We start from the raw sequence: 57,671 nt of genomic DNA, 5'->3' as shown, positions 1-57,671 counted from the left end.
CTCTCTTCCTTCGGCGGCTTCACCTGATCTGCCTAATTTCGGCCTTACCGAGTGCGCGTCATGCCCGGAAGGCGGCGCGGCACCGCATAGCTGGATACCTCAACTGATTCATTTCACGGCCCAGCACGCCACTGACCACGGCGGGCCCCAGGAAGGAACTCTCGACAGTGAAGCTTCAGCGCAAGACCCGGGTTCGCGCCCTCGCCGTTGGCGCTCTCGCCGTCTCCGGAGCCCTGGCCCTCACGGCGTGCGGCTCGGACGACACCACGGGCGGCCCCAGCGCCTCGTCCGCCAAGGCTGCGAACATCAAGTGTGACGGCAAGGGCAAGCTGCTCGCCTCGGGCTCCTCGGCACAGAAGAACGCCATGGACGTCTGGGTGCAGAACTACTCCGGCGCCTGCAAGGACACCGAGATCAACTACCAGCCCACGGGCTCCGGTGCCGGTATCACCACCTTCCTGCAGGGCCAGACCGCCTTCGCGGGCTCCGACTCGGCGCTCGAGCCGGAGGAGGTCGAGAAGTCGAAGCAGCTCTGCAAGACCGGCCAGGGCATCAACCTGCCGATGGTCGGCGGCCCGGTCGCCATCGGCTACAACGTCCCGGGTGTCGAGGACCTCGTCCTGGACGCCGAGACCCTCGCCAAGATCTTCGACTCGAAGATCACCAAGTGGAACGACCCGGCGATCAAGAAGCTCAACCCCAGCGCCAAGCTGCCCGACCTGAAGATCCAGGCGTTCCACCGCTCGGACGAGTCCGGCACCACCAAGAACCTCACCGAGTACTTCAAGGCCGCCGCGCCGAAGTCCTGGAAGTACGAGCCCGACAAGGCGTGGGCGGGCAAGGGCGGCCAGGCCGCCTCCGGCTCCTCAGGCGTGTCCTCGCAGGTCAAGCAGACCGCCGGCGCGATCTCCTACTTCGAGCTCTCCTACGCCGAGTCCAGCCAGGTGAACACTGTCAAGCTGGACACAGGCGCCAAGGAGCCGGTCGAGGCCAACGTCGACAACGCTTCCAAGGCCATCGCCGAGGCCAAGCGGGTCGGCAAGGGCAACGACCACGCCATGGAGCTGGCATACGACACCAAGGCCGAGGGTGCTTACCCGATCACCCTGGTGACCTACGAGATCGCCTGCGACAAGGGCAACAAGAAGGAGACCCTGCCGGCGACCAAGTCCTTCCTGACCTACATGGCCAGCGAGGACGGCCAGGCCGCACTGAAGGACCTGGGCTACGCCCCGCTGCCCACCGAGATTGCCGAGCAGGTCCGCAAGACCGTCTCGTCGCTCTCCTGACCCACCGGGCGGCGGCCGGCGCGCCATGCGCAGGCCGCCGCCCGTCCGGTGCACCGCCGCCTGGAGCCCACCGGCTCCGCAGACCGGAGAAACCATGGATACCTCAGCGATACCCCAGAACCCCCCGCCCACAGCGCCCGCCGCACCCTCCGAGGTCAGCGGCAAGGCCGTACGCCCCGGTGACCGGATCTTCCTCGGTCTCTCGCGCGGCTCCGGCATCGCGCTCCTGGTGATCATGGCCGCCATCGCGGCCTTCCTCACCTACCGCTCCGTCCTGGCGATCCAGGGCGACAAGGCGAACTTCTTCACCACCTTCGAGTGGGACCCGAGCGGCGCCGAGCCCAAGTTCGGCATCGCCGTCCTCGCCTTCGGCACCGTCGTCAGCTCGGTCATCGCGATGATCATCGCGGTCCCCGTCGCGGTCGGCATCGCCCTCTTCATCTCGCACTACGCGCCGCGCAAGCTGGCCACGCCGCTGGGCTACGTCATCGACCTGCTCGCCGCGGTCCCCAGCATCATCTACGGCCTGTGGGGCGCGCTCTTCCTCGTGCCGCACCTGACCGGCCTGTACAGCTGGCTGGACAGCTACCTCGGCTGGACCGGGATCTTCAGCTACTCCCAGGGCGCCGCGCGCTCGCTGTTCACCGTCGGCATCCTGCTGGCGATCATGATCCTGCCGATCGTCACCAGCGTCAGCCGCGAGGTCTTCCTCCAGGTGCCCAAGATGCACGAGGAGGCCGCGCTGGCCCTCGGCGCCACGCGCTGGGAGGTCATCCGCATGTCGGTGCTGCCCTTCGGCCGCTCCGGCATCATCAGCGCCTCGATGCTGGGCCTGGGCCGCGCGCTCGGCGAGACCATGGCCGTCGCCACGGTCCTCTCCCCCAGCTTCCTCATCGGGCTCAGCCTGCTGAACCCGGGCGGCGGCACGTTCGCCCAGAACATCGCCAGTAAGTTCAGCGAGGCGGACACCTTCGGCCAGGACGCGCTGATCGCCTCCGGCCTCGTCCTCTTCGTCATCACCCTGCTCGTCAACGGCGCGGCCCGCCTGATCATCGCCCGCCGCAAGGAGTACTCGGGGGCCAACGCATGAGTAACGTCGCAACGGAAAAGCGGCCGGTCGCGGACAGCGCGCCGCTGCCCCCCGTCTCCCTGAAGCAGGCCCGGCTGCCGCGCTGGTCCCCGCCGGTCTTCGCGCTGGGCGCGCTCGCCGCGGGCGCCGGTATCGGCATCGCCGCCGGCCTGGACAGCAAGATCCAGTGGGGCCTGATCGCCGCACTGCTCTTCGTCATCGGCACGTTCACGATCGCCACCAAGGTCGAGGGCGTCCGGCAGGCCAAGGACCGGCTGGCCACCAGCCTGGTCTGGATCGCCTTCCTGCTCGCCGTCCTCCCGCTGGCCTCGCTCATCTGGGAGACCGTCGCCCGCGGCCAGAAGGTCCTGGACGGGTACTTCCTCACCCACTCCATGGGCACCCTGCCCGACGCCATGGTCGGCGGCGGTATCAACCACGCGATCACCGGCACCCTGCAGCAGGTGGGCCTCGCCACCCTGATCGCCGCGCCGATCGGCCTGCTGACCGCGATCTACCTCGTCGAGTACGGGCGCGGCAAGCTCGCCAAGGCCGTCACCTTCTTCGTCGACGTCATGACGGGTATCCCCTCGATCGTCGCCGGCCTCTTCGTCCTCTCCGTGTGGATCCTGATCCTCGGCTTCGGCCCCTCCGGCTTCGCCGGCGCCATGGCGCTGGCCATCCTGATGATGCCGGTCGTGGTGCGCTCCACGGAGGAGATGCTCAAGCTGGTACCGAACGAGCTGCGCGAGGCGTCCCTCGCCCTCGGCGTACCGAAGTGGCGCACCATCCTCAAGGTCGTCCTCCCCACCTCCATCGGCGGCATCACGACCGGCGTCATGCTGGCGATCGCCCGCATCACCGGCGAGACCGCGCCGGTACTGCTCCTGGTGTGGGGCGCCAAGACGATCAACAACAACCCCTTCGAAGGCGCCCAGCAGTCCCTGCCGCTGTACGTGTACCAGCAGTGGCAGCAGGGCTCCGAGGCGAGCTACGACCGCGCCTGGGCAGCGGCCCTCGTCCTCATCGCCTTCGTCATGATCCTCAACCTGGTGGCCCGCGGCATCGCCCGCTGGAAGGCCCCCAAGACCGGCCGCTGACCGCAGCGAGCACGAAAGAAGCAGTGATTCCCATGGCCAAGCGAATCGACGTCAGCGGCCTCTCCGCCTTCTACGGCAGCCACAAGGCCATCGACGACATCTCCATGACCGTCGAGCCCCGCTCGGTGACGGCCTTCATCGGCCCCTCCGGCTGCGGCAAGTCCACCTTCCTGCGCACCCTGAACCGCATGCACGAGGTCACCCCCGGTGGCCGCGTCGAGGGCAAGGTGCTGCTGGATGACGAGAACCTCTACGCCTCGGGCGTCGACCCGGTCGCCGTCCGCCGCACCGTCGGCATGGTCTTCCAGCGCCCCAACCCCTTCCCCACCATGTCGATCTTCGACAACGTGGCGGCGGGCCTGCGGCTGAACGGTGACGTGAAGAAGAAGTCCGAGCTGAACGACGTCGTCGAGAAGTCCCTCAAGGGCGCCAACCTCTGGAACGAGGTCAAGGACCGGCTGAACAAGCCCGGCTCCGGCCTCTCCGGCGGTCAGCAGCAGCGTCTGTGCATCGCCCGCGCGATCGCGGTCGAGCCGCAGGTCCTGCTGATGGACGAGCCCTGCTCCGCGCTGGACCCGATCTCCACCCTCGCCATCGAGGACCTGATCGGGGACCTCAAGGAGCGCTTCACGATCGTCATCGTCACGCACAACATGCAGCAGGCCGCGCGTGTCTCGGACCGTACGGCGTTCTTCAACCTGGCCGCCGTCGGCGAGCCCGGCAAGCTCGTCGAGATCGACGAGACCGAGCGCATCTTCTCCAACCCGTCGGTCCAGGCCACGGAGGACTACATCTCCGGCCGCTTCGGCTGAGTCGCGCCCGCGCGACGGTCGGCCGAACCGACGCCACCGAGCGTCCTGCGGTGCTGCATGGCGGTGCCACCACAGGACGAAGGGCCCGCCCCCAGGGATGGGGGCGGGCCCATTTGCTTGGCTTCGCGGCGCTGCTTTGCTTGGCTTCGCGCCACCGCTTTGCTTGGCTTCGCAGCGCTGCGCGGCGAAAATCAAGCCCGTCCGGCGATTGAGGACCGGGGTCCGGGGCGGAGCCCCGCGCGGTCCGGCCGGCAGCCGGAACTAGCCGAAGGCCAGGTTCACGACCCAGTACGACGCCGCGGCAACCGCCGCAGCAGCCGGCATGGTGATGAACCAGCCCAGGATGATGTTCTTCGCGACGCCCCAGCGCACCGCGCTGACCCGCTTGGTGGCGCCCACGCCCATGATCGCCGAAGTGATCACATGGGTCGTGGAGATCGGCGCGTGGAACATGAACGCGGTGGTGAACATGATCGACGCACCGGTCGCCTCGGCCGCGAAGCCCTGCGGCGGGTCCAGTTCGATGATCTTGCGGCCGAGGGTGCGCATGATGCGCCAGCCACCCGCGTACGTACCGAGCGACAGCATCGCCGCACAGGCGATCTTGACCCAGATCGGGATCGGGTCGCCCGGGCCCTCGACACCGCCGATGACCAGCGCCATCACCACGATGCCCATCGTCTTCTGGGCGTCCTGGAGGCCGTGGCCGAGCGCCATGCCCGCCGCCGAGACCGTCTGCGCGATACGGAAGCCGCGCTTGGCCTTGTGCGGGTTGGTGCCCTTGAACATCCACAGGATGGCGACCATGACGAAGTAGCCGGCGATCAGGCCGACCAGCGGCGACAGGAACATCGGGAGAACGATCTTCTCCCAGACGCCCGACCAGTAGACGGTCGAGGACCCGGCGAGCGCCGCGCCCACCATGCCGCCGAACAGCGCGTGCGAGGAGGAGGACGGCAGACCGAAGTACCAGGTCACCATGTTCCACGCGATGGCGCCGATCAGCGCGGCGAAGAGGATCATCATCCCCGTCTTGCCGCTGGGCGTCTCGATGAGGCCCTCACTGACGGTCTTGGCGACCCCGCTGCCCAGGAAGGCACCGGCGAGGTTCATCACCGCCGCCATCGCGAGCGCGGCCCGTGGCGTCAGCGCGCGCGTCGAGACCGAGGTCGCGATCGCGTTCGCGGAGTCGTGAAAGCCATTGGTGTACGTGAATCCGAGCGCGACCGCGATGGTCACGACGAGCGCGAAGGTGTCCATAGCCGGGGCTCAGGACTCCTTCACGGCGATCGTCTCGACCGTGTTGGCCACGTGCTCGAACGCGTCGGCCGCCTCTTCGAGGATGTCCACGATCTGCTTGAGCTTCAGCACCTCGATGGCGTCGTACTTGCCGTTGAAGAGGTGGGCGAGCAGCTTGCGGTGGATCTGGTCGGCCTGGTTCTCCAGGCGGTTGACCTCGATCCAGTACTCGGTGAGGTTGGACATCGTCCGCAGGTTCGGCATGGCCTCGGCGGTCAGCTCCGCCGCCCGTGCCAGTACCTCGATCTGCTGGTCGACGCCCTTGGGCAGTTCCTCCACGTTGTAGAGGACGACCAGATCGACGGCCTCCTCCATGAAGTCCATGATGTCGTCGAGCGACGAGGCGAGGTTGTAGATGTCCTCGCGGTCGAACGGCGTGATGAACGAGGAGTTCAACTGGTGGAACACCGCGTGGGTCGCGTCGTCCCCCGCGTGCTCCGCCGCTCGCATCCTCTCGGCGATCTCTGCCCGCGCGGAGGCGTCCGCCCCGAGCAGTTCCATCAGGAGCTTGGAGCCCGTGACGATGTTGTCCGCGGAGGCGGCGAACATGTCGTAGAAGCTCGTCTCCCTGGGGGTCAGACGAAAGCGCACGTGAAATCCTCGGGGTGCATCGGATTCGGTCGAGATGATGCTAGGCGCATCATCCAGCCACTGCTAACCGGCATTACCTCAGTGTCGCCCATCGGGCAGCATGCTCTGCACGGGGTACCTGCCCCGCGCGCTGTGCGAGGTATCTCCCTCGTGCGCGAAATTCTGTACCATATACCCGCCAGGGGTATATGGACCGGCTATGTACCAGGGGAGAAGCCCATGACGACCACGGACGCCGACGCCGACGGCACCACCGCAGCCGCCACGGCCTGCCACGGCGCGGAGCCGCAGGGCGTGCCCGAGGGCGACCCCCAGGCCGTGACCGACCACGATCTGGGCATCCATGGGTACGCGAAGCAGAAGGACGCTCACATCAAGCGGCTGCGCCGCATCGAGGGTCAGATCCGGGGTCTCCAGCGGATGCTGGAGGAGGACGTCTACTGCATCGACATACTCACCCAGGTCTCGGCCAGCACGAAGGGCCTGCAGTCCTTCGGCCTGCAGCTTCTCGAGGAACATCTGCGGCACTGCGTCGCCGACGCGGCCGTGAAGGGGCCGGAGGCCATCGACGAGAAGGTCAAGGAGGCCACCAAGGCCATCGAGCGCATGCTGCGTACGTGACATACGCCGCCCGCCGACCGGAGAGCGGGGCAGGGTCCGGGCCCCGATTGCCGATACTGGCCGTGCGGTGAGTGATCAGGCGTGAGGTATCCCACGCCAGAGCCGCGGCCGAAAACCGCTCCCTACAACCGCTGGACGGTCGCGGAGCGCTGCTCCGCCCCCGCTGCGGCTTCTCTGGCGTCACGGTCCGCGTCCACGTCCAGCACCTCGTCGATACGGTCCGGGCTGAGGCGGTCCTCCGGGGAGGTCGCCGCCGCGATCATCAACTCACCAGCCAGGTCGATTTCGACGAGGGCCACGTGGTCCTGAGTCATCTGACTGCGGTGCGGCGCCACGTACAACACCTCCTCCTTCGAGGCCCATGCCACTCTTCTGGCGGTTACCGCCCAGGGTAGGGACGCGTGCACGCCCCGCGCATGGCACGGATGGACCATTTACGCCGCTCGGCAAGCCCTGGGGGCATGTGCCGGTCGAAGACCCGCAGGCCCGGGGCGCCCGGCCCCGCCCCTCATCCGCCGCCGGCCGCCGCGATGCGCCCCGTGTAGATGTCCGCCCGCCGCGGCAGCTCGACCGGCGCCTTCGTCCCGAAGCCCGCGTAGGAGAGCGTGGACGTCACCTCAGTGCCGCGCGGCGAGCCGTTGGCGAAGGAGAACCGGTACTGCAGCTTGCGCAGCCGCCCCGCCTCGTCGAGGTACGCCTCGAACGGCACCACGTCGGTGGTGAAGCCCTTCTCGGCCGCGGTCAGTGCGGGCTCGGTGACCTTCGAGGCGGCGCCGGCGGCCGCCCCGATGTCGGCCGTGCCGCGGTAGTGCCGCACGCGCACGCCGTACAGCAGCTCCTCACCCTCGTACGTCGCCCGCCGGGTGCCGCGCAGCAGCTCGGCCGCGGCCAGCGGATCGGTCGCGCCGCCCGTGACCAGATTGCCGTCGGACAGCGCCGTGGTGTCCACCCGCACCCACTTGTCCGCGGGCACCCCGGCGCCGCGGTTCTTCATGTAGAGCGCGCCGGGCGCGAAGATCTCCGTGATCGGCTTGCGCACCCGGCCGTCCGGCCCGGCGGGCTCCGGCAGCACCAGCCGCAGCCGGCCCGTGCCGCGGCGGTAGTCGTAGTGACCGGCGCCCCGGATGGCGACGCGGGTGCCGCCGCTCGTGGTCTCCAGGGTCGTCCGCACCTGCGAGGTGGCGCCGCGCACGAGCGTTTCAGCACTCTGCCGGAGCGCCACCGAGGGGGCTGATCCCGCGGGCGTGTCGTCGGCGACGGCGCCATCCGTTGTACACCCCGATGTCAGCAGGCCGGCTCCCAGCGCCAGCCCCGCCGCCGTGGCGGCGGCGACGGCCCCGCCGCTCCGTCTGTCCTGCACCACCATCGCGCACGAGCCCCCTGCCGCTGTCGCGCCGCCGTCCCACCGCCGCACGGCGCGACCGGCATCGGGCAACCATTTCGTTCAACGACCGTTCATGTGCCCCGTCACGCCTGTCTGGTCCAACCGGCAGTAGCGTGGAGACGTGTCGTACGCGATCCAGGACCCGCAGCAGACCGCCGCCCCCGACGCCGGTACCGGTGCCTCCGGGGCGCACCGCACCACGACCATGGAGCGCGGGGCGTTCTGTCTCGCCCGGTGCAGCTGCGGCTGGTCGGGCCCGGCCCGCCGCGCCCGCTCCCAGGCCCGCACGGACGCGGAGCGGCACGCGGGCAACGGTCACTGACCTTCAGAGGCCGGTCGCCGGCCTTCAGGGACCGCTGACCTTCAGGGGCCCGTCACGGGCCTTCAGCAGCCGGTCACGGGCCTTTAGGGCCCGGTCCTCGTGCGCCCCCGCAGTCCCCCTGTTCACTCCCCGCGCCCCGTTCCCGGTGGAACCCGCTGCCCCACTTCCGCATCTGGCTGGAGGAAGGCAACGGCACAGCGCCTCTGGCGCGATTCGGCAAGGGGGCGGCCGTGAGGCGGCGCACACTTCTGCAGGCGGGCGGCGGGCTCGCCGCGACCACGGCGGCCTGGGCGCTGACAGGCGGTACAGGAGCGGGCCACGCGGCCGGCGCCCGCGCGGCTACGGGGGCCGCGGCCTCGAAGACCTCCTGGGACGCGCTCCGCACGGGCCTGGACGGGCAGCTGATCCGGCCGGGCGACGCCGCGTACGCCACCGCGCGCCGCCTTGACAACACCCGTTACGACACGCTGAAGCCGGCGGCCGTGGCGTACGTGAAGCACGCCGCGGACATAGCCGAGTGCCTGGCCTTCGCCCGCCGCCACGGCACGCCCGTCGCCATCCGCAACGGCGGCCACTCCTACGCGGGCTGGTCCAGCGGCGACAACCGCCTGATCGTCGACGTCTCCGCGCTCTCCAAGGTCTCCGCGCCGTCCGGCGGCACCACCCGCATCGGCGCCGGCGCCAAGCTGATCGACGTCTACGAGGGTCTGGGCAAGCACGGCGTGACGGTCCCCGGCGGCTCCTGCCCGACCGTCGGCATCTCGGGCCTGACCCTCGGCGGCGGCCATGGCGTCGTCTCCCGCGCCTACGGCCTGACCTGCGACAGCCTCGTCGGCGCGACTCTCGTCACGGCCGACGGCAAGACCCTGCACTGCGACGCGAAGGAGCACGCCGACCTTTTTTGGGCGCTGCGCGGCGCGGGCAACGGCAACTTCGGCGTGGTCACCGAGCTGCGCTTCCGTACGCACAAGGCGCCGAAGGCGGTCATGGCGTACATGACCTGGCCGTGGTCCAAGGCGGCTGCCGTGCTGCGCTCCTGGCAGGAGTGGGGCCCGGCGCAGGCCGACGAGATCTGGTCCAGCTGCCATCTGGACGCACGCCCCGGCTCCACCCCCACGATCTCCGTCGCGGCCTTCTCCCTCGGCTCGTACCGCGACCTCCAGAACGCCGTCGACAAGCTCGCCGACCGCGCGGGCGGCCCCGGCCCGGCTTCCTCGGTCTCGCTCAGGCCCAAGCCGTACCTGGACGCCATGGAGGCGTACGCGGGCTGCTCGACGAAGACCACGGCCCAGTGCCACCAGCCGGGCAGCGTCCCCGGGCGCACCCCGTCCGGGCAGCTGGGCCGGGAGACCTACGCGGCCCGCTCGGATTTCTTCGACCGCTCACTGAGCGCGGCGGGCATCCGTACGGTCATCGACCAGGTCGAGCGGGCGGGCCGCAACGGCGTCAACGGCAACGTCGCCTTCACCGCCCTGGGTGGCGCGATCAACCGCGTGCGACCGACCGCCACCGCCTTCGTGCACCGCCGCTCGCGGTTCCTCGCGCAGTACCTCGCCTCCTGGGCGCCGAGCGGCACGGGGAAGGCCCAGAACGCCTGGCTGGGCGGGATGCACACCGCGATGCGCCGGTACGCCTCCGGCGCCGCCTACCAGAACTACGCCGACCCGGCCCTGAAGGACTGGAAGCAGGCGTACTACGGAGCGGCCGCCGACCGCCTCACGAAGGTGAAGCAGGCATACGACCCGCAGCACCTGTTCCGGACCTTCCCGCAGGCCCTGTAGGCGGCCGGCGCCCGGAAGACACGTCGGCCCCGCCCGGAGCCCGGGCGGGGCCGCTATGTGTCCGTCCCTCGGATCGTGAGTCCGACCCTCGGACAGGAGAGTCCCTCGGCTCAGGCGGCGAGGTCCTTGTCCCGGTCCTTGCGGCCGGCCGGTACGCCCTCCGTACGGCGCGGCGCGCCGGCCGGGCCGGGCGGCTCCGGAAACCCGTCGGGGCCCCCGGCCCCGACGGCACCGGCCGCCCCCGCGGGCCCGAACGCGTCCGTCACAGCCGCGCCGTCCCCCTCACCCGCTCCGCCTGCGTGCGCCGTGCCCGCGCGGGGCACCTGGACCAGCGCCCCGATGCGGGAGGCCGCGATCGCCTTCATGAGCGGCACGAGCAGCGCCTGGGCGAGCGGCGCGAACAGCAGCGCGACCGCCGTGCCCAGCGCGAACCCGCCGATGACGTCCGTCGGGTAGTGCACGCCCATGTAGACCCGGCACAGGCCCTCCAGGAGCGCCAGGCCGATACCGATGAGCCCGTACTTGCGGTGCGCGATGAAGATGCCGACACCGACGGCCATCGTCAGCGTGGCGTGGTCGCTCACGAACGAGAAGTCGTTCTTCCCCGCCACCAGGACCTCCAGGCCCTGGTGGTCCTTGAACGGGCGTGGCCGCGCCACGAACTCCCGGATCGGGATGTTGGCCAGCAGCGCGAGGCCGGCGGCCAGCGGCGCCCACACCAGGCCCGCCACGGCGGCGGGCGCATCGGCCTTCTTACGAGCGCCCCACCAGCCGATGAGGCACAGGATCGCCAGCCCGGCGATGATGCCGTACTCGCCGACGTACTCCATCACCTGGTCGAACCAGTGCGGAGCGTCCTTGGCGAGGCCGTTGACCTCGAAGAGCAGGCCAACGTCGGGGTTCGACCCGTCCAGTGCGAGTCCAGCCATGTGCCGGGGCCCCTAACCTTTCGCGCGCGTGAGCGCCGTCCGAGTGCTGCCAACCCCCGTGGTCGTCGAGCAACTGCGGTGTGCGCCGTGCCTTCCGTCGCCGTGCTCCGGCAGCGCCGCTCACACCCACTCCAAGGAAACGTCATGCGCCCGCACGACGTTCCACATTCCACCGGATGATCACCAGGACGTTATCGAAGCTTGACTCATCTCCGCAGCTCAGGCCCCATGTTCACGCAGCGTTCCGACGAGGGAGCGCTTTTGCGCCATCTTCTGTGACGCGAGTGGCGCCGATGTAGTCAGGGGTGTCGATCTTGTCGAACCGGATCACCGCCCCCGTGTACGGGGCGTTGATCATGTAGCCGCCCCCCACGTAGATCCCGACATGGTGGATCGACCGCGGGTCGTTCAGGTTGTACGCGAAGAACACCAGGTCCCCGGGGAGCAGCTCGTCCCGCTTCGGATGCGGCCCGGCGTTCCACTGGTCGTTGGCGACGCGGGGCAGCTCGACCCCGACCGACTGGAAAGCGGCCTTGGTCAGTCCCGAACAGTCGAACCGGCCACCCTGCTCCGGCGTCCCGTTCCCGCCCCACAGATACGGCGTCCCGAGCTTCTTCTGTGCGTAGTAGATCGCCCCGGCCGCCTGCTGCGAGGGCTGCACCCGCTGCGTGGGGGCTTCGAAGCTCTTCGCGAGGGTGGTGATGACCTTGACGTAATTCTGCGTCTCCCGGTACGGCGGCACACCGTCGTACTGGATGACGCGGTAGGCGCCCGCGTTGTACGCCGCGAGCATGTTGTGCGTGGCGTCCCCGGGGACGTTCTTGACGTACTTGGCCAGTTCGCAGTCGTACGAGGCCGCCGACGCGATCGCGTCCACCGGGTCCCACACGTCCTTGTCGCCGTCATTGTCACCGTCGACGCCATGCGTGGCCCACGTACCGGGGATGAACTGCGCGAGCCCCTGCGCCGCCGCCGGGCTCTGCGCCTTGGGGTTCCAGCCGCTCTCCTGGTACAGCTGCGCGGCCAGCAGCGCCGGGTTGATCGCGGGGCACAGCGTGCCCCACTTCTGCACGAGCGGCTGATACGCCGCCGGCACCGCGCCCTTCGCCAGCCCGACGACCCGTCCCGCGGTCCCGCCGAGGCCGGCCGCCGCGTATGTACCGATGATCAGCAGCGCGAGAAAACAGGCACCGAGACCCGCACCGATCCCCGCTCCCATCCAGATCTTGCGCACCGCACCCCTCACCCCCACGTCGACCCCCGTCAGGCTACCGACGAACCGTGTCCGTGTCCGCCCCGCCTCAAACCGGCGTTCTCCGCACACAGTTCCCTTCGGCCACGACCGCGGCCACGGCCACGCCCGCGCCGCCCGCGACCGCTCTCGGCCCGCCCCGTCGCCGGTCGACCGCCGTTCAACCACCGACCGACCGTCAATTGCCCAGCGTGACCCCGCGTGGTACACACGGTGAAAATGGCGGGCTCTACGGACGACGTGCACCTCCCTGCCCTCGCCGCCCACACGGGATCCGCCAAAGTTTGACGGCAAGTCGACATCCTCACGGGCAATCGTCAGCGAAGATAGAGGCTGGCCGTGCCATGTGGTGCGGGAGACAACAACCCATTAGGGGCGGTGAGTTCACTTATGTTCATTGCGGCCGAAAAGGGCGACATCACCACCATTATCGGCGGAATCGCCCCAGACTGGGGCCCGTTCGGGAGTCTCGGCAACGAGGCACGCGTCATGGTCGAAGTGGTGATGGCGGTCGCCATCCTCCTCTGCCTCGGCATCGCGATCTGGGGCGCGGCGAAGCAGCGCATCGGCGCCACGGCTCTCCGCGACACCTTCAGCGCCGAGCAGGGCAAGGGCCTGATCGTCGCCGGCCTGACCGGCGTCTTCATCATCGGGTCACTGGGCACCCTCTTCACCATCGTCTACGGCATGGCGGTCTAGCCGGCCGAACCGTCACCGCCTGCCAGGGCGCCCGCCGGGCCGCGCGGCAGCCGCCGCGCGCCGGCCGCCGCCTCCCGTCCCGTACACCTGTCGTACGCCCGTCCGTACGCCCCGCCCGTCCGTCCACGCGCCCACCACGCGCTCTCCCGCGCCGCGCCCCGGCTCACGTCCCATGGTCGTCGTCTGTGCGCGGCCGCCCCACCTGGCCCACATTCCCACCCGAGGCCACATGCTGATGCCCACTCCGTCCACCCACCCACAGCGGATTCCGAACCCGCCGCGTAGTTATCCACAGGCGCTGCGGGCGGGTTCGCCGTTCCGTCACAGTGGGGTGTACTCGTACCAGGACGCCCTGGCCGTCTCGCACGCGGCTACGGTCGTACCCGGGTTGCGGCAAGGCGACGGCGAAAACGGCAGCGATGCCGGTTGAGGGGGCACAGGCACCATGAGTCTCGGAGATGACGGAGCGTACGGCGGCGGGGAGTACGGCGGCCAGGGTCCCGCCGGCCAGACGCGCACCAGACTTCCCGGCAGCGAGGGCGACGTGTACGGCACGGGCCGCCGCCCCCGCGGCGGCATGTCCAGCCGCAATCTGGTGACGATCGTCGGCGTGGTCGTCCTGCTCATCGCGGCCATCGCCTTCGCCAACCGCGGCGGCACCGACTCCACTTCCGACTCCGCCAACCCCGACTCGGGCGCCCCGGCGGCCCAGCCCACCACCCCTACGGGCGAACGCCCGGTCTCCGACAAAAACGGCCCGGTACCTTCCGGGTTCCCGAAGACGGAGCAGGGTGCCCAATCCGCCGCGGCCAACTATTCGGTGGCACTCGCCGGCGACGGCATGTACGAGTCCGAGGAACGAGACGCGATCGTCGATGCCGTCTACACGCCGTCCACCGCGGCAGCACGCAAGGAAAGCCTGCGCAAGGTGTACGCCGACCCTGAGTTCCTTGGTCGGATCGGACTGAAGGCAGATGGCAGCGCGCCCGAGGGGATGACGTTCGTATCCCGGGTGAACCCCGTCGGGACGAAGATCGAGAAGTTCGATGGCAGCACCGCCAAGGTCGCCGTCTGGTACTCCTCGCTCTTCGGTCTCGCGGGCGAGGGATCCGAGAATCCGGTGGCGGAGAGCTGGTACACGACCACCATGCAGCTGCAGTGGGTCGAGGGCGACTGGAAGATCGCCGATCTGACACAGAAGAAGGGGCCGGCACCGGTCGGCCGCGACCAGGCCGCTGCAACGGCCGAGGAGATGTCCAAGGCCGTCGAAGGGTTCGGAGGGTTCACGTATGCCCGGTAAGTCTCGCCGTCGCGCCCTCACGCTCACCGGATTGGTCACCGGCATCCAGACCTCAGCGGTGTTGCTCGCCTCGCGGGCCTTTGCTGCGCCGGATCCCAAACCGAGCGACAACTGTGACCTGATCCGAGGCCCTGCCAAGGACTACTGCGAAAACGGCGACAAATCCAGTGGCACGCCTCCCACGCCAGGCGGCCTCTCCGACAACAACCCCTTGGACCCCCTCCAGTCCCTAGCCAAGGGCTGTGCCGACGCTGCCGCGTGGATCGTGACCAAGCTGTCCGACGCCGTGAAGGCGACCTCGCAGGTGGACTTCACGAATGCCGCGTTCCTGCGCCAGTACGCCGTCGTGTTCGCCGCGTCCACGGTCCTCACGCTCGTGCTCTGGCTGCTCGCCGTGGCCAAGCGCGCCGTCCGCGGCGTACGCCTCACGGAGGCGATCAGTGAGGCGGTCGGCTTCCTGTGGCTCACCGTCCTCGCCTCCGCCTTCACCCCCCTGATCCTCTACACCATCGTCTCAGCCACCGACGGCGTCACCGAGATCATCGCTAAGGGGACGGGCGCCCAGACGGACATCTTCTTCGGGTCGTTCTCCGAGGCGCTGAAGAAGGGCACCGACATCGGCGGCGGCCCGATCATGCTGATCGTCGTCGCCCTCGTCTCCGTGCTCGCCGCCGGCGTCCTCTGGCTGGAGCTGGTGATCCGCGCCGCCCTGCTGTACGTCGGCGCCCTGCTCGGCACGGTCGTCTACGCCGGCCTCGTCGACAAGAACATGTGGGGCCACGTCCGCCGCTGGGCCGGCATCATGATCGCGGTGATCATGGTGAAGCCGGTCATCGTGATCGTGCTGGGCATCGCCGGCGCCCTCTCCTCCGAGCGGGGCCCGGACTCCTTCTCCGCCATCGTCTCCGGCCTCGCCATCATCCTGCTCGCCATCTTCGCCAGCGCGATGATCTACCGCTTCGTCCCCGGCTTCGGCGACGAGATCATGGCGGCGCGTACGAGCAAGAAAGCGGCGACGGACGGCAGTCAGGCCGCCGCTCTCATCTCCTCCCCCGCCGCCCTCGTCTCCCAGGGCATCAAGACCCACAGCTCACGCAACGGCGGCGGCAACACCGGCGACAACGGCAACAGCGGCGGCCAGTCCCGCCCGGCCGACGCCGTGGCCGGCGGCGTCGCCGCGCACAGCTCCCGCAGCGGCTCCGGCGGCTCCGGCGCGGCCGCCCCGCCCGCACCCCGTACGAGCCCAGGCCCCCGCCCCGGCGCGGCCTCGGGCGGTTCCGCCCGCACCGGCAACACAGCAGGAGGTGAGGGGCGTTGAGCACCCAGTCCCCCCCGATCACGCCCCGACGCACGTATCTGATCGGCCGTGCCCGCCCCAACGCCGTCATCGGCAAGAACCGAGAGACCGGCGAGATCGCCCTGATCATCGCCGGCGCGTTCCTCGGCATGATGTGCGGCCTCCTCGTGCCCGTACTGCCGCTGCGCATCGTGACGCTCACCGGCTTCCCGATGCTGGCCCTGGCCGCGGTGTACGTCCCGTACCGCGGCCGGACGTTCTACAAGTGGTTCGAGATCAACCGCAGTTACAAGCGGATGCTGCGCAAGGGCACGACGTACCGCTCCGGCGCGCCCGAGGCCGGCATCAGCCTGGACGGCCGCGAGGTGGAGATCGGCCCGCCGCCCGGCATCGGCCGCATCAACTGGCTCTCCGCGCCCTTCGGCCCGGACGAGATCGCCGTACTGCTGCACGCCGACCGCCGCACGGTCACCGCGGCGATAGAGATCGAGGGCCCGGGCGTCGGCCTGCGCGACAGCGAGGACCAGGAGGCACTGGTCGACCGCTTCGGGACGCTGCTGAAGCACGTCGCGAACGGCGACGGCTTCGTGACCCGCCTGCAGATGCTCGCCCGCACCCTCCCCGCGGACCCGGACGCGCACGCCAAGGACGTCGCCCAGCGCGGCGACCGGAACTCCCCCGGGTGGCTGCAGGACTCCTACGACCAGCTGCAGTCGATGGTCTCCACCTCCTCCGAGCAGCACCGCGCGTACCTCGTCGCCTGTATGCACTACACCCGCGAGCTGGCCGCCGAGGCGGAGACCATGGCCCGCGCGGCGCGCGCGCACCACGGTGGGCTGCTGCGGAAGCGCCTGGACAAGGACGCGGGCCTCGCCGTCGTCATGGCCCGCGAGCTGACCGACATCTGTGCCCGCCTCGCCGAGGCCGACATCCGCGTACGCCAGCCCCTCGGCCAGGCCCGCCTCGCCTCCCTCGTGCACTCCATGTACGACCCGGACCACCCCATCGACCACATCCAGGCTATGAGCAAGCGCAACGCCTGGCCGGCCGAGCTGGACGCCATGGAGCCCACGTACCTCCAGGCCAAGACGCGCGAGTCGACGACCCGCGCGCCCTGGTGCCACGCCACCGCGTGGGTCAAGGAGTGGCCGCTGACCCCGGTCGGCGTCAACTTCCTCGCACCATTGCTCGTGCACACCCCTGATGTGATCCGTACGGTCGCGGTCTGCATGGACCTGGAGCCGACCGAGGTCGCGATCGAACGCATGCTGACCGAGAAGACGAACGACGACGCGGAGGCCAGCCGCGCGGCCAAGATGAACCGCGTCGTGGACCCGCGCGACGTCGCCCACCACGGCCGCGTCGACCAGCGCGGCGAGGACCTGGCGTCCGGCGCGGCCGGTGTGAACCTCGTCGGTTACCTCACCGTCTCGTCCCGCTCCCCCGAAGCGCTGGCCCGCGACAAGCGGACCATCCGCGCCTCGGCCGGCAAGTCCTACCTCAAGCTGGAGTGGTGCGACCGCGAGCACCACAGGGCCTTCGTCAACACGCTTCCGTTCGCGACCGGGATCCGCCGCTAAGCCGCTGGGAGGCGCGTACGTCATGGCCATGCTCGATCCGCTCGCCGCGCTCACCGAGGCGTTCACCAGCTTCCTGTTCGGGAAGGTGGAGACGACCAGGCTGCCCGTACGGACCTCCACCGGGCAGGCCCAGGCCGTCTATCTGCCCACCGCCGCGCCAGGACTCGGCGACTCCGGCGTGATCATCGGCCGCGAGGTGTACAGCGGCAAGGGGTACATCTACGACCCCTTCCAGCTGTACGGCCAGCAGCTGCCGGCCCCGCACTGGCTCGTCCTCGGCGAGTCCGGAAACGGCAAGTCCGCGCTGGAGAAGACGTACGTACTGCGCCAGCTCCGGTTCCGCGACCGCCAGGTCGTGGTGCTCGACGCACAGGGCGAGGACGGCGTCGGCGAGTGGAACCTCATCGCCGAACAGCTCGGCATAACCCCGATCCGGCTGGACCCCACGGCGGCGCTGAACGGCGGCATCCGCCTGAACCCGCTGGACCCGTCGATCACCACCACCGGCCAGCTGGCACTGCTCCGCACGATCATCGAGGTGGCCATGGGTCACGGCCTCGACGAGCGTGCCGGCTTCGCCCTCAAGGTCGCGCACGCGTACGTCAACGAGACCATCACCGACCGCCAGCCGGTGCTCACCGACATCGTCGAGCAGCTCCGCCACCCGAAGCCGGAGTCGGCCGAGGCGATGAACGTGGACCTGGACGACGTACGGGCCTGGGGCCTGGACGTGGCCCTCGTACTGGACCGCCTCGTCGACGGTGACCTCCGCGGCATGTTCGACGGCCCGACGACCGCGGGCATCGACCTCGACGCGCCGCTGATCGTCTTCGACCTCTCGCACATCGACCGCAACTCGATCGCGATGCCGATCCTGATGGCGATCGTGGGCGTCTGGCTGGAGCACACCTGGATCCGCCCCGACCGGAAGAAACGGATCTTCCTGGTCGAGGAGGCATGGCACATCATCAACTCCCCGTTCGTCGCCCAGCTCTTCCAGCGCCTGCTGAAGTTCGGCCGACGCCTGGGCCTCTCCTTCGTCGCCGTCGTCCACCACCTCAGCGACGTCGTGGACGGCGCTGCGGCCCGGGAAGCGGCGGCCATCCTCAAGATGGCGTCGACCCGGACGATCTACGCCCAGAAGGCGGACGAGGCACGGGCCACGGGGCGGGTACTGGGCCTGCCACGGTGGGCGGTGGAGATCATCCCCACGCTGACGCCCGGTATCGCGGTCTGGGACGTCAACGGCAACGTCCAGGTCGTCAAGCACCTGATCACCGAGGCCGAACGCCCGCTCGTCTACACCGACCGCGCCATGACCGAGTCCTCCGTGGCCGATGCGTCGGGCCAGCCCACCGAGGAGGCGCGGGCGTTGGAGCGCGCGGCGGACGCCGAGGCCGAAGCACGCGCGGAGGCGATGGCCCTGGCCCGCCAGCTCAGCAACGAATCGAGCGAGACGGTGGCGTAGAACGCGGGCCCGCGGGCGGCATGAAGAACGAGCGCACGGTAGTCGTGGCGTAAGCACGTAGTCGGTGGCGTAAGAGAGACGGACCGACGGGCGGTACGAAGGACGGGTCGGTGGCGTGAGCGACGGGTACGACCGATACGACCGGCAGGGGCAGGCGTACGGAGCGAACGGCGCCGGCGGCGGGGCCGGGCCCCGCCGCCGGGAGCGCGGCATCCCCGACTCGCTGCTCGTCGGCGTGCTGGCCTTTCTCCTGGGCCTGACGGTCCTGGTATGGCTCGCCACGGGCCTCTCCGGCCTCTTCGCCCACGGCAGCTGGCCCGAGCAGCTGACCTTCACCCACACGCCCCTGGCCATGCGCGAACTGGCCACCCAGCCGCACGACTTGCCCGCGGCCTGGCCCGCCACGCCCGCCGGCCAGCTCTCGGGCTACGGGCTGTTCTGGGGCGTCTTCATCAGCGAACTGATGGTCCTGGTCGTCCTCACGATCTTCGCCCTCGGCACGATCACCCGCCTCCGCGCGGTCCGCGCGGAACGCCGAGCGAAGCGACGCGCGGAGGGGGCAGCCCCACCCGTAACTCCGGCGGCACCGGCCGCAGTCCCGACCGCTCCGGCCGCGGATGCGTCCCCGGCGTCGACGGCAGCCGGTACCCCGGCCGCCGTCCCAGCCGGCGACCCGGCCGCAGCCGTGGAGGGCCGCACGACGGGTGTGGAGGCAACGCCCGTACCTGCGGCCGTGCCTGCCCCCCTACCTGCTTCCGTACCGGCCCAACAGCCGCCCACGGACGCCGACACCGGCATCCCCGCCGGCGCCTCGGCCAACATCCTCACCAGCATTCCCATCGGTGCCCCCAACAGCATCCCCGCCACTGCCGTTACGGACGACGTCCCCGCGCTCCCCCGCGTCCACTATCACCACCGCTCCGAGCGCCCCGCCGCCCGCGCCGCCGCGCTCGCCGCGATCACCGCCGCCGAGGGACCGCTCCTCGTGGCGACGACCGACCCGACGCTCTGGGCCGAGAGCAAGGACGCCCGCGCGAAGCTCGGGCCGCTGCACGCGTACGACCCGCTGCACCTCCTCGACACCCCCGCCCGCCTGCGCTGGTCTCCCACCGCGGGCTGCGAGGACATCGCCGTCGCCGGTACCCGCACGGCCGCCCTTCTCGCCCCCGTCCGCCCGATGAGCACGCTCGATTCAGCCCTGGCGGACGCCGCTGAGACGTTGTTGCGCTGCTGGCTGCACGCGGCCGCCGTGGACGGCAGGCCGTTCCGGCAGATCCACCGCTGGGCCCAGGGCAGCGGCGCCGCCCATGAGCCCGTACGCATCCTCCGTACGAACTCCAAGGCCGCAGCCGGCCGAGCCGGCGAGCTGGAGTCCGTACTGACCGCCCACCCCGAACGCCGCGACATGGCCCAGCAATTGGTCGCCCGCGCGCTCGCCGCCCTCTCCTCCGTACATATCCGGGACGCCTGCAATCCGGGGCGGGCCGATGCGCTCGCGCTTGATTCCTTCGCGGCTGAGGGGGGAACGCTCTACGTAGTGGGCGAGTCGATCGAGGACCCGCGTACGGCACCGGGTGCGATGCCCCTGCTCACCGCACTCGTCTCGAGCGTGGTCGAGCGCGGCCGCCGCATGGCCGAACGGTCATCTGACGGTCGCCTCGACCCACCACTCACCCTCGTCCTGGACGACATCGCGGCGCTGGCCCCCTTTCCGGCCCTTCCCGAGCTCCTCGCCTCGGGCAGCACGCAGGGCCTGCTGACGCTCGCCACGCTCCGCTCCCCCGAGCAGGCCCGCGCCCGCTGGCCCCACGCCTCCCTGCCGGACTGAGGACGCGGGCTATGGACTCCAGGAGTACGGTCGCCATCCTGGCCAGCGCTCGTCGGGGTACTCCGACGCCTGAGCGTGGGTCGTGTCTGGAGCCATGACCCCTGAACGCAGAAAAGCCCCGCACCAGAGGTGCGGGGCTTTCCCACAATGATTGTTCGGCGGCGTCCTACTCTCCCACAGGGTCCCCCCTGCAGTACCATCGGCGCTGAAAGGCTTAGCTTCCGGGTTCGAAATGTAACCGGGCGTTTCCCTAACGCTATGACCACCGAAACACTATGAAGTTGAACTCCAGCCGACATGGCGAGTTCGTTACTTCAGAACAAACACAGTGGACGCGAGCAACTGAGGACAAGCCCTCGGCCTATTAGTACCAGTCAACTCCACCCGTTACCGGGCTTCCATATCTGGCCTATCAACCCAGTCGTCTACTGGGAGCCTTACCCTCTCAAGGAGGTGGGAGTACTCATCTTGAAGCAGGCTTCCCGCTTAGATGCTTTCAGCGGTTATCCCTCCCGAACGTAGCCAACCAGCCATGCCCTTGGCAGGACAACTGGCACACCAGAGGTTCGTCCGTCCCGGTCCTCTCGTACTAGGGACAGCCCTTCTCAATACTCCTACGCGCACAGCGGATAGGGACCGAACTGTCTCACGACGTTCTAAACCCAGCTCGCGTACCGCTTTAATGGGCGAACAGCCCAACCCTTGGGACCGACTCCAGCCCCAGGATGCGACGAGCCGACATCGAGGTGCCAAACCATCCCGTCGATATGGACTCTTGGGGAAGATCAGCCTGTTATCCCCGGGGTACCTTTTATCCGTTGAGCGACGGCGCTTCCACAAGCCACCGCCGGATCACTAGTCCCGACTTTCGTCCCTGCTCGACCCGTCAGTCTCACAGTCAAGCTCCCTTGTGCACTTACACTCAACACCTGATTGCCAACCAGGCTGAGGGAACCTTTGGGCGCCTCCGTTACCCTTTGGGAGGCAACCGCCCCAGTTAAACTACCCACCAGACACTGTCCCTGATCCGGATCACGGACCCAGGTTAGACATCCAGCACGACCAGAGTGGTATTTCAACAATGACTCCCCGACCACTGGCGTGATCGGTTCACAGTCTCCCACCTATCCTACACAAGCCGAACCGAACACCAATATCAAGCTATAGTAAAGGTCCCGGGGTCTTTCCGTCCTGCTGCGCGAAACGAGCATCTTTACTCGTAGTGCAATTTCACCGGGCCTATGGTTGAGACAGTCGAGAAGTCGTTACGCCATTCGTGCAGGTCGGAACTTACCCGACAAGGAATTTCGCTACCTTAGGATGGTTATAGTTACCACCGCCGTTTACTGGCGCTTAAGTTCTCAGCTTCGCCAACCCGAAGGTCAGCTAACCGGTCCCCTTAACGTTCCAGCACCGGGCAGGCGTCAGTCCGTATACATCGCCTTACGGCTTCGCACGGACCTGTGTTTTTAGTAAACAGTCGCTTCTCGCTGGTCTCTGCGGCCACCACCAGCTCAGGGAGCAAATCCCATCACCAGCAATGGCCCCCCTTCTCCCGAAGTTACGGGGGCATTTTGCCGAGTTCCTTAACCATAGTTCACCCGAACGCCTCGGTATTCTCTACCTGACCACCTGAGTCGGTTTAGGGTACGGGCCGCCATGAAACTCGCTAGAGGCTTTTCTCGACAGCATAGGATCATCCACTTCACCACAATCGGCTCGGCATCAGGTCTCACCCTTAACGTGTGACGGATTTGCCTACCACACGGGCTACACCCTTACCCCGGGACAACCACCGCCCGGGCTGGACTACCTTCCTGCGTCACCCCATCGCTTACCTACTACAGACTCGGGTCACCGGCTCCACCACGTCCCTTTGTCCGAAGACTCCAGGCCGGCTTCACGGGCTTAGCATCCTCTGATTCGATATTGGGCGTTTCAAAGCGGGTACCGGAATATCAACCGGTTGTCCATCGACTACGCCTGTCGGCCTCGCCTTAGGTCCCGACTTACCCTGGGCAGATCAGCTTGACCCAGGAACCCTTAGTCAATCGGCGCACACGTTTCTCACGTGTGTATCGCTACTCATGCCTGCATTCTCACTCGTGAACCGTCCACAACTCGTTTCCACGGCTGCTTCACCCGGCACACGACGCTCCCCTACCCATCACAGCCTCCGTTGGGAGTATTGCTGCAATGACACGACTTCGGCGGTGTGCTTGAGCCCCGCTACATTGTCGGCGCGGAATCACTTGACCAGTGAGCTATTACGCACTCTTTCAAGGGTGGCTGCTTCTAAGCCAACCTCCTGGTTGTCTCTGCGACTCCACATCCTTTCCCACTTAGCACACGCTTAGGGGCCTTAGTCGATGCTCTGGGCTGTTTCCCTCTCGACCATGGAGCTTATCCCCCACAGTCTCACTGCCGCGCTCTCACTTACCGGCATTCGGAGTTTGGCTAAGGTCAGTAACCCGGTAGGGCCCATCGCCTATCCAGTGCTCTACCTCCGGCAAGAAACACACGACGCTGCACCTAAATGCATTTCGGGGAGAACCAGCTATCACGGAGTTTGATTGGCCTTTCACCCCTAACCACAGGTCATCCCCCAGGTTTTCAACCCTGGTGGGTTCGGTCCTCCACGAAGTCTTACCTCCGCTTCAACCTGCCCATGGCTAGATCACTCCGCTTCGGGTCTTGAGCATGCTACTAAAACGCCCTCTTCGGACTCGCTTTCGCTACGGCTTCCCCACACGGGTTAACCTCGCAACATACCGCAAACTCGCAGGCTCATTCTTCAAAAGGCACGCAGTCACGACGCAAGGACAAGTCCTTGCGCGACGCTCCCACGGCTTGTAGGCACACGGTTTCAGGTACTATTTCACTCCGCTCCCGCGGTACTTTTCACCATTCCCTCACGGTACTATCCGCTATCGGTCACCAGGGAATATTTAGGCTTAACGGGTGGTCCCGCCAGATTCACACGGGATTTCTCGGGCCCCGTGCTACTTGGGTGTCTCTTAAACGAGCCGCTGACGTTTCGTCTACGGGGGTCTTACCCTCTACGCCGGACCTTTCGCATGTCCTTCGACTACATCAACGGTTTCTGACTCGTCCCACAGCCGGCAGACTGTGAAAAAGAGATCCCACAACCCCGCACTGGCAACCCCTGCCGGGTATCACACCAATACGGTTTGGCCTCATCCGGTTTCGCTCGCCACTACTCCCGGAATCACGGTTGTTTTCTCTTCCTGCGGGTACTGAGATGTTTCACTTCCCCGCGTTCCCTCCACACTGCCTATGTGTTCAGCAGCGGGTGACAGCCCATGACGACTGCCGGGTTTCCCCATTCGGAAACCCCCGGATCAAAGCCTGGTTGACGACTCCCCGGGGACTATCGTGGCCTCCCACGTCCTTCATCGGTTCCTGGTGCCAAGGCATCCACCGTGCGCCCTTAAAAACTTGGCCACAGATGCTCGCGTCCACTGTGCAGTTCTCAAGCAACGACCAGCCACCCGTCACACACCACTTCCGTGGCGCTACACCGGGGCCGGCGTTTGAAGGACAGCCATACGGCCGTGCCCTCAGACACCCAACAGCGTGCCCGACACATCCAGCTGTCCATCACGTTCCACGCCGAAGCAGTACTAGTGAAGTCCAACCGAGTGTGCCGAGTAGTCAACGTTCCACCCATGAGCTGACCACCGTCGATCATTCGCCGACGTAGTGGCTCTGGATCTCTTGCGAGATCTAGATGCTCCTTAGAAAGGAGGTGATCCAGCCGCACCTTCCGGTACGGCTACCTTGTTACGACTTCGTCCCAATCGCCAGTCCCACCTTCGACGATTCCCTCCCACAAGGGGTTGGGCCACCGGCTTCGGGTGTTACCGACTTTCGTGACGTGACGGGCGGTGTGTACAAGGCCCGGGAACGTATTCACCGCAGCAATGCTGATCTGCGATTACTAGCAACTCCAACTTCATGGGGTCGAGTTGCAGACCCCAATCCGAACTGAGATCGGCTTTTTGAGATTCGCTCCACCTTGCGGTATCGCAGCTCATTGTACCGACCATTGTAGCACGTGTGCAGCCCAAGACATAAGGGGCATGATGACTTGACGTCGTCCCCACCTTCCTCCGAGTTGACCCCGGCAGTCTCCTGTGAGTCCCCATCACCCCGAAGGGCATGCTGGCAACACAGAACAAGGGTTGCGCTCGTTGCGGGACTTAACCCAACATCTCACGACACGAGCTGACGACAGCCATGCACCACCTGTACACCGACCACAAGGGGGGCACTGTCTCCAGTGCTTTCCGGTGTATGTCAAGCCTTGGTAAGGTTCTTCGCGTTGCGTCGAATTAAGCCACATGCTCCGCTGCTTGTGCGGGCCCCCGTCAATTCCTTTGAGTTTTAGCCTTGCGGCCGTACTCCCCAGGCGGGGAACTTAATGCGTTAGCTGCGGCACGGACGACGTGGAATGTCGCCCACACCTAGTTCCCAACGTTTACGGCGTGGACTACCAGGGTATCTAATCCTGTTCGCTCCCCACGCTTTCGCTCCTCAGCGTCAGTATCGGCCCAGAGATCCGCCTTCGCCACCGGTGTTCCTCCTGATATCTGCGCATTTCACCGCTACACCAGGAATTCCGATCTCCCCTACCGAACTCTAGCCTGCCCGTATCGAATGCAGACCCGGGGTTAAGCCCCGGGCTTTCACATCCGACGCGACAAGCCGCCTACGAGCTCTTTACGCCCAATAATTCCGGACAACGCTTGCGCCCTACGTATTACCGCGGCTGCTGGCACGTAGTTAGCCGGCGCTTCTTCTGCAGGTACCGTCACTTGCGCTTCTTCCCTGCTGAAAGAGGTTTACAACCCGAAGGCCGTCATCCCTCACGCGGCGTCGCTGCATCAGGCTTTCGCCCATTGTGCAATATTCCCCACTGCTGCCTCCCGTAGGAGTCTGGGCCGTGTCTCAGTCCCAGTGTGGCCGGTCGCCCTCTCAGGCCGGCTACCCGTCGTCGCCTTGGTAGGCCATTACCCCACCAACAAGCTGATAGGCCGCGGGCTCATCCTGCACCGCCGGAGCTTTCCACACACAGACCATGCGGTCGTGTGTCGTATCCGGTATTAGACCCCGTTTCCAGGGCTTGTCCCAGAGTGCAGGGCAGATTGCCCACGTGTTACTCACCCGTTCGCCACTAATCCCCTCCCGAAGGAGGTTCATCGTTCGACTTGCATGTGTTAAGCACGCCGCCAGCGTTCGTCCTGAGCCAGGATCAAACTCTCCGTGAATGTTTACCGGTAATCCGGTGCACACATCACGAGAGCGGAACGTCCGGACGGAATAGGTCCAGACGTTCACAGCGTCCTCGCTGTGTTTTTTCAAAGGAACCTCGTCCCAGCTGATGCTGGAGACGGGGTATCAACATATCTGGCGTTGACTTTTGGCACGCTGTTGAGTTCTCAAGGAACGGACGCTTCCTTTGTACTCACCCTCGCGGGCTTTCCTCCGGGCGCTTCCCTTCGGTCTTGCGTTTCCGACTCTATCAGATCCTTGCGGGCCCGATTTTCGCCGGTGCGTTTCCGCCTTTCGGCTTCTTCGCGGTTCCAACCTTACCAGATCCGATTTCGTTCCCGCTTCCAAGAAGCTGTGGTCCGAATTTCTTTCCGGTGGCCTTTGGAGTGACCTTGCCTTTCGGCTGATCCGACTTTATCAGATTTCTCTGAGCCGGATTTCCACCCCCCTTTCGGGGGACGGCGCCCAGGGTCTCGGGACGCGTAGGCGTTCCCGGTTCCCCTCAGGCGGAGCCGTAAACGTACTGGAGCGGGGCTCCTGGATGCAAATCCGGGCGCCCCGCTCCACGAGTGCATCCGACGGACCGTCAGGCAGCGCGTCGGACCGGCCGTCGGACCGGCCGTCAGACCTCCACGACGACCGGCAGGATCATCGGCCGGCGGCGGTAGTTGTCCGACACCCACTTGCCCACACAGCGGCGCACGAGCTGCTGCACCTGGTGCGGCTCCATGACGCCGTCCTGAGCCGACTTGGCCAGCGCTTCGTCGATCTTCGGCAGGACGCCGTTGAAGTCGGCGTCGTCGATGCCGGAGCCGCGGGCCTGGATGTGCGGCCCGCCGGTGATCTTGCCCGTGGTGCTGTCGACCACGACGAAGACGGAAATGATGCCTTCGTCGCCGAGGATGCGGCGGTCCTTCAGGGCGCTCTCCGTGACATCGCCGACCGAGAGGCCGTCGACGTACACGTATCCCGCCTGAACCTTGCCGGTGATCCGCGCCGTGCCGTCGACCAGGTCGACGACCACGCCGTCCTCGGCGATGACGATGTGGTCCTTGGGGACACCCGTGAGCGCGCCCAGTTCGGCGTTGGCCCGCAGGTGGCGCCATTCGCCGTGCACCGGCATCAGGTTCTTCGGCTTGCAGATGTTGTAGAAGTACAGCAGCTCGCCGGCCGAGGCGTGGCCCGAGACGTGCACCTTGGCATTGCCCTTGTGGACAACGTTGGCGCCCCATCGGGTGAGCCCGTTGATCACGCGGTAGACCGCGTTCTCGTTGCCCGGGATGAGGGAGGACGCCAGGATCACCGTGTCGCCCGGCACGATGCGGATCTGGTGATCGCGGTTGGCCATCCGGGAGAGGGCCGCCATCGGCTCGCCCTGCGAGCCCGTGCAGACCAGCACGATCTCGTCGTCCGGCAGGTCGTCGAGGGTCTTGACGTCGACGACGAGGCCGGCGGGGACGTTCAGGTAACCCAGATCACGGGCGATGCCCATGTTCCGGACCATCGAACGGCCCACGAAAGCGACGCGGCGCCCGTACTCGTGCGCCGCGTCGCAGATCTGCTGGATGCGGTGCACATGGCTCGCGAAGCTCGCCACGATGATGCGCTTCTGGGCGGTCGCGAAGACCTGGCGCAGCACGTTGGAGATGTCGCGCTCGGGCGGGACGAACCCCGGTACCTCGGCGTTCGTGGAGTCCGAGAGGAGGAGGTCGATGCCCTCCTCGCCGAGCCGGGCGAACGCGGGGAGGTCGGTGAGCCGACGGTCCAGCGGGAGCTGGTCCATCTTGAAGTCACCGGTGTGGACGACCATGCCCGCGGGGGTGCGGATGGCGACCGCGAGGGCGTCCGGGATGGAGTGGTTGACGGCGACGAACTCACAGTCGAAGGGACCGAGGCGCTCGCGGTCGCCCTCGACGACCTCCAGCGTGTACGGCCGGATGCGGTGCTCCTGGAGCTTGGCCTCGATCAGGGCGAGGGTCAGCTTGGAGCCGATCAGGGGGATGTCCGGCTTCTCGCGGAGCAGGTAGGGGACCGCGCCGATGTGGTCCTCGTGGCCGTGCGTGAGCACGATGCCCTCGATGTCGTCGAGGCGGTCCCTGATCGATGAGAAGTCCGGCAGGATCAGGTCGATTCCGGGCTGCTCCTCCTCGGGGAAGAGCACTCCGCAGTCGACGATCAGCAGCCGGCCGTCGAATTCGAAGACGGTCATGTTGCGGCCGATCTCGCCCAGGCCGCCCAGGGGCGTGACGCGCAGGCCGCCCTCGGGGAGCTGCGGCGGCGCGCCGAGTTCGGGATGCGGATGACTCAAAAGACTCTCCTCACCACACGCGCCACGGGCCCTTGAGGCACGTGGCGCGCATGACATTCGTGCACTTGCTGTTGTGGCTGTGGTTTTTTGTCTTCAGCTGTGACGACCGTCCGGTCGCGCGAGCCGTATTCAGTTGTGAAGTCCGGTGTTAAAGGTGTACCCCGCCGGCGGCGAGATCGACCTTGAGCTGGTCCGTCTCCTCGGGCAGAAGCTCGACCAGGGGGAGCCGCAGCGGCCCGCCGGGCAGGCCCTGGAGGCTGAGCGCCGCCTTGGTCGTGATGACGCCCTGAGTGCGGAACATGCCGGTGAAGACCGGCAGCAGCTTCTGGTGGATCTCCTTCGCCTTCGTGACGTCGCCGGTCACGTGGGCTTCCAGGAGGGCGCGCAGCTCGGGGGTCACGACGTGGCCGACCACGGAGACGAAGCCGACGGCGCCGACGGAGAGCAGCGGGAGGTTCAGCATGTCGTCGCCGCTGTACCAGGCGAGGCCGGAGCGGGCGATGGCCCAGCTGGCGCGGCCGAGGTCGCCCTTGGCGTCCTTGTTGGCGACGATGCGCGGGTGCTCGGCCAGCCGGACCATGGTCTCGGTGTTGATCGGCACACCGCTGCGGCCGGGGATGTCGTAGAGCATGACCGGCAGGTCGGTGGCGTCGGCAATCGCGGAGAAGTGCCGGAAGAGACCTTCCTGCGGCGGCTTGCTGTAGTACGGCGTGACGGCGAGGAGGCCGTGTGCGCCGGCGGCCTGGGCGGCGCGGGCCAGCTCCAGGCTGTGGTGGGTGTCGTTCGTGCCGGCTCCGGCGACGACAAAGGCGCGGTCCCCCACTGCTTCGACCACGGCCCGTACCAGCTGGGCTTTCTCCGCATCGCTGGTGGTCGGGGACTCTCCGGTGGTGCCGTTGACGACGAGGCCGTCATTGCCGGCGTCCACCAGGTGGGCGGCGAGCCGCTGCGCGCCGTCGAGGTCGAGAGCGCCATCCGCCGTGAAAGGCGTGACCATGGCGGTCAGTACCCGCCCGAAGGGGGTCTGCGGTGTGGAAGTCGGAGCCATGGGTCCCACGCTACTCGTAGCTCACCGCTGGTTGCTCCCCTGGGGAGGCCGGGATGTGGACCCGGCACTGCCTGCTCGGGGGTTCAGGCAGTGCCGGATCCGTGTGTTCAGCGTAGAGGAATTTCTCAAAACGCCGCAATACGGACACCTTCCGGCGTGACCCTCCGTCGGGCCGCGGAGATCTCCCTCGCGCGCCTTACGGAGCGACCCGTCCGTTCGCGTTGAAGGCGGCGTACGTGAGCGGCATGAGCTTGGCCCAGTGGGCCTCCATCTGCTCGCCGACCATCTCGATCTCGCGCTGCGGGAAGGACGGCACCTTCGCCTGCTCGTGCTGCGTACGCAGGCCCAGGAAGTGCATCAGGGAGCGGGCGTTGCAGGTGGCGTACATGGAGGAGAAGAGACCCACCGGCAGGACCGAACGGGCGACCTCGCGGGCGACACCGGCCGCCAGCATCTCCTGATACGCCGCGTACGCCTGGCGGTAGGAGTCCTCCATCGTGCGAGTGACGAGCTCGTGCTGCGCCTCGGTGCCCTGGACGAACTCGTACTTGCCCGGGCGGCCCTGCTGGACGAGCTTGCGGTCGGTCGCGGGGACGTAGAAGACCGGGTCGAGCTGCTTGTACCGGCCGGACTCCTCGTTGTACGACCAGCCCACGCGGTGCCGCATGAACTCGCGGAACACGAAGATCGGGGCACTGATGAAGAAGGTCATGCTGTTGTGCTCGAACGGGCTGCCGTGCCGGTCGCGCATCAGGTAATTGATCAGGCCCTTGGAGCGCTCGGGGTCCTTCTGCAGCTCCTCAAGAGACTGCTCACCTGCGGTGGAGACCCGCGCGGCCCACAGGACGTCGCCGTCGCCGGCGGCGTGCTTGACCAGCTCGACCGTCACCTCGCTGCGGAATGCGGGGGCTGCGCTCTCGGCGCTCTCGGCGGGGGTGTGGGACACCGGCGGTCCTTTCGTTCGTACATCGTGCTGCGCTGTGCGCCCGTCCGTCGGCTGCGGCGCTCGTGTGCTGCTCATCGCCCGGGCGCGCCAAGCCTACGGCCCGCCACTGACAAGCCCGGAAATGCGCTGTCATGCGGCGCGATGCGACAAAAGGGACCCCCGGTGCACACTGCACCCGCAGCAGTTGATATTTTTCACAGAAGTCACGGAAAACGGGCACCTCTCGGATGCCTGTGACGTTGAACCATGTGACACTGCCCACTTCGAGGTTCCTAGGAGAGCCCGCTCATGTTCCGCCGGCGAGAGCCCGTCCCGTTCGCCTTTGTCGCCGAGGCAGACCGGTTCCGCAGCAATGTCACGCCCCCGCCGCGCCAGCGGGCGAGCCGTTCGCAGATCTTCGGCCGCACGCTGCTGGGTCTCACCGTAGTCGCCGGTCTCACCGGCTCCCTGCTGTTCGGCGTGCCCGCCCTGCAGCAGGACACGGTCGGCGGGCCGGATACGACCCACCAGTCCGAGGTCGCGCACGGCCGCTGAGCCGGCTGTGCGTTGCGCCGTTCGGGCGGGCAGCCCGGCGGACCGGCACAGGATTGGTTCCGGCTGTCCTGCTGCCGCTAGCCTCACCGGTCACAGCTTTCGACCGTGTGCCCGTGCGTGACACGGGCCGTGAGTGAGGATCTGCCGTGCCCCTGCCCTTCCTGACGGCCGACCGCGACCTCGACGGGGACGCCGGAGACCCGGCGCCCCTTCCGTACGACGAGCGTGACCACTGGCGCCGTCCCTACCGCCCAGGACCGTGGCGGGTGGGGGCGGCGGCGGTGTTTCTGCTGCTCGCCTCCTTCGTCCTGCTCTCCGCCCTGGTCATCGGGCTGGCCGGGGCGCCGATCGGTGCGGCGGTGTGCGTGGCGGTGGCCGTCCTGATCATCGCGTGCGCGCTGCGGCTGCTGCGGATCGGCGTCTGGGTGAGCGCGGCGGGGCTGCGCCAGATCCACCTGGTACGGACGACGACGCTCCCGTGGAGCGCCGTCACCTCGGTCCGTACGGTGCAGCAGCCCGTCCGCTGGCTGGGCCTGCCGCGGACGGTCCAGGGCCAGGCGCTGCTGATCGGCGGCCCGGGCGACGGCGAGCCGCGCACCCTCTTCACCGATCACAACGGCGATTTTCTGTCCCGCGGAGGCGCGTTCAACCGCGCGGCGGACACGGTGGCCGCTTGGGCGGCCGACTACAGCGGCTGAGGACCGGCCGAGGGCCCCGTGCCCCCGCGTCAGGCGGCCCGTACCGGCTTCCCGTCGTGCAGTGCGATGGCCCGCTGCATCGCCTTCCTCGCGCGCGGGGTGTCCCGCGCGTCGTGATACGCGATCGCCAGCCGGAACCACGCCCGCCAGTCCTCCGGCGCCGCCTCGGCCTCGGCCCGCCGCCGTTCGAAGACCTCGTCGGCGGCGTCCCGGTCGACGCGGCCGCTCGGCGTCCGCCGCAGCTCGTCGACGGGCAGCCCGCCCTCGGCCTCCAGCTCCTTCGCCAGCAGCCCGGCCTTCCGGGCGAACTGGGTCGTGTGCCAGAGGAACCACACCCCGATCACCGGCAGCACCAGGACGGCGATCCCGAAGACGACCGTGACCGGGGTGCCCTGCTGGATGAGCAGGACACCGCGCTCGCCGACCAGGAAGAAGTAGACGACCAGGACCGCCGCGAGGACGAAGTAAGTGATCTTTGCGCGCACTGTACGTACTGCCCTACTGCCGGCTGACCGTCAGGCCAGATCGAGGAAGTTCTCCAGGCCCATGGTCAGGCCCGGAGTGTTCACCACGCGCCGCGCGCCGAGCAGGATGCCCGGCATGAAGCTGGAGTGGTGCAGGGAGTCGTGCCGGATGGTGAGGGTCTCGCCCTCGCCGCCGAGCAGTACCTCCTGGTGGGCGAGCAGCCCGCGCAGCCGTACGGAGTGCACGGGCACGCCCGCCACGTCCGCGCCACGGGCGCCGTCCAGCGCGGTCGCCGTGGCGTCCGGCTGCGGCGCGCAGCCGGCCTTCTCCCGCGCGTCGGCGATCAGCTGGGCCGTACGCGCTGCCGTACCCGAGGGCGCGTCGGCCTTGTTCGGGTGGTGCAGCTCGACGACCTCGACGGACTCGAAGAACCGGGCCGCCTGCTGGGCGAACTGCATGGTCAGCACGGCACCGATCGAGAAGTTCGGCGCGATGAGCACGCCGACCTGCGGCGCGGCGTTCAGCCAGGTCCGCAGCTGCGCGAGGCGCTCGTCGGTCCAGCCGGTGGTGCCGACCACCCCGTGGATGCCGTGCTGTACGCAGAAGTCGAGGTTGCCCATGACGGCGCCGGGGTGGGTCAGCTCGACCGCGACCTGGGCGCCGGCCTCGACCAGCGTGTCCAGCTTGTCGCCGCGGCCCAGCGCCGCCACCAGCTCCATGTCCTCGGCGGCCTCGACCGCCTTGACGGCCTCGGAGCCGATCCGGCCCTTGGCGCCGATCACAGCCACGCGCAGCTTGCTCATCGTCCTTGTTCCTTCACGGTTGTGGCGCGGTCCGGGGACCGCCGGATGCGATCAGGCGACCGCTTCGTGCAGCCGGGCGGTCTGCCGGTCCTTCATCGGTCCGATGACGGACAGCGAAGGACGCTGTCCCAGTACATCGCGCGCGACCTCGCGGACGTCGTCCGGGGTCACGGCCGCCATCCGGGCGAGCATGTCGTCCACCGACATCTGGTCGCCCCAGCACAGCTCGCTCTTGCCGATGCGGTTCATCAGCGCGCCGGTGTCCTCCAGGCCGAGGACCGTGGAGCCGCGCAGCTGCCCGATGGCCCGCTCGACCTCGTCGTCCGCCAGGCCGTGCTCGGCGACGTCCGTCAGCTGGTCCCGGCAGATCTTCAGCACGTCGTGCACCTGGCTGGGCCGGCAGCCCGCGTACACCCCGAAGAGGCCGCAGTCCGCGTAGCCCGAGGTGTACGAGTACACGCTGTAGGCCAGTCCGCGCTTCTCCCGTACCTCCTGGAAGAGGCGGGAGCTCATGCCGCCGCCGAGCGCGGTGTTCAGTACGCCCATGGCCCAGCGGCGGTCGTCGGTGCGCGGCATCCCGGGCATGCCGAGGATGACGTGCGCCTGCTCGGTCCGGCGGCCCAGCACCTCGACGCGGCCCGCCGTGCGGATCGCCTTCGTACCTCCGCGCGGGTCCATCGGCACCGCGTCCGTACGGTCCAGCGCTCCTGCCTGCTCGAAGGCGCGGCGGACCTGGCGGACGACCTTGGCGTGGTCGACGTTGCCGGCCGCGGTGACGACCAGGCGGGTCGGGTCGTAGTGCTTCTTGTAGAAGCGGCGTATCCGGCTCGAATTCAGGGCGTTGACGGTGTCGACGGTGCCCAGGACCGGACGGCCCAGCGGGCTGTCCCCGAGCATCGTGTGCGCGAAGAGATCGTGCACGCAGTCACCCGGATCGTCGTCCGTCATCGCGATCTCTTCGAGAATCGCGCCGCGCTCCACGTCCACGTCGTCCTCGCGGATCAGCGAGCCGGTGAGCATGTCGCAGACGACATCGATGGCCAGCGGCAGGTCGGCGTCGAGCACCCGTGCGTAGTAGCAGGTGTACTCCTTCGCGGTGAAGGCGTTCATCTCGCCGCCGACCGCGTCGATCGCGGCGGAGATGTCCAGCGCGCTGCGCCGCTCCGTGCCCTTGAAGAGCAGGTGTTCCAGGTAGTGGGTGGCGCCGTTGAGGGCCGGTGTCTCGTCGCGGGAGCCGACGTTCGCCCAGATCCCGAAGGTCACCGACCGTACGGTCGGCAGGGTCTCGGTGACGACGCGCAGGCCGCCGGGGAGGACGGTCCGGCGGACGGTGCCCGCGCCGCCCTCGCCCTTGAGAAGCGTTTGGGTACGGGCGACGGCCCGCCCCTCCGAAGAGGTGCGGGCCGTCGTCCGGGAAGTACGGGACGTCACTTGGCGGCGTCGTCCTTCTTCTCCTCGTCGCCTTCCTCGCCCTCGATCACGGGGATCAGGGAGAGCTTGCCGCGCTGGTCGATCTCGGCGATCTCGACCTGCACCTTGGCGCCGACCGCGAGCACGTCCTCGACGTTCTCCACGCGCTTGCCACCGGCGAGCTTGCGGATCTGCGAGATGTGCAGCAGCCCGTCCTTGCCCGGGAGCAGGGACACGAACGCACCGAAGGTGGTGGTCTTCACGACCGTACCCAGGTAACGCTCGCCGACCTCCGGCATGGTCGGGTTGGCGATGCCGTTGATCGTCGTACGGGCGGCCTCGGCGGCCGGGCCGTCGGCGGCACCGATGTAGATGGTGCCGTCGTCCTCGATCGTGATGTCGGCGCCGGTGTCCTCCTGGATCTGGTTGATCATCTTGCCCTTGGGGCCGATGACCTCACCGATCTTGTCCACCGGGATCTTGACGGTGATGATCCGCGGCGCGTTCGGGGACATCTCGTCCGGAACGTCGATCGCCTCGTTCATCACGTCCAGGATGTGCAGACGCGCGTCGCGGGCCTGCTTCAGGGCCGCGGCCAGCACGGACGCCGGGATGCCGTCCAGCTTGGTGTCCAGCTGCAGGGCGGTGACGAACTGCTTCGTACCGGCGACCTTGAAGTCCATGTCACCGAACGCGTCCTCCGCACCGAGGATGTCGGTGAGGGTGACGTAGTGCGTCTCGCCGTCGATCTCCTGCGAGATCAGACCCATGGCGATACCGGCGACGGGGGCCTTCAGCGGCACACCGGCGTTCAGCAGCGACATGGTCGAGGCGCAGACGGAGCCCATGGAGGTCGAACCGTTGGAGCCGAGGGCCTCGGACACCTGACGGATCGCGTAGGGGAACTCCTCGCGGGTCGGCAGCACGGGCACGAGCGCACGCTCGGCCAACGCGCCGTGGCCGATCTCGCGGCGCTTCGGCGAGCCCACGCGGCCGGTCTCACCGGTCGAGTAGGGCGGGAAGTTGTAGTTGTGCATGTAGCGCTTGCGCGTCACCGGCGACAGCGTGTCCAGCTGCTGCTCCATGCGGAGCATGTTCAGCGTGGTGACACCCAGGATCTGGGTCTCGCCGCGCTCGAACAGCGCGGAGCCGTGCACGCGCGGGATGGCCTCGACCTCGGCGGCGAGCGTACGGATGTCGGTCACACCGCGACCGTCGATCCGCTTCTTCTCCTTGATGACGCGCTCGCGGACCAGGGACTTGGTCAGCGAACGGTACGCGGCGGAGATCTCCTTCTCGCGGCCCTCGAACTGCGGGAGCAGCTTCTCGGCGGCCAGCGCCTTGACGCGGTCCAGCTCGGCCTCGCGCTCCTGCTTGCCACCGATGGTCAGCGCCTGGGCCAGCTCGCTCTTGACCGCGGCGGTCAGGGCCTCGAGGACGTCGTCCTGGTAGTCCAGGAAGATCGGGAACTCACCGGTGGGCTTGGCGGCCTTGGCGGCGAGGTCCGACTGGGCCTTGCACAGCACCTTGATGAAGGGCTTCGCGGCGTCCAGACCGGCGGCCACGACCTCCTCGGTCGGGGCCTCGGCGCCGCCCTTGACCAGCTGGATGGTCTTCTCGGTGGCCTCGGCCTCGACCATCATGATCGCGACGTCACCGTCGGGCAGCACGCGGCCCGCGACGACCATGTCGAAGACGGCGTCCTCGAGCTCGCTGTGGGTCGGGAAGGCCACCCACTGGCCATTGATCAGGGCGACACGCGTACCACCGATCGGCCCGGAGAAGGGCAGACCCGCCAGCTGCGTCGAGCACGAAGCAGCATTGATGGCGACCACGTCGTACAGGTGGTCGGGGTTGAGCGCCATGATCGTCTCAACGATCTGGATCTCGTTCCGCAGGCCCTTCTTGAAGGAGGGGCGCAGCGGGCGGTCGATCAGGCGGCAGGTGAGGATCGCGTCCTCGGAGGGCCGGCCCTCACGGCGGAAGAAGGAACCGGGGATCTTCCCGGCCGCGTACATCCGCTCCTCGACGTCCACGGTCAGCGGGAAGAAGTCCAGCTGGTCCTTGGGGTTCTTCGAAGCGGTGGTGGCCGACAGCACCATGGTGTCGTCGTCCAGGTACGCCACGGCGGAGCCGGCGGCCTGCTTGGCCAGGCGGCCCGTCTCGAAGCGGATGGTGCGGGTGCCGAAGGTGCCGTTGTCGATGACGGCCTCGGCGTAGTGGGTCTCGTTCTCCACCAGGAATATCTCCTCGTCTGCGTCCGCTGCCCGTATGGCAGGGGACCGTCTGCGACCCGCTGCCCGTATGACAGCGGATCATGGGTGGCGGAGCGCCTGGTGCGGGCCGGTCTTCGATCGAAGCACCCGGTGCGCGGCACGGAGGCCGTATGCATCACCGGAGGCCACTACCGAGGACCGGCGGCTGAGGGGCGCCCCACCTCTTCGCTATTGCGTTGTGCGCTCTTGTGTTGTGCGCTCTTGGGTTGTGTCTGCGCGGTGCGCCGGCTGTGAGCGCGGCGCCCGGCCACGGCGCTGCCATTGCGGCGCCGTCGTATGGCGTTGTGGAACCAGACTACAAAGCTTCTGTCCACCAGGGGGTGGTGAAGGCGTCCGGTGTGTGGCGTACGGGGATTTCCCGCGCACGGGTTTTTCCCGCGTACGGCAAAGGGAGCGGCTCCCGGCCCCGGGAACCGCTCCCCTCACGACGTCTTACTTGGCGCCCGCAGCACCGCGGCGGATGCCGAGGCGCTCGACCAGCGCACGGAAGCGCGTGATGTCCTTCTTCGCCAGGTACTGCAGCAGGCGGCGGCGCTGGCCGACCAGCAGCAGCAGACCACGGCGGGAGTGGTGGTCGTGCTTGTGGGTCTTGAGGTGCTCGGTCAGGTCCGAGATGCGGCGCGAGAGCAGCGCAACCTGAACCTCGGGGGAACCGGTGTCACCCTCCTTGGTGGCGAACTCGGCCATGATCGACTTCTTCGTAGCGGCGTCGAGCGACACGCGGTACTCCTTGAGTTTCCTCTGAGCCCCCCGAGCGCCTCTGGTCTGCTTCACAGAGGAGCTTCGATTACTCGGCTGGGCGTAGCCAGGGTAGCAGGGGGTGGGGGGCGGTTGTGACCGGGTGTAGTGGGGCCCGACGGCCTCACTACACCCGAGGCGTCGGCGTGCACTGGCGTGGGCGTGCACTGGCGTGCGGGCGCCGACGCTGCTACTTGCTCGTCATCCCCCGCGCTGCCATGTACACGTTCATCACCGCGAGGCACAGCGGGATCAGTGACAGCAGGACAAGGTTCTCGAAGAGCTCGGCGAATCGGGCTGAGAAGGGGGTCACTCCCTTGCGGGGAACGATCAGGGCGATGCCGGTGACCAGGGCCGCGGCAACGGCGATCGCGGCGGTCAGCCAGATCGTGCGCAGATCCGCGGCGAAGCCGTCGTCGCCCAGGACCACCGGCGGGTGCAGGGCCAGCCCGAGGCCGAGGAGGGCGAACGCGGCGAGGCCGGCGACCAGGGCGCAGGTGACCTGGGAGGTGTAGCGGAAGAGACGGGCCCGCATCAGCATGGACAGGCCGGCGGCGAAGGCGAGCAGCTGTCCCCAGGCGGAGTCGGAGAAGCCGAGGACGCCCGCGGCGACGGTGACGACCGCCGCGCAGCCGCCGACCAGGCCGACGAGCATTTCGTGGCCGCGGCGGGCCTGAGCGGCGATGCGCTCGGCGTCGACCGGCCCCTGGTGATCGGGGGTGGCGTCCAGGTCGTCGTAGCCGGAGCCGGTGGTGCGCGGCGGGGTGTAGCCGATGGGGAGCCGGGCGAATCGGGCCGAGAGGCCGGGCAGGAAGGCGATGACGCCGACCACGACGCACACGCAGATCGCGGCGGTCTCCACCGGACGGAGATCGGTGAGGATCGCGACGAAGGTGGCCAGGGTGCCGACCGTGGCGGTGAAGGCCGCGGCGACGAACGGACCGTCGCCGTTGGGCGTGACGGCGACCAGAAATACGGAGACCACCAGTACGGCCACGCAGCCGAGGAGGAACTGCAGACGGCCGACGCCCTGGCCGTCCGGCAGCGGCAGCAGGCCGGATCCGGCGATCATGATGTGCGGCAGGCTGCCGAGACCGAGGGCGATCGCGGACGCCCGGTCGTCGTACACGCGGGCCCGCACCGCCGCGAGTGCGACCAGCAGGACACCCGCGACGGCGGCAAGGATGCCGGGCAGGCCGTGCATGTCGTGCCGCACCGGGTCGGCGAACCACAGCACGAAACCCATCAGCACCAGCAGCACCGCGGAACCGGTCAGCCCGGCGGTGCGCAGCAGGTCGTCGTTCCACAGCGTGCGGTCGCGGGTGACGGCGGACGCGACGGAGTCGGAGACGTCGTCGTAGACCGCAGGCGGCAGCGACTCGGAGAACGGCCGCAGGCTGAGCACCTCGCCGTCCAGGATGCGCTGGGCGGCGAAGGACCGCGAACCGTCCAGGACGGTGCCGTCCCGCCGGACGAGGTGGTACCCGACGGGTGCGCCGTCGGCCGGCGTCTGGCCGCTCAGCCGGAGAATCTCCGGGTAGATGTCGACCACCGGAATGTCTTCGGGGAGCGCCACGTCAATGCGGCTGTCGGGCGCGACGATGGTGACGCGGCAGAAGCCGGTAGCCGCCCCCGTGGCCGTCATGGAAGCCGTCGCACTCACGGGCAGTTCCCCCTCATTCCCGACATTCAACGTCTGTTCGCAGCTGCACCATTACCGCGCGCCACCCTAGCGCTCTTGGGGCAGTTGACATCCCAGTAGGATCACCCGGCACGGGTGGGAGCCGTCGCCACGGGGGTGTCGGTAACGAACAGTCCTTCCCGTACAAGGGATTGGTGCGCTGGTGAGTCAGATCGTCGTGAAGCGTCCCCCGAGGGCTCTGCCCCCGGAGGTGCCCACGGACCCACTGCGGCTCGAAGCCCCGCCGGAGCTGCCCAAGGGGCAGCAAGAAGGCATGCTGATGCAGATCCTGCCGACCGTGGGCATGGGCGGCGGCTCGATGGTGTACTTCTTCATGCCGCAGGCGAACCCGTTCATGCGCATCATGGGCATTCTCATGATCGTGTCAACCCTGGCCATGATCGTGACGATGGTGGTACGCCATCGCCGGGGCACGCAGGGGGAGATGGCGGACATCCGCCGCGACTACCTCAAGTACCTCGCACAGACCCGCCGCACGGTCCGCAGGACCGCACGCAAGCAGCGCGACGCCCAGTACTACCTGCACCCCTCCCCCGACCAGCTCTGGTCCCTGGTCGCCGAGGGCAGCCGGGTCTGGGAACGGCGCGTGGGCGACGAGGACTTCGGTCAGGTCCGCATCGGGCTCGGCGCCCAGCAGCTGGCGACGCCGCTGCTCGCCCCGGACACCGCGCCGGTCGACGAACTGGAGCCGCTCACCGCAGGCGCGATGCACCGGTTCCTCAGCGTCCACGGCACCCTCGACGGGCTGCCGATGGCCGTTTCGCTGCGCGCCTTCTACCACATGGCAGTCTCCGGCGAGCCCGAGTCGGTGCACGGCACCGCGCGGTCACTGATCGCCTCGCTCGCCGCACTGCACTCGCCCGACGACCTCATCATCGCGGTCGCGGCGGCTCCCGGCGAGGCCGCTGACCGCTGGGAGTGGGCCAAGTGGCTGCCGCACGTCCAGGCCCAGGGCCCGGCGGACGGAGCGGGGTCGCCACGGCTCATCACGACGGACGCCTGGGAGCTGGAGCAGCTGCTGTCCGTGAAGCTGGAGGGCCGGCCGCGATTCAACGCCGGCGGTCGGCCGCTGCTGGACATGCCGCATCTGCTGGTGGTTCTGGACGGTACGAACGTGCCGCCGACCTCGCTGCTCGCCTCCGCCGAGGGCCTGCAGGGTGTCACCGTCCTCGATGTCGTACCGGGCGAACTCAGCGCTCCCCGCGGCGACCTGTCAGTCCTCGTACGCCCGGGAGCGCTCCAGCTGGAGGCCGGGCGCGGCATGGTCTACGACGGCGTACCGGACTTCCTGTCCCTGGAGGCCGCCGAGGCGCTGGCCCGTCAGCTCGCGCCGCTGCGCATGGGCAGCGGCGGGGACGACGACGAACCGCTGCTCGCCAACCTGGAGTTCACCGACCTGCTCAACCTCGGTGACGCCGCCGCCGTCGACACCCAGCGGACCTGGCGTCCGCGCTCACAGTCGGAACGGCTGCGGGTGCCGATCGGCGTCGGCGAGGACGGCCAGCCCGTCATGCTCGACCTCAAGGAGGCGGCACAGGACGGCATGGGCCCGCACGGCCTGTGCGTCGGTGCGACCGGCTCCGGCAAGTCCGAGCTGCTGCGCACCCTCGTACTCGGCCTGGCCGTCACCCATTCCTCCGAGACGCTCAACTTCGTCCTCGCGGACTTCAAGGGCGGCGCCACCTTCGCCGGGATGTCCCAGATGCCGCACGTGGCCGCGGTGATCACCAACCTCGCGGACGACCTCACGCTCGTCGACCGCATGGGTGACTCCATCCGCGGTGAGCTCAACCGCCGCCAGGAGATGCTGCGCGACGCCGGCAACTACGCCAACATCCACGACTACGAGAAGGCCCGGCTGGCCGGTGCCCCGCTGGAGCCGATCGCCTCCCTCGTCCTCGTCATCGACGAGTTCAGCGAACTGTTGACCGCCAAGCCGGACTTCATCGACATGTTCATCCAGATCGGCCGCATCGGCCGGTCGCTGGGTGTCCACCTGCTGCTCGCCTCGCAGCGCCTGGAGGAAGGCCGGCTGCGCGGCCTGGAGACCTACCTCTCCTACCGCGTCGGTCTGCGTACCTTTTCCGCGGCCGAGTCCCGGGCCGCGCTCGGCGTCCCGGACGCCTACCACCTGCCGTCCGTGCCCGGCTCCGGCTACCTGAAGTTCGGTACCGACGAGATGACCCGCTTCAAGGCGGCGTACGTCTCCGGTGTCTACCGCGACGGCGCCGGCGCCGACCGCTCGGCCACCGGCCCGCTTCCGGTCGACCGCCGCCCGGTGCTCTTCACGGCCGCCCCGGTGCCGGTCCACTACACGGCGCCCGACCCGGCCACGGTGCAGGTACCCGAACCGCGTCCGGCCCAGGACGACGCGCTGGCCGACACCGTCCTGGACGTCATCGTCCGCCGGCTGGAAGGCCGCGGCACCCCCGCCCACCAGGTCTGGCTGCCGCCGCTGGACACCGCGGCCCCGCTGGACGAGCTGCTGCCGGGCCTCGCACCGGTGGAGGGCCGCGGCCTGACGATGCCGGACTACCCCTACCTCGGGCAGCTCATCGTGCCACTGGGCCTCGTCGACAAGCCCTTCGAGCAGCGGCGCGATCCCCTGTACCGCGACTTCTCCGGCGCGGCCGGCCACATGCTCATCGTCGGTGGACCGCAGTCCGGCAAATCCACGCTCCTGCGCACCCTCATCTCGTCCTTCGCGCTCACCCACACCCCGGCCGAGGTGCAGTTCTACGGGCTGGACTTCGGTGGTGGCGGTCTGTCCGCGGTGTCCGGGCTGCCGCACGTCGGCGGGGTCGCCTCGCGCCTGGACCCGGACCGGGTACGCCGTACCGTCGCCGAGGTCGCCGGCATCCTCGCCCGCCGCGAGGAGTACTTCCGCGCCAACGGCATCGATTCCATCGCCACCTACCGCCGGATGCGGGCCCGCGGTGAGGCCGGCGACCAGCCATGGGGCGATGTCTTCCTCGTCATCGACGGCTGGGGCAACTTCCGCGCGGAGTACGAGATGGCGGAGGCCGTCGTCAACGACATCGCCGCGCGCGGCCTCGGCTACGGCGTCCATGTCGTCGTCACGGCCACCCGCGGCATGGAGGTGCGCGCCGCGCTCAAGGACCAGCTCATGAACCGGCTGGAGCTGCGGCTCGGCGACACCATGGACTCCGACTTCGACCGCAAGGTCGCGGCCAATGTCCCGGCCGGCGTGCCGGGCCGCGGCCAGACCCCGGAGAAGCTGCACTTCATGGGCGCGCTGCCGCGCATCGACGGCATCTCGCAGTCCGGTGACCTCTCGGACGCCACGGCCGAGATGAACCGCGTGATCGCGGGTCACTGGCCGTACGCGCCCGCGCCCGCGGTCCGCATGCTCCCCGGCGAGGTGCCGGCGCACCAGCTCCCGAAGGGCAGCGACCACCCCGAGCGCGGGGTGGCCTTCGCCCTCGACGAGAACAACCTCGAACCGGTCTTCGTCGACTTCGAGACCGACCCGTTCTTCCTGGTCTTCGGCGACAGCGAGTCCGGCAAGACGGGCGTACTGCGGCTGCTGGCCAAGCAGATCTCCGAGCGGTACCACCCTGATGAGGCGAAGATCGTCGTCGGCGACTACCGCCGCAGCCTGCTCAGCGCGGTCCCCGAGTCGCACCTGCTGGAGTACGCGCCCATGGCCAACTCCATGGAGGCGCACATGCAGGCGCTGCACGGCCTGATGGAACGTCGGGCCCCGGCGCCCGACGTCACGCCGCAGCAACTGCGCGACCGCAGTTGGTGGTCGGGGCCGAAGATCTTCATCATCGTCGACGACTACGAGCTGGTCTCCACCTCCAGCGGCAACCCGCTGGCTGTCCTCACCGACAACCTGCCGTTCGCCCGTGACATCGGCATCCGCTTCATCATCGCCCGCAGCGCCGCCGGCGCCTCGCGGTCGATGTACGAGTCCTTCATGCAGCGCATCAAGGAGCTCGGCGCCCAGGGCGTGGTCCTCTCCGGCGACCCGGGCGAGGGCGACCTGCTCGGCAACGTCCGCCCCCGCCCGATGCCCCCGGGCCGCGGCTACTTCGTCTCCCGCAAGCGGGGGACGCCGCTGGTGCAGCTGGGGTGGCTGCCGGAATTCTAGGAGCGGTGTGCGGCGCTCGGCATATGCCGAGCGCCGCACCGGTTTCCGACTGTTCCGTCGCGCCGTACCGAAACCGACGTACACGGGTGCGCACGCTGCATCGATCTTGTTAGCTTGACATGTACTCACAGCTCGCGGGACCACAAGAGGACGCAGACGCCATCCAGGGGGAAACAGTGTCGTTCGAGGACGAGTGGGCAGGTCTCCGCTCCCGGAACACCGCAGCCGACGCCCATATGCAGATCAACAGCACCGGGCCGCTCGCGCCGGGCGGCGACAACGGGCTTCTGCTACCGCCCGGGGGCTCCCCACCGCTCCTCGCGAGCTCCCCCGCCAAGAAGAAGGCGGCAGCGGAGGCCCTGGACAAGAGCGTCATTCCGGACACCAAGAAGGCCGGCGATCACGCGGACGAGGCCACGACGAAGGCCCAGAAGTCCTTCGACGGCTGGGAGACCGGCAAGGGCCTCAAGAGCGCACTGACCGACTGGGAGAAGTCGGTCACGATGCTGCAGCGCCGGCTCTCCAATGAGCGGCAGGCGCTCAGCAGTGCCAACAACACGCTCCAGGACGGCGACCACGCCGCATACAACGGCCTGCAGCAGTGCACACCGGAGAACCCGTCCGGGAAGCCGCAGCAGCCACCGCTCCTCCCGCCGCAACAGGGGCCGTACCTCTACCCGAAGTCACACATTTCGGATCTGTGACGGCCGCGATCACCGACTGCGGGCCACCGCGGCGCTGATCGCCGCTTCGACCCACCAGCCACCACCTGAGGCCGTACGGGGGACTCATGCTCAGCTACCACGACGCGCTGCACACCGACCTCAGCACACTCACGGACGCCGCCGAGAAGTGGGAGAAGGCGGCGGAGATGTTCAAGAACGCCGCCAAGATCTACAACGAGAAGGTCAAGGGCATCTTCGAGGACGGCTCAGCGTCCGGTCAGCACGCCCAAGCCGGCCTCATGGCCACCGGCACGACCTCGGGCCAGTACACCGGCGCCCAGAAGGAAGCCAAGGCCATCGCGGAGATCCTCCGCGACGCGCATCACCAGTTCGCGGAAATGCGCAAGAAGCTCACGTCCGAAATCGCCGATGCCAAGCACGCCAAAATGCTGATCTCGGCGGACAAGGGCATCTGCAGCTGGGACTGGGACAACATCGATTCGGACACCAAGCGCGCCATCACCCACGACGGCAGCGCCTCCGAGGTCCCTCAATACTGGACCGACCGCATCGCCAAGGCCGTCAAGGCCATGGACGACGCCGACCACGGCGTCAAGCTCGCCCTGGACGCGGTGACCGCCGACTCGGCCCCCCTCGACGGCATCAAGAACGGCTTCAACGCCAAGGCCGAGGGCGACATCGAAAAGGTGGAGGGCAAGCGCGCTGATGAGCTGAGTACGAAGCTCGCTTCCGAGGGCAAGCTGCCGCCGAGGGAGATGGCGGAGCTGGAGCGGCTCTTCCGGGACAACTCCGACGACAAGGCGTTCTCCCGTACGTACCTCAACGGCCTGGGCGCCGAGAACACCATCAAACTCGGCAACAAGCTCCGCGAGCTGGGCAAGGACGGCAATGCCGTCGAGAAGGGCCTGACCGACTCCATCGCCACGGCAACCAAGCTGCCGGCGTCGGTCGCCAAGATGCCCGTGGGCTCCAAGGAATACAAGGCGTGGCTGGACAGCGCCGACGGGCAGTTCAACAAGAAGTTCCTGGGCGACCTCAAGGAGATCGGCACCAAGAACTTCGGCAGCAACACCGAGCCGGTCTACGGCTACCAGGACTTCGTCACGCTGCTCAAGCACGGCAACGGCTACGACGACCAGTTCATGCACCAGCTCGCCAACGACATCATCGAGACGGAGCGGAAAGACCCCGACCACTGGGACATCTGGAACGGCAAGCCGGTCCAGAAGGGCATCGAACACGATCCGCTCGACGGCGTTCTGGGCCTCATGAGCAAGGACCCGGCCGCTTCCACGGCGTATCTCGACCCGCGGCACAACGACCATCTCACGTACCTGCTCAAGGACCGTGACTGGCCCAAGTACGTCATGAACGGTCCGGGGATGGTCACGGACAACGACACCATGAGCGACCTCTACAACCGCCGGGGCTTCGGGGCAGCGCTGGAGGCCGCGGCCACCGGGAACGTCCCGGGCACGCACCATCCGCTCGGTGGGCACACCGAGGGCGAAGCCCGCATCATGCACGACACCATCAGGCTGCTCAACGGCGACGACCAGAGCGGCGCGAAGATGCCCACCAACCTCCGGGCTCCGCTGGGCCACATGCTCACCGACTACACCCCGGACACGCACGAGATCCTGTCCCGTACGAACGGCGACTACAAGCAGTTCGGTGACGCGGGAGGCGTGTTCAGGAATGGGGAGAACGGCGCCGTGGGTATGGCAGTGAGCCGGAACGACCTGGTGAACATCATGCGCGGGGTGGCCGAGGACCCCGCGGCGTACGGCGACATGTACGCGGCCGAGCGGCAGTACGCCGCCGATACGCTGGCCGGCGTCGACATCAACCCGTCGAACGAACACGAGAGGGCCAAGCGGGACGGCGTGATCGATGCCGCCTCGTCCGTCTTCGGCTTCTACGACGGCGTGACCTCCGACGTCGCGTTCGACAAGCGCGACGCCAGCGTCCAGTGGGCTCGCGACCTGAACCATCACGTCACCTCGACCAGCGGCGCCGTGCTCAATTTCCTCCCCTCCTCGCCGGGCGCCGTTCCCGTGCTGGGCGACGCCGCCAACCGCATCGTCGACTTCGGCATGTACGACTGGACGAAGCAGACCATTTCCGAGGCCAATGCCCACGCCGGGGAGGAGAACCGGCACGCCTTCACCGCCGGGCAGAAGGAAGTGGACAACCTCATCTACCAGTGGGGCAAGAAGCAGGGGTACGACAGCACCCAATGGGAAGTACGCAACCTCGACGGCCAAGGGCTGGGAACTCACAACGACGCGCGCCGAGAAGCCTTCACATGGCTGGACCGTCCCGAGTCCTAGTCGAACCGCTCCGAAGATCTCAACGAAGGTAGTCATTCATGCAAGCAGGCCGTCGCAGGCTGACGACAATCGCCGGAGCGGCAGTGGGCGTCCTGGCGCTTCTCGCCGGCGTGCTGTACTTCACCGGCACACTGCAGAAGTGGCGCGACGACAGCGACCTCTCCCGTGCCTGCAAGGGCGCGGTGGACGAGGACGGCGTGCGGGCGGCCCTCGGAAGCGGCGCTGTCTCCGCGAAGGACGGAACGGCGTCGGGCGAGGGAACGCTGACATCCTGCAGCATGACTGCCCGGGGCGGCAGCGCTTCGATGGCGGTGGAGGCCCGGTGGAGCAGCCGGAACAGTGCGGTGGCCACATCCCTCGGCCGCACCTCTCTGGCCACGCACACAGCGGAGGCGACACCCCTCGGCTCCTGGCCGGGCGTCCTGACATCCGACGAGGGAATGGCCAGGGCGTCGGTCACACTCCAGTGCCGCAACAAGGACGGGGAGGGCTTGGCAGTCAATTCCCGGCTGGCCCGGCCCGGAGGCAGCACGGAGGACGCCGCGGCCCGTACCGCCTTCGCACGTGCCACGATCGGCATCGCCGAGAAGGCGGCCGATGTCTTCGGCTGCGACTACCGGCCGGCGGGTGACATACAGCGTCTGCCGGCCGCTCCGAGCACGGATCCGGTCGCACTGTCCACGGCCGGGGGAACCTGCGCGGCGCTCAAACCCCTCGCGGCCTCCGCCCAGAAGAGGGGCCTTCCCCGTGCCTGGGAGACCGAGGCCACCGGAAAGGCCCCCATCGAGGACTGTGTGCTCGCCTCGCCCGACGGAAAGCGTCCGGGCTATCGGCTCTCCGCCTATTACGGCAGCTACGCCCGGAGTTTCGCCGAGATTCCGGAGGTGAAATCCGTACTGAGGGACGCCGAGTACCGGAGCAAGAGCGCGCCGCCGGTTGCGCACGCCCAGTGCCCCGGCTCGCCGGAGCGTGCTCTCTACACGGTTTCCGAAATCGTCTCCGGCGGCAGCTCGCCGGTGAAGCACCCGGACCGTGCGTTCGAAACCGACGCGCTCACGGCGTTCGCGAAGCAGTCCGCGAAGCAGCACGGATGTGTCGCTCCTGCCACGCCGTGATGTGCCGTATGTGCCCCGCTGGACCGAGTGAGAAAAGGAGGCTCCCGACACCATGACCTACGTCATCGCCATGTGGGCAGTGGGCGCCCTCTTCCTTGTCCTGGCCTGTGTGCCGCAGCGCTCGGTCTACTGGTCGTTGCAGGCGTGGAAGTACCGCAATCCCAAGGCCGCCGAGCCGTCCGATGCGGCATACGCCATGCAGCGCTTCGGCGCGGTCGTTGCCGCCCTGTTCCTCTTCGGGCTGGGTGCGTTCCTCTGGTACGAGGAGCAAGCCTCGACCACCGACAGCGACGAGGTCCGCACTGCCGTGATGAAGGCGGTGCACATACTGGAAACCGAACCGACGACGGCCACGGGCGGTGAGTTGATGGAGCCCGACCACCATATGGACGTCGACGCCGCCCTCGACGAGGCGACGGAGGCCCAGGCGCCGGCGTTCGGCCCGTCTTCCTGGGGCCTTCAGGCCGAGCCGGCGGGCCGGTCCGACGCCGACGACGGCGAGCTCTTCACCGTCACCAATGAGGATGATCAGTACCCTTACTGCCTCAAAGTGGTAGAGAACCCGGTTGCCGACGACGACTCGGAGGGCCTGGTCCTGCACGAGACGACGCTCGACGTCACCGTCCGCAAGGGCAGTTGCGAGGGCTGAGACCCTGCCGGCGGCCGGTGAAGGGACCGCTGCCGCCCGCCCCGACGACGAAGGCCGTCACCACAGCAGTGCTGTGGTGACGGCCTTCCAGCGTTCACGCCTGCGGCCAAGGGTGGGCACCTCCCGCGCATGCCCGCCCCGGCCCCGGCTCCGCAGTGACCTACTCGAAGAACGAAGCGCCCCTCTTGTCGCCCGCGTGGTACCGGTCCCGGCCGTCGCTGACCGCCTGGGCAACCCCGCGCAGGGCCTCCTGGATCTCCTGAGTGTCCTTGGCCCACTTCTGCTGCGCCGCTACGAAAGCACCCTTGGCTTCACCGTCCCAGATGTCGCTGACATTCTTGAGCGCCGAGTGAATCCACTGGAGATCGTCGCTGAGACCCTTTGCTGCCTCCCTGACATCGCTGGCAGCGGCATCAAGGCTCTGGTAATTGACGAGCATTTCGCCGTCGTGGCCTGCCATGGGAACCCTCACTTTCTTGTGCGCCTCAAGAGACGCTGGCTGATGATGTCCGGTCGGGCCGGACTCAGTACAGGTTCAGCTTGGAAGCGCCGGAACCGATGCCGCCCCCGGCTACCACGTTCTGGCCCTTCATGGCCCGTTCCACGTCGAGGTCGGTGTTCCCCGACCCCTTGCGGTGCGCCTCGATGGCCTCCACGTACCTGGCCAGCTGCTTGCCCATGGCGGCGAGCTTCTGGTTGAGCTCGGTCTGCGTCGCGTTGAATCCGGAGGCGCCGATACCCTTCCAGCGGCCCTCAACACTGTCGAGAGCTCGGTTGAGCTTGTTGACGTGGCTCCGGATGGATTCGGCCTTTTCGTTCAGGTGCTGCTCGAGCTTGGCGAGATCGGCATCGGAAAGCTTCTGCCCGGCCATGTCGTCCTTCCCTTTCACTGTTGCTGTACATGGTGGTCAGGGACACTACGGATGAGGTGTCATCCCCGGCGCGCACGCATGAACGCGAACGCGCCGCCCCCGAGGACGATCACCGCGGCAGCGATACCGAGGCCCGTCCAGAGCGTGCTGTTGCTGCCGGAAGCGGCCTTCGACGACTCGCCCTGCGAGCCGGCGTCGGCCTTTCCGGAGTCGGCCTCCTCGCCCTTGCCGGGTGTGGGGGCCGACTTCTCGAACGCGGCCTTCGACGTGTCGAAATCGCCGTTGTCCAGGAAGGCGGGCTGCTTCGGATTACCCGGCTCGCCCTTCCCTTCGAGAAGATTGAGGCGGGGCCGGACGGCGCCGTAACCGACATACTTGCTGGGGTTTCGGTTCTCCATGACGCCGTCGGTCGTCCCGACCAGCACCCGGGCGACCTGATTCGCATTCCAGTCGCGGTGCTTGGACCAGATGAGCGCCGCGGAGGCGGAGGCGATGGCGGTGGCGGCACTGGTGCCGCCGTCGCCGTCGCAGTACGTCTTGAGGTTTTTGTCGCACCAGCGAGGGATGTCCGAGCCGGGCGCCACGACCGAGACGTGGTTGCCGTGGCCGGAGAACTTTGAGACTTCGCCCTGCGCGTCCACGGAGCCCACACCTATGACCTGCGGGTAGGCCGCCGGGTAGAACGGACGGTTCTTCCCCGCGCCGTCGTTACCGCTGCCCGCCAACAGGAGCTTCCCCTTGCCGGCCGCGTATTCGATCGCCTTCTTCAAGGGCTGATCGACGTACTCCCCGCCGAACGACATATTGATGATCTGCGCATCACTGTCAGCCGCAGCTCGTACAGCCTTGTCTGCCGTGTCGTACTTGCCTTCCTTGTCGCCGGCAAGTGAAGTACGAACAGGGAAAATCTTGGCTCCGGGAGCCAGCCCCTTGAGGCCACCTCCCTTTCCTGTTCCCGCAATCAGTTCAGCCATCGTGGTGCCGTGACCGTCGTAGTCGTCGTGCGGGCCCCCGGCTGCCTTCGCGAAGTCCTTGCCCGGGAGGACTTGACCACGCAAAGACGGTGTCGACGCATCTACTCCCGAGTCGACTACAGCGACCTTGATGCCCTCCCCCGTGCTGACCTTCCACATCTGTTCGGCCTGCATGGAGTCCAGGTACCACTGCTTCGACTGGACGTCCTCCGCGACGGCGGCAGGCGCAGCGCCCATGAGGCACACCGCCCAGGCGCCCGTTGCCGCCAGGACGGGGAGCGCGCGGCGATGCAGCCTCCGCGTATTCCTCGGCATCGCCGTCCGGTTCTCTCCAGCCGTCATTCCTCGCCTCACCTGAGTCACTCGATGACCGGCGGGGCAGTGTTGCGCCGCCGCCCTGAATTCCATGTCTCTTCGTCTTCGGTCGGCTGTCCCGGCCGGCGGTTTTCCTTCTGCGATTCGCCTCGGGGCTGCGGTGTACCGGCACCTCCGCGAGGCGCGCCCGCAGGATGATCCTCTCCTCCGGTGTCGCGCACCAACCCTGTGCCGCCTTGGGTGAAACCACGCTGGCCGCGGCCCGGAGTCCCGGCCTCCGAGCGCGGGGTTCCGACGACGCCACCCTGGTTGGTGGCGAGCCTGCGAGCCGATGCCGCCCTCTCCGCGGCCGACTCCGCCGGAGACTTCGCACCCGACCCGATGACGCCGCGGCCCGTGGTCGCACCGTGCTCTCCGCCCGGCGTGATCGCTCGTGCGCCCGGGGATGAGGTGGACGCACGGCCAGGGTTGCTGGGCGTGCCACCGACGATGCCGTTACGGCCGCCACGTGGCATCGCGCCGGGCCCAGGGCGTACTCCGCTGGCACCGGGGCCGATGCCTGTAGCGCCCGGGCGGCCGATGGCCCGGGGACTCACACCGCTCGGCCGACCGGCCGTTCCCGGCTGTCCCATCGGCCCGGGCCGGCCCGTCGCGCCGGGCTGTCCCGGTGAGTTCGGGCGCATGGCACCCGGAGCCATGGGATTGGGGCGAGCCGTGCCGCCACCCGGCAGGGGGCCGCTGCTCCGTGGGGGCCCGGAAAGTCCCGGCAGCTTCCCTGCCCCTCTGGGAAGCGGACCTGTGTTGAGGGGCCCGGGAGGAAATGGATTCCCCTGATTCGCAATGGGACTGGGCGAGTTCGGAGGCGTGGTCGGCACCTGCACATGAGTGTCCGCAGGCGGATGCGGCATGGTCACGCTGTCGAGGCCCGTGCCGACCGTGTTCTCCGGGAGGGCGGTCGGATGATGCGGCATTGGAGCGGCAGCCCTGTGACGATCCATCGCCGGGTCAGTGACACCGGCCCCAGCTGCGCTTCCTCCAGAGCCGCTTGCGTTGCCGCCGCCTTCGCCAGGCCCGACCCAGCTGCGGTGCGGAGCCGGCACCCCCACATCCGGCATCGGCTTGAACACCGGCTCCTCCTGTGTGGCCATCGTGTCGTGGGACACGATGTAGTAGGAGCTGAGCTTGTTCATCTGCGTGATGGCTTCCTGGCGGTCGCCCTCACGCTTCTTCGCCTTGGCGTAGGCCGGGTTGGTGTCGACGCGGGCCGGGGTCGGGATGTCCTTGACCGCTTCGGCGAGGCCGCCGTCCGCATCCCGCTTCGGCATGGACTTCTTGACCGTCGCCAGTCCCTCGCCGGCGTTCTTCAGCTGCTTGCCGGCAGTCTCGCTGTAGGTGGCGAGCTTCAGCGTGTTCTTGCTGAGGTTGGCGGTCCACTTGCGCATGGCGTCGCCGGACTCGCCCTCCCAGTCGGCCTGGTCGGCGTACATCTTCAGCTCCTCGCCGACTCCTCTGATCGCGTCGGCGGCGGTGATGAGGGCGTCCCCGGTGTGTTCCAGGTCGCTCGGCCGGGCGGTCTCGATCATGTCGAGCATGTCGTCCAGCTGATGGTTCTCGAAGTTCGTGCCGCCGAACCTGGTGAGAGCGGGGAGCAGGATCGGCGCCACTCCGGCGGCGGCTCGCAAGCCCTGTCGAGTCCGGGCCAACGTGGCCGGATAGTCGGGCCTGACCTCGCGCGACGTACCTTCGTCACTCATCTTCTGTCCCCCTCCCGATCACAGCTCGGTGTGCTTGCGCTCATCCCGCTTGTCGCGCGGCTTCGCGTGGTGCTCGTCGTACCACTCCTGCGTCCGCGTCTGGATCTCGTGGAAACGGCGCTTCTGGTCGTCATCGATCGTCTCGAAGCCGTGCTGCGTTCCCAGCACGGCAATGCCCATGGCCTCGATCTGGTCGCCGAGGGTCTGCGAGAGGTTCGTCAGGTGCGTGTGCACCCGCTCGTACATCCGGCTGAGGTCCGCGGCTTCGCCGAAGGTGCTCGCGCCGAACGAGGCGCTGGGGATGATCTCTTGGCTGAGCTTTTCCTTCGATCCCGAGGACGACTCGAGCTTCCGCAGCGCCCCGTCCACCTTCTTCTTGAGGGAGCGCAGCTCACCCGGTCCGAGCCTGACGTGCGACCGCGCGTCCTGACCCGCCGCGGACATCGGTTGAGGTGCACCTCCGAGCTCCGATTCCGGAACCCCCACGGTCCTCTCCCCCTTCCCCCGTTACGTTTTTCGTGACGCGTGAGACGCCTGATGCAACATTAGCCAATCGGTCCAATCGGCACAGCCGCGTATCACGCAGTCCGGCTGTCACACCCGGCACGCTTCTCCACTGCTGAACAGCGTCTCATCCGCCACTGACAACCCGGTCGCCCCGCGGACTCCACATTGTCACGATCGTGTGATGAGTGGTTCGGGGCGTCGCCCGGCCGGGCGACGCCGGCGCCAGTCCCGGTAGACGAGTGAGGATCCGGCGATGACGGCCGCCAACAGGCCGCCGCCCACGACCGCGTAGGTGCCCAGGCGCTCGTTGCGCTGCTGTGCGGTCTCGCCCTCCGGGAGCGGCGGTACGTCGGGGACGGCGCCCTTGTTGACGCCGCCCTGCTCGACGGGGTGGTCGGTGGGTCCCCCCTCCTCCGTGACCGCGCGCACCGGGTCGACGACGCCCCAGCCGACGTGGTTGTCGCGGCCCGGGATGGAGCGCTCCGCCGTCTGCTCGATCCGGGTCACCACACGCTGCTGGCTCCAGTCCTTGTGCGCCGCTCGCACCAGCGCGGCGACTCCGGCGACGTACGGGGCGGAGAAGCTGGTCCCGTTGTCCACGCACAGGCCACCCTTGGGAACCGTGGAGACCATGTCGACACCCGGGGCCGCTACCCCTACGAAGTCTCCCGACTGGGAGAAGACCGCGCGTTCGTTGTTGCGGTCGGAGGCCGCTACGGCCAGCACACCCTCGTAGGCCGCGGGATACGTCTCCTTGACGTTGCCGCCGAGACCGTCGTTGCCGGCCGAGGCGACCACCACGATGTCGCGGCGCAGCGCCTCGTTGATCGCGTCGTGGAGGACGTTGTCGTCGGGCAGTGCCTCCTCCGTGTCCTGGGAGATGTTGATGACATCAGCGCCCACCTTGATCGCGTGGTCGATGGCCCGGGCGAGGGTGAGCGCGCTGCCGCTGCCTTTGTCGTCGTTCTGCTTGATCGGGATGATCGTCGCCTCGGGGGCGATGCCGACGAACTGGTTTCCCTCGACCGGGCGGGCGGCGATGATGCCGGCGACCTTGGTCCCGTGGCCGACGGTGTCCGTGGTGCCGTTCGCCTTACCGCGCGGGGAGACCTCCCCGTACTGGTCCTTCTTGAGTTTCCTCGGCAGGACGTTCGCGCCCTTGCTCGTGTCGACGGCCTCCCTGAGCTGCTCGTTGGTGTTGTCGACCCCGGTGTCGATCACGGCGATCCGCTGGCCCGCTCCCTTGGTCTCCGCCCACAGCTGATCGAGCTGGACGCGCTGCAGGGACCAGGGCAGGCCGCTGATCTTCGCTTTGGAGGGAAAGGTGCACTGGGTGCTGTCCGCGGCGCTCACGGCCGGCGCCGCAAGCGCGGTGCCCGCGGTGGTCAGGGTAGTGGCCGCCAGTACGGTCAGCCAGCGCGTCAGGCGGGTCTGTCGGGGCTGCCGGGGCATGGGTGGCTGTCTCCTCTGCCTCATGGCCCTATGAACCCTGCGGCTGGCTGGCGCTGTTGACGTCCAGTCGCGGCCCCGTCGAGAGGAACTGCGACCAGGCCGCGGGCACCGGTACCGGCGTGACGCCCTCGTAGCCCAGGCGCTTCTGCGTCTGCAGTACCTCCTGCTCCTGTGTCTTCGCCGAGCTCTTCTTGCCGTCCGAGCCGATCCTGGACTTACCGGTGCCGCTGTCGCTGTTGCTCTGTACGCCGTACCGCAGCCCGGAGTCGGTGAGGAGGAAGACCAGACCTGTCTTGGTCTGGTGCCCCTGGACCTGCCGGAACAGCAACCCGGAACCGGGGGTCACGTACGTGCTCGCCGTCTCATCCGCGATCTTGTGCGGGTAGGTGGTGCCCGCCCAGGTGCTGAGCGTGGTGTTGTTCTTGCCGTCGACCTTGCGGAGCACGTTGCACACCGTGTCGCGGCCACCGTGCGTGCCGTCCGTGTAATTGACCCGCTTGGTGAACTTGTCGGGCCACCTGAGATCGCCCCCGAACTCGTCACCACTACTGGTGAAGGACCCCGCACTGACCTTCATGGCGACGTTGTGCTGCCCGAGTTCGGTTTCGCTGGCGAGCAGCAGTTGCGCCATGAAGTCCGAGATCGGCGCGACACGGTCCTTCAGAACGACGTAGTGATGCCACGCGCCGCTGCCCGACTCGGGAGCCTGCAGCACCATGCCGACCCTCTTGGCATCGTCCTCCAGGGCCCCGGGAATGTCCGCGGGCGTACCCGCGCCCGTCACCGTGGGGAAGTGGATGGAGCCGCCGGTCTTGAGGGTGGCGAGCCACTCGTTGCTGACCTGCTGGGGCTTGCCGCTTCCGGCCACCGTCCGGAGGATGCCTTCGTTCGGGTCGAGTGGGTACTTGGTACCCGCCCCGTCCACCAGGTACAGCTTCCGGCCCGGCCCCTGGACGTACATCACGTCGCCGCCGCGCAGCCGCTGCGCCCCTTCGACCTCGTTCGCCTCCCTGTCGGCGAAGACGAAGGTGGCTTTCTGCACGTCCCTGCCGCCCTGCCCCTGCTGCTCGCACACCGCCCAGCGCTTCGCCTTCTTCGCCTCGCCCGAACTGGGCAGCCGGTCGGGGGCGTAAGGAATACCCAGCGTCGGGCCGCGCGGGATTTTGCCGTCGTCGAGGACCTTGTCGTCGACGTTGACGACCTTGAAGTCGTCCGTCTTGAGCAGCAGCCTCGCGGAGGCGAGGTTGAGCACCGGGTGGAGCATCTTGTGTTTGTCGGTCTCCAGCACGACGTAGCGCGTGGTCGACTCGCTGCCGACGATGACCTTTGTGGCGGGGTCGTCCCAGCCTTGCGGAGCCGTGGGCTTGAACATGCCCCAAGCGCCGAACCCCGCGACGAGGAGAGCGCCGACGATCAGACCGGGGACGACAGCCTGCAGCGGACGTGGCGCGCCCTCCTCCGTGCCACTCGGAGACGGTTGGAGAAACGACGCGACCAGCCGCCTTTTCGCAAAGGTATAGGCGTTGAGCTCGTCCCGCCGTGATGCCATGTCCGCCTGTTTCTCCCCACTGCGCCTGCTGCCCCGTTTTTCCTCAACTCGGTGCGACGCGTGACACCGAGGGGAACCCACTATGCCGAATCATGGCGCGTACTCGCCCATGGGGTCCGCTTCCCTGGGTTTCGAGTTGACATCACCGGTGCTGTGCGGCGGTACACGCACGGCCAACTCGCCCAGCTGGGACCGCAGTGCTGGGTGATTTCGAGGTGCCCCCTGGTAGTAGTGTGGTCGCCCTGATTCACGGCCCTTCTGCGAAGGGGATGAACGCGGACACTAGGGGGCTTTCGGGGGATGGGAACGGCGACACGGGTTCACTCCTCCGCGGATCGCCGCGGTGATCGCGGAGGCCGCGACCACGGACGTCGCGCAGCCGACCGGAACGCAGCCGCCCCCTCTTCCGGTGTCCGTCGCCCCGCCCCGGCATCGACCGTCGTGCGCGCGGAGAACCGCACCCATCGCATCGGCCCTGTGCAGCTCCAGCAGTTGGTGCTGATCGAGTTGGCGCTGGCTGCAGTGCTGGTGGCCGCCGCGGTGGACATGTTGCTGTTGGTGCCTGCCGTGGTGGTGGCCGTGGCGCTCGTGCTGCTTGCGGTGTTGCGTCGGCGGCGGCTGTCGGTGCGGGACTGGCTGGCGACCGTGCTGGCGCTGCGGGCCCGGACGAGTGCTGCGCGGCCGCTCGACCAGCGGGTGGATCCGAGTCTCGCGCCGGCCGCCGAGGCGGTGCCCGGGCTGCGGACGTACGGATATCTGGACCGGGACCGGCGGACGGTAGGGATGGTCGGGGACGGGACGTTCTTGACGGCCGTCGTGCGGGTCGAGGCCAAGGGCAGTGCCCTGCGGCCCCCGGGCGGGGCGCGGGCCCTGCCGCTCACGCTGCTGCACGACGCGCTGGACGTGGACGGGATAAAGCTGGAGTCCGTCCAGGTGGTCCAGCACGTGCAGCCGGCCCCGGCGCCGCACCTGCCGGAGCATGCGGTGGCACGGCAGAGTTACGCGCCTCTGCAGCAGCAGACGGGGGCGCCGGCGCTGCGGCTGATGTGGGTGGCGCTGAAGCTCGATCCCGAGCTGTGCCGGGAGGCGGTCGAGGCACGCGGTGGCGGTCTGCCGGGCGCGCAGCGTTGTCTGACCCGCGTGACGGACCACTTGGCCAGTCGCCTCACGGGCGCCGGGTTCCTGGCCACGGTCCTCGACGAGCAGGAGCTGATAGCGGCCCTCGCGACCTCGGCCTGCGCCAATCCGGTCGCGACCGCGCGGGCCGGTCTGCCCGACGCCGCTCCGGCCCGCCGCACGCAGGAGTCCTCCCGGGTGTGGAAGTGCGACGACCGGCTGCACACGACGTACGGGGTCGGGCGCTGGCCGGAGCTGGGCCGCTCGGCGACGCCGTTGCCGCGCCTGGCGTCGGTACTGACGTCCGTACCGGCGCTGGCCTCGACGTTCAGCCTGACCGTGACGGCCGGTGACCGGCACGGCGCTGCCGGGGTGAGCGGGCACGTACGGCTGACCGGGCGTTCGGACGCCGAGCTCTCGCGGGCGCGGCAGCGGCTGGAGGCGGCGGCGCGCGAGATGAAGCTGGGCCTCGTACGGCTGGACCGGGAGCAGCTGCCCGGTGCGGTGGCGACGCTGCCGCTGGGAGGTGCCCGCTGATGGCTTCGGCGACTTCGGCCCTGCGCGGCCTGTACGGACCTCGCCGGGAACGGCATGTGGTGCCGGTCGACGACCTCGGTGCGCTGACGCTGCCGCTCGGCGACGACGGACTGACGGTGGGCCACGACGCGGAGAACCGCCCGGCGGTGCTGGGGCTCTACCACCCCGCGCCGTTCGACGTGCTGCTGATCGGCGGGCTGTGGACGGCCCAGGCGCTGGCGCTGCGGGCGGCCGGTACGGGAGCGCGGGTGGCCGTCGAGACGGGCCGGCCCCAGCTGTGGACAAATCTGGCGCATGCGGCGGGTGCCGGTCAGGAGTGCATGACGCTGCACGATGTCGGGCGGGTGCCGCCGATGGGGGCGACCGTCGGCAGCCCCGTACTGGTCGTGCGCGACTGCGGAATGCGGCCACCGCGCGGGCGGGTCTCCTCGGCGCCCTGGCAGTCGGTGCTGACGCTGCTGCCGTACATGAGCCCGGTGGCCCCTCGGCTGATGAACGCGGCGGGACTCGTCGGCCTGCAGCGGCTCTCTCCCGATGAGGCCGCGCACGCCGCACGCATTCTGGGGCTCTCGCAGACGGATGTCGACGCGCTGCCGTCGATCGGGGACGGAGTCACGCTCTGGTGCGGTGACAATCAGGCACGGCAGTACGTCATGACCCAGCCGACGGAAGCGGAGACAGGGCTGCTGGGGAACCCTCGGCGGGTGGACTGAGAGGGGTCCGTCGCCGTCGCCCTTGGTGGGCTTGGCAGGCTTTGCGGGCTGCGGGCTTGGCGGGTCGGTCGTGCTCGGCGGGTCGGTCGGACGCTCGGGTCGGCTGCGCTCGGCAGGTCGGTCGGACGCTCGGGTCGG

General features: G+C 68.3%; 44 protein-coding genes and 3 rRNA genes. 22 read left to right on the top strand and 25 right to left on the bottom strand.

The window, feature by feature from the left end:
* The first annotated feature begins 167 nt into the window (after positions 1 to 167).
* The 4 genes from pstS (at position 168) to pstB (ending at position 4,270) form a co-directional block, all read left to right on the top strand.
* Positions 168 to 1,289: a phosphate ABC transporter substrate-binding protein PstS gene (gene pstS / locus CCS38_RS03485; RefSeq protein WP_223731690.1), complete on the top strand. Its 1,122-nt coding sequence runs from the start codon at positions 168 to 170 to the stop codon at positions 1,287 to 1,289.
* Between the two features lie 94 nt (positions 1,290 to 1,383).
* Positions 1,384 to 2,379 carry a phosphate ABC transporter permease subunit PstC gene (gene pstC, locus CCS38_RS03480; protein WP_223731689.1) on the top strand — a complete coding sequence of 332 codons (996 nt, stop codon included), beginning with the start codon at positions 1,384 to 1,386 and terminating at the stop codon, positions 2,377 to 2,379.
* A complete protein-coding gene (gene pstA / locus CCS38_RS03475; RefSeq protein WP_223731688.1) occupies positions 2,376 to 3,458 on the top strand; it encodes a phosphate ABC transporter permease PstA in 1,083 nt (360 codons plus the stop codon). The genes pstC and pstA overlap by 4 nt, the downstream gene beginning before the upstream one ends.
* Before the next feature lie 32 nt (positions 3,459 to 3,490).
* Positions 3,491 to 4,270 carry a phosphate ABC transporter ATP-binding protein PstB gene (gene pstB / locus CCS38_RS03470; protein WP_223731687.1) on the top strand — a complete coding sequence of 260 codons (780 nt, stop codon included), beginning with the start codon at positions 3,491 to 3,493 and terminating at the stop codon, positions 4,268 to 4,270.
* 261 nt (positions 4,271 to 4,531) lie between these two features.
* Here pstB and CCS38_RS03465 read toward each other — a convergent pair whose 3' ends face one another.
* Together CCS38_RS03465 and CCS38_RS03460 are read right to left on the bottom strand one after the other, a co-directional pair.
* Entirely contained in the window at positions 4,532 to 5,530 is a 999-nt protein-coding gene (locus CCS38_RS03465; protein WP_223731686.1) for an inorganic phosphate transporter, read from the bottom strand.
* 9 nt (positions 5,531 to 5,539) lie between these two features.
* Positions 5,540 to 6,160 carry a DUF47 domain-containing protein gene (locus tag CCS38_RS03460; protein WP_030267458.1) on the bottom strand — a complete coding sequence of 207 codons (621 nt, stop codon included), beginning with the start codon at positions 6,158 to 6,160 and terminating at the stop codon, positions 5,540 to 5,542.
* A 219-nt stretch (positions 6,161 to 6,379) separates the two neighbouring features.
* Here CCS38_RS03460 and CCS38_RS03455 point away from each other — a divergent pair, with 219 nt between their 5' ends.
* Positions 6,380 to 6,781, top strand: coding sequence for a metal-sensitive transcriptional regulator (locus CCS38_RS03455; protein ID WP_223731685.1), 402 nt, complete (start codon positions 6,380 to 6,382; stop codon positions 6,779 to 6,781).
* A gap of 122 nt (positions 6,782 to 6,903) precedes the next feature.
* Here the strand turns inward: CCS38_RS03455 and CCS38_RS03450 are convergent, their stop codons facing one another.
* Together CCS38_RS03450 and CCS38_RS03445 are read right to left on the bottom strand one after the other, a co-directional pair.
* A complete protein-coding gene (locus CCS38_RS03450; RefSeq protein ID WP_223731684.1) occupies positions 6,904 to 7,095 on the bottom strand; it encodes a hypothetical protein in 192 nt (63 codons plus the stop codon).
* Between the two features lie 194 nt (positions 7,096 to 7,289).
* Complete coding sequence (locus CCS38_RS03445; protein WP_223731683.1) at positions 7,290 to 8,147, bottom strand: SCO4651 family lipoprotein; 858 nt, start codon at positions 8,145 to 8,147, stop codon at positions 7,290 to 7,292.
* A gap of 139 nt (positions 8,148 to 8,286) precedes the next feature.
* Here CCS38_RS03445 and CCS38_RS03440 point away from each other — a divergent pair, with 139 nt between their 5' ends.
* Both CCS38_RS03440 and CCS38_RS03435 read left to right on the top strand, forming a co-directional pair.
* Positions 8,287 to 8,487: a hypothetical protein gene (locus tag CCS38_RS03440; protein WP_263301655.1), complete on the top strand. Its 201-nt coding sequence runs from the start codon at positions 8,287 to 8,289 to the stop codon at positions 8,485 to 8,487.
* 230 nt (positions 8,488 to 8,717) lie between these two features.
* Positions 8,718 to 10,268, top strand: coding sequence for an FAD-binding oxidoreductase (locus CCS38_RS03435; RefSeq protein WP_223731682.1), 1,551 nt, complete (start codon positions 8,718 to 8,720; stop codon positions 10,266 to 10,268).
* A 110-nt stretch (positions 10,269 to 10,378) separates the two neighbouring features.
* On the opposite strand, the gene CCS38_RS03430 is transcribed toward CCS38_RS03435, so the two are convergent.
* Positions 10,379 to 11,197 carry a phosphatase PAP2 family protein gene (locus CCS38_RS03430; RefSeq protein ID WP_223731681.1) on the bottom strand — a complete coding sequence of 273 codons (819 nt, stop codon included), beginning with the start codon at positions 11,195 to 11,197 and terminating at the stop codon, positions 10,379 to 10,381.
* 232 nt (positions 11,198 to 11,429) lie between these two features.
* On the bottom strand, positions 11,430 to 12,416 hold the full coding sequence (locus tag CCS38_RS03425) for a C40 family peptidase (RefSeq protein WP_223731709.1): 987 nt from the start codon (positions 12,414 to 12,416) through the stop codon (positions 11,430 to 11,432).
* A 423-nt stretch (positions 12,417 to 12,839) separates the two neighbouring features.
* Between CCS38_RS03425 and CCS38_RS03420 the strand changes: the two genes are divergently transcribed.
* The 6 genes from CCS38_RS03420 to CCS38_RS03395 all read left to right on the top strand — a co-directional run bounded on the left by CCS38_RS03420 (position 12,840) and on the right by CCS38_RS03395 (position 20,621).
* On the top strand, positions 12,840 to 13,148 hold the full coding sequence (locus CCS38_RS03420; protein ID WP_031067282.1) for a DUF8827 family protein: 309 nt from the start codon (positions 12,840 to 12,842) through the stop codon (positions 13,146 to 13,148).
* A 445-nt stretch (positions 13,149 to 13,593) separates the two neighbouring features.
* The gene (locus tag CCS38_RS03415) at positions 13,594 to 14,448 is read left to right on the top strand and encodes a hypothetical protein (RefSeq protein WP_223731680.1); all 855 of its coding nucleotides are present in this window, start codon (positions 13,594 to 13,596) and stop codon (positions 14,446 to 14,448) included.
* Complete coding sequence (locus tag CCS38_RS03410; RefSeq protein ID WP_223731679.1) at positions 14,438 to 15,766, top strand: hypothetical protein; 1,329 nt, start codon at positions 14,438 to 14,440, stop codon at positions 15,764 to 15,766. The genes CCS38_RS03415 and CCS38_RS03410 overlap by 11 nt, the downstream gene beginning before the upstream one ends.
* On the top strand, positions 15,763 to 17,325 hold the full coding sequence (locus CCS38_RS03405) for an SCO6880 family protein (protein ID WP_223731678.1): 1,563 nt from the start codon (positions 15,763 to 15,765) through the stop codon (positions 17,323 to 17,325). Before CCS38_RS03410 ends, CCS38_RS03405 begins: the two co-directional genes overlap by 4 nt.
* Before the next feature lie 28 nt (positions 17,326 to 17,353).
* A complete protein-coding gene (locus tag CCS38_RS03400) occupies positions 17,354 to 18,793 on the top strand; it encodes an ATP-binding protein (protein ID WP_223731708.1) in 1,440 nt (479 codons plus the stop codon).
* 115 nt (positions 18,794 to 18,908) lie between these two features.
* On the top strand, positions 18,909 to 20,621 hold the full coding sequence (locus tag CCS38_RS03395; RefSeq protein WP_372456979.1) for a type VI secretion protein: 1,713 nt from the start codon (positions 18,909 to 18,911) through the stop codon (positions 20,619 to 20,621).
* A gap of 153 nt (positions 20,622 to 20,774) precedes the next feature.
* Here CCS38_RS03395 and rrf read toward each other — a convergent pair.
* From rrf to thyX, 6 genes are all read right to left on the bottom strand, one after another.
* Positions 20,775 to 20,891: ribosomal RNA gene (gene rrf / locus CCS38_RS03390) — 5S ribosomal RNA — on the bottom strand.
* A gap of 74 nt (positions 20,892 to 20,965) precedes the next feature.
* Positions 20,966 to 24,086: ribosomal RNA gene (locus tag CCS38_RS03385) — 23S ribosomal RNA — on the bottom strand.
* A 297-nt stretch (positions 24,087 to 24,383) separates the two neighbouring features.
* Positions 24,384 to 25,912, bottom strand: a 16S ribosomal RNA gene (locus CCS38_RS03380).
* Together the 16S, 23S and 5S rRNA genes form the textbook arrangement of a ribosomal RNA operon.
* A gap of 626 nt (positions 25,913 to 26,538) precedes the next feature.
* Positions 26,539 to 28,224 carry a ribonuclease J gene (locus CCS38_RS03375; protein ID WP_223731677.1) on the bottom strand — a complete coding sequence of 562 codons (1,686 nt, stop codon included), beginning with the start codon at positions 28,222 to 28,224 and terminating at the stop codon, positions 26,539 to 26,541.
* A 148-nt stretch (positions 28,225 to 28,372) separates the two neighbouring features.
* Entirely contained in the window at positions 28,373 to 29,272 is a 900-nt protein-coding gene (gene dapA / locus CCS38_RS03370) for a 4-hydroxy-tetrahydrodipicolinate synthase (protein WP_223731676.1), read from the bottom strand.
* 196 nt (positions 29,273 to 29,468) lie between these two features.
* Positions 29,469 to 30,218, bottom strand: coding sequence for an FAD-dependent thymidylate synthase (gene thyX / locus CCS38_RS03365; protein WP_223731675.1), 750 nt, complete (start codon positions 30,216 to 30,218; stop codon positions 29,469 to 29,471).
* Positions 30,219 to 30,506: 288 nt separating this feature from the next.
* Here thyX and CCS38_RS03360 point away from each other — a divergent pair, with 288 nt between their 5' ends.
* Together CCS38_RS03360 and CCS38_RS03355 are read left to right on the top strand one after the other, a co-directional pair.
* Entirely contained in the window at positions 30,507 to 30,752 is a 246-nt protein-coding gene (locus tag CCS38_RS03360; protein ID WP_223731674.1) for a hypothetical protein, read from the top strand.
* 146 nt (positions 30,753 to 30,898) lie between these two features.
* Positions 30,899 to 31,450, top strand: coding sequence for an SCO5741 family PH domain-containing membrane protein (locus tag CCS38_RS03355; RefSeq protein ID WP_223731673.1), 552 nt, complete (start codon positions 30,899 to 30,901; stop codon positions 31,448 to 31,450).
* 29 nt (positions 31,451 to 31,479) lie between these two features.
* Here the strand turns inward: CCS38_RS03355 and CCS38_RS03350 are convergent, their stop codons facing one another.
* From CCS38_RS03350 to eccD, 6 genes are all read right to left on the bottom strand, one after another.
* The gene (locus CCS38_RS03350; RefSeq protein WP_223731672.1) at positions 31,480 to 31,935 is read right to left on the bottom strand and encodes a tetratricopeptide repeat protein; all 456 of its coding nucleotides are present in this window, start codon (positions 31,933 to 31,935) and stop codon (positions 31,480 to 31,482) included.
* Between the two features lie 30 nt (positions 31,936 to 31,965).
* Entirely contained in the window at positions 31,966 to 32,718 is a 753-nt protein-coding gene (gene dapB / locus CCS38_RS03345) for a 4-hydroxy-tetrahydrodipicolinate reductase (RefSeq protein WP_223731671.1), read from the bottom strand.
* Positions 32,719 to 32,769: 51 nt separating this feature from the next.
* A complete protein-coding gene (locus CCS38_RS03340) occupies positions 32,770 to 34,149 on the bottom strand; it encodes a M16 family metallopeptidase (RefSeq protein WP_223731670.1) in 1,380 nt (459 codons plus the stop codon).
* Positions 34,146 to 36,365, bottom strand: coding sequence for a polyribonucleotide nucleotidyltransferase (locus CCS38_RS03335; protein ID WP_223731669.1), 2,220 nt, complete (start codon positions 36,363 to 36,365; stop codon positions 34,146 to 34,148). The genes CCS38_RS03340 and CCS38_RS03335 overlap by 4 nt, the downstream gene beginning before the upstream one ends.
* Before the next feature lie 471 nt (positions 36,366 to 36,836).
* A complete protein-coding gene (rpsO, locus tag CCS38_RS03330) occupies positions 36,837 to 37,124 on the bottom strand; it encodes a 30S ribosomal protein S15 (protein ID WP_030266343.1) in 288 nt (95 codons plus the stop codon).
* A gap of 208 nt (positions 37,125 to 37,332) precedes the next feature.
* Positions 37,333 to 38,787 (bottom strand): type VII secretion integral membrane protein EccD, encoded by a 1,455-nt coding sequence (gene eccD / locus CCS38_RS03325; protein WP_223731706.1) that lies wholly within the window; start codon positions 38,785 to 38,787, stop codon positions 37,333 to 37,335.
* 199 nt (positions 38,788 to 38,986) lie between these two features.
* On the opposite strand from eccD, the gene eccCa reads away from it, so the two are divergent.
* From eccCa to CCS38_RS03300, 5 genes are all read left to right on the top strand, one after another.
* A complete protein-coding gene (gene eccCa, locus CCS38_RS03320) occupies positions 38,987 to 42,961 on the top strand; it encodes a type VII secretion protein EccCa (protein ID WP_223731668.1) in 3,975 nt (1,324 codons plus the stop codon).
* Between the two features lie 176 nt (positions 42,962 to 43,137).
* Positions 43,138 to 43,665, top strand: coding sequence for a hypothetical protein (locus CCS38_RS03315; RefSeq protein ID WP_223731667.1), 528 nt, complete (start codon positions 43,138 to 43,140; stop codon positions 43,663 to 43,665).
* 86 nt (positions 43,666 to 43,751) lie between these two features.
* Positions 43,752 to 45,980 (top strand): DUF6571 family protein, encoded by a 2,229-nt coding sequence (locus CCS38_RS03310; RefSeq protein ID WP_223731666.1) that lies wholly within the window; start codon positions 43,752 to 43,754, stop codon positions 45,978 to 45,980.
* Positions 45,981 to 46,018: 38 nt separating this feature from the next.
* Entirely contained in the window at positions 46,019 to 47,095 is a 1,077-nt protein-coding gene (locus tag CCS38_RS03305) for a hypothetical protein (protein ID WP_223731665.1), read from the top strand.
* Between the two features lie 52 nt (positions 47,096 to 47,147).
* Complete coding sequence (locus CCS38_RS03300; protein WP_223731664.1) at positions 47,148 to 47,744, top strand: DUF6199 family natural product biosynthesis protein; 597 nt, start codon at positions 47,148 to 47,150, stop codon at positions 47,742 to 47,744.
* A gap of 160 nt (positions 47,745 to 47,904) precedes the next feature.
* Here CCS38_RS03300 and CCS38_RS03295 read toward each other — a convergent pair whose 3' ends face one another.
* The 7 genes from CCS38_RS03295 to eccB form a co-directional block, all read right to left on the bottom strand.
* The gene (locus CCS38_RS03295) at positions 47,905 to 48,204 is read right to left on the bottom strand and encodes a WXG100 family type VII secretion target (protein WP_223731663.1); all 300 of its coding nucleotides are present in this window, start codon (positions 48,202 to 48,204) and stop codon (positions 47,905 to 47,907) included.
* 64 nt (positions 48,205 to 48,268) lie between these two features.
* Positions 48,269 to 48,616 carry a WXG100 family type VII secretion target gene (locus CCS38_RS03290; protein ID WP_223731662.1) on the bottom strand — a complete coding sequence of 116 codons (348 nt, stop codon included), beginning with the start codon at positions 48,614 to 48,616 and terminating at the stop codon, positions 48,269 to 48,271.
* Positions 48,617 to 48,675: 59 nt separating this feature from the next.
* A complete protein-coding gene (locus tag CCS38_RS03285) occupies positions 48,676 to 49,932 on the bottom strand; it encodes a S8 family serine peptidase (protein ID WP_223731661.1) in 1,257 nt (418 codons plus the stop codon).
* Positions 49,933 to 49,949: 17 nt separating this feature from the next.
* Positions 49,950 to 51,659 (bottom strand): hypothetical protein, encoded by a 1,710-nt coding sequence (locus CCS38_RS03280; RefSeq protein ID WP_223731660.1) that lies wholly within the window; start codon positions 51,657 to 51,659, stop codon positions 49,950 to 49,952.
* Positions 51,660 to 51,677: 18 nt separating this feature from the next.
* Positions 51,678 to 52,103: a DUF2563 family protein gene (locus tag CCS38_RS03275; RefSeq protein ID WP_223731659.1), complete on the bottom strand. Its 426-nt coding sequence runs from the start codon at positions 52,101 to 52,103 to the stop codon at positions 51,678 to 51,680.
* 231 nt (positions 52,104 to 52,334) lie between these two features.
* Complete coding sequence (gene mycP, locus CCS38_RS03270; RefSeq protein ID WP_223731658.1) at positions 52,335 to 53,618, bottom strand: type VII secretion-associated serine protease mycosin; 1,284 nt, start codon at positions 53,616 to 53,618, stop codon at positions 52,335 to 52,337.
* A gap of 28 nt (positions 53,619 to 53,646) precedes the next feature.
* A complete protein-coding gene (gene eccB / locus CCS38_RS03265) occupies positions 53,647 to 55,167 on the bottom strand; it encodes a type VII secretion protein EccB (protein WP_223731657.1) in 1,521 nt (506 codons plus the stop codon).
* 300 nt (positions 55,168 to 55,467) lie between these two features.
* On the opposite strand from eccB, the gene eccE reads away from it, so the two are divergent.
* Both eccE and CCS38_RS03255 read left to right on the top strand, forming a co-directional pair.
* Positions 55,468 to 56,820 (top strand): type VII secretion protein EccE, encoded by a 1,353-nt coding sequence (eccE, locus tag CCS38_RS03260; protein ID WP_372456978.1) that lies wholly within the window; start codon positions 55,468 to 55,470, stop codon positions 56,818 to 56,820.
* Positions 56,820 to 57,533, top strand: a complete 714-nt coding sequence (locus tag CCS38_RS03255) for a hypothetical protein (RefSeq protein ID WP_223731656.1) — start codon at positions 56,820 to 56,822, stop codon at positions 57,531 to 57,533. The genes eccE and CCS38_RS03255 overlap by 1 nt, the downstream gene beginning before the upstream one ends.
* Positions 57,534 to 57,671: the final 138 nt, after the last annotated feature.

The organism is Streptomyces purpurogeneiscleroticus (assembly GCF_020024005.1).
GTDB classification, from domain to species: Bacteria; Actinomycetota; Actinomycetes; order Streptomycetales; family Streptomycetaceae; genus Streptomyces; species Streptomyces purpurogeneiscleroticus.
Note: the sequence above shows the minus strand (reverse complement) of the source record. Positions and strands in the feature narration are given on the sequence as shown.

What these genes read in the sequence shown, in the direction of transcription:
- eccE (WP_372456978.1), top strand. Translation starts at nt 55,468, where the DNA reads ATGGGAACGGCGACACGGGTTCACTCCTCCGCGGATCGCCGCGGTGAT.
- CCS38_RS03465 (WP_223731686.1), bottom strand. Translation starts at nt 5,530, where the DNA reads ATGGACACCTTCGCGCTCGTCGTGACCATCGCGGTCGCGCTCGGATTC.
- CCS38_RS03420 (WP_031067282.1), top strand. Translation starts at nt 12,840, where the DNA reads ATGTTCATTGCGGCCGAAAAGGGCGACATCACCACCATTATCGGCGGA.
- CCS38_RS03290 (WP_223731662.1), bottom strand. Translation starts at nt 48,616, where the DNA reads ATGGCCGGGCAGAAGCTTTCCGATGCCGATCTCGCCAAGCTCGAGCAG.
- pstC (WP_223731689.1), top strand. Translation starts at nt 1,384, where the DNA reads ATGGATACCTCAGCGATACCCCAGAACCCCCCGCCCACAGCGCCCGCC.
- CCS38_RS03295 (WP_223731663.1), bottom strand. Translation starts at nt 48,204, where the DNA reads ATGGCAGGCCACGACGGCGAAATGCTCGTCAATTACCAGAGCCTTGAT.
- CCS38_RS03360 (WP_223731674.1), top strand. Translation starts at nt 30,507, where the DNA reads ATGTTCCGCCGGCGAGAGCCCGTCCCGTTCGCCTTTGTCGCCGAGGCA.
- CCS38_RS03400 (WP_223731708.1), top strand. Translation starts at nt 17,354, where the DNA reads ATGCTCGATCCGCTCGCCGCGCTCACCGAGGCGTTCACCAGCTTCCTG.
- mycP (WP_223731658.1), bottom strand. Translation starts at nt 53,618, where the DNA reads ATGCCCCGGCAGCCCCGACAGACCCGCCTGACGCGCTGGCTGACCGTA.
- CCS38_RS03425 (WP_223731709.1), bottom strand. Translation starts at nt 12,416, where the DNA reads ATGGGAGCGGGGATCGGTGCGGGTCTCGGTGCCTGTTTTCTCGCGCTG.
- CCS38_RS03285 (WP_223731661.1), bottom strand. Translation starts at nt 49,932, where the DNA reads ATGACGGCTGGAGAGAACCGGACGGCGATGCCGAGGAATACGCGGAGG.
- CCS38_RS03280 (WP_223731660.1), bottom strand. Translation starts at nt 51,659, where the DNA reads ATGAGTGACGAAGGTACGTCGCGCGAGGTCAGGCCCGACTATCCGGCC.
- CCS38_RS03310 (WP_223731666.1), top strand. Translation starts at nt 43,752, where the DNA reads ATGCTCAGCTACCACGACGCGCTGCACACCGACCTCAGCACACTCACG.
- eccD (WP_223731706.1), bottom strand. Translation starts at nt 38,787, where the DNA reads ATGACGGCCACGGGGGCGGCTACCGGCTTCTGCCGCGTCACCATCGTC.
- pstB (WP_223731687.1), top strand. Translation starts at nt 3,491, where the DNA reads ATGGCCAAGCGAATCGACGTCAGCGGCCTCTCCGCCTTCTACGGCAGC.
- dapB (WP_223731671.1), bottom strand. Translation starts at nt 32,718, where the DNA reads ATGAGCAAGCTGCGCGTGGCTGTGATCGGCGCCAAGGGCCGGATCGGC.
- CCS38_RS03300 (WP_223731664.1), top strand. Translation starts at nt 47,148, where the DNA reads ATGACCTACGTCATCGCCATGTGGGCAGTGGGCGCCCTCTTCCTTGTC.
- CCS38_RS03410 (WP_223731679.1), top strand. Translation starts at nt 14,438, where the DNA reads ATGCCCGGTAAGTCTCGCCGTCGCGCCCTCACGCTCACCGGATTGGTC.
- CCS38_RS03450 (WP_223731684.1), bottom strand. Translation starts at nt 7,095, where the DNA reads ATGACTCAGGACCACGTGGCCCTCGTCGAAATCGACCTGGCTGGTGAG.
- CCS38_RS03275 (WP_223731659.1), bottom strand. Translation starts at nt 52,103, where the DNA reads ATGTCCGCGGCGGGTCAGGACGCGCGGTCGCACGTCAGGCTCGGACCG.
- CCS38_RS03445 (WP_223731683.1), bottom strand. Translation starts at nt 8,147, where the DNA reads ATGGTGGTGCAGGACAGACGGAGCGGCGGGGCCGTCGCCGCCGCCACG.
- dapA (WP_223731676.1), bottom strand. Translation starts at nt 29,272, where the DNA reads ATGGCTCCGACTTCCACACCGCAGACCCCCTTCGGGCGGGTACTGACC.
- pstA (WP_223731688.1), top strand. Translation starts at nt 2,376, where the DNA reads ATGAGTAACGTCGCAACGGAAAAGCGGCCGGTCGCGGACAGCGCGCCG.
- CCS38_RS03255 (WP_223731656.1), top strand. Translation starts at nt 56,820, where the DNA reads ATGGCTTCGGCGACTTCGGCCCTGCGCGGCCTGTACGGACCTCGCCGG.
- CCS38_RS03430 (WP_223731681.1), bottom strand. Translation starts at nt 11,197, where the DNA reads ATGGCTGGACTCGCACTGGACGGGTCGAACCCCGACGTTGGCCTGCTC.
- eccB (WP_223731657.1), bottom strand. Translation starts at nt 55,167, where the DNA reads ATGGCATCACGGCGGGACGAGCTCAACGCCTATACCTTTGCGAAAAGG.
- CCS38_RS03415 (WP_223731680.1), top strand. Translation starts at nt 13,594, where the DNA reads ATGAGTCTCGGAGATGACGGAGCGTACGGCGGCGGGGAGTACGGCGGC.
- CCS38_RS03455 (WP_223731685.1), top strand. Translation starts at nt 6,380, where the DNA reads ATGACGACCACGGACGCCGACGCCGACGGCACCACCGCAGCCGCCACG.
- CCS38_RS03305 (WP_223731665.1), top strand. Translation starts at nt 46,019, where the DNA reads ATGCAAGCAGGCCGTCGCAGGCTGACGACAATCGCCGGAGCGGCAGTG.